Genomic DNA, 57,671 nt, shown 5'->3' on the forward strand with positions numbered 1-57,671 from the left:
CCCCTGCTCCCCCTACTCCCCCTACTCCCCCCTACATATCTCCAATTTCGCCCCCGTAGCGCAGGCTTCTTCCGCCATTCCTAACGCCACACCATCAAACACAGGGGCGGCCCATTGTCGCCCGGCTTGAATTGACCCCGCCCGTTGAATAATTTCTGCGGCTTGGGCAACCTCAATAATCGCCACTTTAGGATTATATTCCGCCGCCCTTTCAATCATCGGATGCCAAGCCAAAGAATGACCCTCACGATTATTTTTCCCCCCTCGAACTCTCGGCCCAATATTAACTAAACCCTGCTGTTGATAAAACCCAACTAAACGATTTTGAATGCGATATTCCCACCATAAATCCCGTTGATGGAGTCCGGTAACTAACATTTGAGCACCCGGACGGGGGTTAGCAGCATTCGCAACATTAGCATCGGCTGTTAAAACCACCGTTTGCACCGAAGTATTTCCCTTATGAACTCCGGCAATAAAATGTTCTAAAGCCTGAAATCCATCTATATTTTCTCCATACATAGAAATCGTCGGAGTTAACACATAAAATCCTAACGCTTCTAACCGTCGTTTCATTTCTTCAACGGTAATTGAATTCCAAATTCGACCCACGGAAACACCGTTAACACTTGCCCCGGATTGTACACCATTGCTAGTATATTGCATCGGTAAAATTGCAATGGGTTTATTCGTATTAATTCTTATGGGGGCAACATCAGCATGAGTCCAATTTTCTCCAGTATAATTGTAGCGAACTCGATAAATCCCCTGTCCGGCTTCATATTCATAAGACCGACCATCTTCTAAAATCGCCACGGTTTCTGTCGAGTTGGAGTTTTGACACGCAGAAACTGAACTCGGACAGTTAAGATTCTGTGCCGTTGCCGGGTAGGAAAAGCCTAAAATTAGGGAAGTCAAACAAAGTGCAATCTGGGTTTTCATAAATTCATCTAAAGGGTGATTCAAGGTTCAACAGAGGACTTTAGCATAAATCAGGAAAATTGAACCCCATCAGGCTTGTTTAATCATATTTTTTAGGCTTAAACTGAATAAATAAGCGCAACCCGCGACTAAAATAATCGTGGCACCGGAGGTTAAATTAAAAAAGTAAGAAATTCCTAATCCTAGGGTGGTAAAAACCATTCCTAAAATACTGGATAGTAACATCATTTGTTTTAAGTCTTTAACAAATTGTCCTGAAATTGCCGCCGGAATGGTTAATAGGGCAATCACCAAAATTAAACCGACAACTTTCATCACCATCACCACTGTTAGGGCAATGGCAACTATTAACATTAGATAAAGTTGGTCTACTGGTAAATTCCGAGTTTCGGCAAACACGGGGTCAAAAGAAATGGCAACTAATTCCTTATAAAATAAAAGAATCATCCCCCCAATTAAAATATTTAATATTAACATCAAAATTAAATCCGATGGAGGGACGGTTAGAATACTGCCAAATAAATAACTCATTAAATCCACTTTATAACCTGGGGTTAAGTCGATAAAAATAATCCCAATTGCCATTCCTATTGCCCACATTACACCAATAATAGTATCTGCCCGTTGTTGAGTTTTTCGATATACTAACCCCATTCCTAGGGCGGAAATTACAGAAAATGCGATCGCCCCGAATACGGGACTAAATTTGAAAAAGTAACCCATACCAATTCCCCCATAGGCAGCATGGGCGATTCCTCCACTAATAAAAACAATCCGATTCACAACAACAAATGTTCCAATCATGCCACAGGCAATACTCACTAAAAGTCCTGCCATTAAAGCATTTCTCATAAATTCAAATTCAAATAATTTAATTAATTCTGTTAGCATTATTTTTGATTATATAAAATGGAATAAACCGTTAAGCTAAAGCACGCAACCTAGCAACAGAGGACGCTCGGACTAGAAGGGTTTTACAATGGTTATACAAAAATAGGGCAAGTTAATCATAAACCTACCCGCAACTAATTAAAATAAAGCCCCAATAGAACGCCCCATATTTTCAATTTTCATCGCTTCTATAGCCGCCGTAGGTTCATAACCACAGTGAACCATACAATCTGCACATTTAGGATTTCCACTGGATTTTCCGTATTGTTCCCAGTCGGTTTTTTCCAATAATTCTTGATAACTGGAATAATACCCTTCATTTAATAAATAACAGGGTTTTTGCCATCCTAAAACACTATAACTAGGACTGCCCCAGGGAGTGCAATCATAGTCTTTTTCTCCGATGAGAAAATCTAAGAATAAAGGATTATGATTAAAATTCCATTGCTTTTTACCTGATTGATAGGGAGATAAAATTTCCCGGAATAAGGCTTTAGTTTGTTCTCGTTTTAGGAAATGTTCTTGATCTGGTGCCCATTCATAACTATAACCAGGGGAAATCATCATTCCATCTAAACCTAAACTTTCCAGAAAATCAAAGAATTTCTGCATTTCTTCCGGCTGAGTTCCCGCAAATACCGTTGTATTGGTTGTCACCCTAAATCCTTTTGATTTAGCCACTTTAATCGCTTTTACTGCAATTTCAAATACGCCCTCCCGATCTACACATTGATCATGATGTGCTTTTAACCCATCTAAATGCACACTAAAGGTTAAATAGGGAGAAGGTTTAAATTTGTCTAAACTTTTTTCGAGCAAAATTCCATTCGTACACAAATAAATAAACTTTTTGCGAGTAACTAACCCCTCAACTATTTGATCAATTTGCGGATGTAATAAAGGTTCACCTCCGGGAATTGAAACCACGGGTGCACCGCATTCTTCCACAGCTTTAAAACAGTCTTCTGGGCTTAAATTTTGCTTGAGAATTTCTTTCGGATGTTGAATTTTTCCACAGCCTGAACAGGCTAAATTACAACGAAATAATGGTTCTAACATCAACACTAGGGGGAATTTTTTTCGCCCCATTAACCGTTGCATAAACAAATATTTGCCGACGGTAATTGCTTGTTCAATTTGAATGGCCATTTTTCTCCTTTTAGATCACGGATTTAGATGGATTTCACGGATTTCGCGGATTTTTAAGGACGGGTTAATCAAGATTTGGATTGATTAAAAAAGATCTGACTGAGCCCGCCCGTATCCGTCAAGAGTCAACTGTTAACATAAACCAATTAACGGCATCTTTCAAGGCGGTTTTAATTGAAGATTGAGGTAAACCCAATTCTTGAACTGCTTTTGAAGCATTATAATACATCGGTTGTCTTGACATTTTAACGCCATCTAGGGGAATAGAAGGTTTTTTTCCTAAATTAGCTAAAATCATTTCATCGACCCAGGCAATGCCCAAGGGAAGCCAAACTGGGATGGTTTTTTCGGGGGCGGGTAATCCGGTTATTTCTGACAATAAATCCAAGAATTGTTTTAAGGTTAAATTCTGATGACCTAAAATATAACGTTCTCCTGTTTTGCCTTTTTCCAAAGCTAGTAAATGACCTTGGGCAACATCTCTAACATCAATAAAATTCAATCCGGTATTCACATAGGCGGGCATTTTTTGGCGGAGAAAGCGTAAAATCAAATCCCCCGTCGGTGTGGGTTTTATATCCCAAGGGCCAATGGGTGTACTGGGATTGACAATCACAATATCCTGACCCAATTTTACCGCATTTTGGGCTTCTTGTTCTGCCCAATATTTAGATTTTTTATAATATCCCACTAAATTCTCAACCGGACTTTGATAATTTTCATTAACAGCAACTCCCGGTTTTACTCCAATGGCAGCAACGGAACTGGTATAAATTGTTCGCTCAATTCCCGCTTGTCTAGCGGCGGCTAAAATATTACGAGTGCCGATAATATTATATTGTTGTAATAGGTGTTTATCTCTTTGCCAAAGAGAATAATGGGCTGCACAATGAAATAGAACCTTACAGCCTTTTAAAGATTGAGATAAGTTGGCATCTGTTAAGTTTCCTATAACAATTTCAACCTCTAAATTTTTTAAGTTATCTAAATTACTCTCAGGACGAACCAACACCCGAACCGCATAGTTATTTTTCAATAACGATCTAACTAAATTCGCCCCAATAAACCCCGTACCACCCGTTACAAATACTTTGATCATCTCTCTGTTTTCTCCTAATATTTGATTCCCCTAAATCCCCCTTATTGATGGGAAATTTAATATCTTTTATTTGCCTGATAAACTTTGTTTATTAAATCGTTTTTTTATCTTCAAACCTTCATCTTCTAAAAACGTATTTAAAACCGGAACAACAATTAAACTTAATAAAGTAGATGTAATTAAACCCCCAATAATCGCCACGGCCATCGGTTGTCTTAATTCTGCCCCTGCTCCTAATCCTAAAGCAATCGGTAACATTCCTAAAACCGTCGAAGCGGTGGTCATCATAATCGGTCTTAAACGGACAACTCCCGTCTCAATAATTGCCTGATTTCGACCCATGCCTTTTTGACGTAATTGGTTGATATAATCCATCAATAATAATACATTTTTATCTAATAATCCCAAGAGAAAAATTAACCCAATTAAAGAGATAATCCCGAAATCACTTTGGGTAATTAATAAGGCTAACATTGCTCCAGCTAGAGACAAGGGAAGGGTTAACCCCACCACCGTCGGTTCGACCCAACGACCAAATAATAGAAATAGTAACCCTAACATACAAATCACTGAAAACAAAAGCGTGATTAAAAAACTATTTAAAACTTGACCAATTCTGGCGGAATCTCCGGTTAATTTTACGGTGACTTCATCGGTTATTAAAGTTTGAGCAATATCCATTACTTGATTAGTCGCATCTCCTAATAATTGACCTTGGCTTAAATTCGCCGTCACATAAGCCGCTCGTTGACCATTAAATCGTTCAATCTGGTTAATTGTATTGGATGTATTGTCTTCTCCCGTTGCCCGAACATCAACAAAACCGGGTAATTTTGTGACTTTTTCTTGAATGGTTTTAGCTATATTATTTAATTTCGGAATATCTTCTCCTAGCAATACAATTTGCAGGGGTTTTTCATCCCCTGTTTCTACAAATTGAATATCTTCCACACTGACGTTAACATTATCAATGGGAGGTAAATTAGAACGAATTTGATCTTGAGCTTCTAAGGTAGTTAATTGACGATTATTTTTCAATTTGACATAAATTCTACCTCGATTTGGTTGCCCTTTAATCCCAATAATACTAAAGGATTTTTCCACATCAGGAGTTTGTAAAATAACCGCTTCTATTTTTGTGGCGGTTGTGCGAGTTTTTCTCAGAAAAAGTTGAATGGGATTTCTCGCTAAATCAGTTAACCAGTCAAAAGCTCCTGGCTGTTGAAAAATATCGTTGGAGGGAGAGGAGACGCGCCGTGGCTCGTCTCTACGGGGTTGAGGTTGAATATTGGAAATTTGAGGCAAAGGATAGGAATAATTAATTACAAATTCTCCCCTATCGAGTCGCGGTAAAAACCCCTGTGGGACAAAAGGAATTAAGGCTAAACCCACAATAAAACTCAAAATAGCGATTAGAATAACTCGTTTTCGGTGGGTGAGTGACCATTGCAATAATCGGCGATAATTTTCGATAATTGGGTTGGGTTTTGGAGTATAATTTTCCGGTCTATCTTTTGCGGGTTTTAACCAATAAACTGCTAAAACTGGAGATAACGTTCTGGCGACTAATAATGATATAACCACAGCCGAAGAAATAGTCAAAGCAAAGGGTTTAAAAAACTGTCCTAACGCATCTCCCATAAAGGCTACGGGGAGAAAAACTGCTACAATTGTTAAGGTAGAAGCTGTCACCGTTAACCCAATTTCATCTGTTCCTTTAATTGCTGCTTCTCTGGGTGTTTCTCCGGCATCAATTAACCGGGCAATATTCTCCACATCAACAATAGCATCATCTATGACAATTCCAATTACTAATGCTAAGGCTAATAAGGTTATCGTTTCTAAGTTAAATCCAGCAATTGCCATTACAATGCAGGTTCCTAATAAAGAAGTGGGAATGGCTAAGGCGGTAATTAAAGTTGCTCTAAAATTTCTTAAAAATGGGAAGACAATTGCAATAGCTAAAACAACGGCTAATAATAATTCATTAATTGTAGAACGGGTGGCTTTTTTAATATAATCTGCTTGGGTTTCTGCTAAAATTATCTTGACATCGCTTAAGTTTTTTTGGAGACTATCAATTGTATTTTCAACCTGATTAACCACTTCTAAGGTATTAGCATCACTGCGTTTTACCACTTGAACTGCTAAGACATTTTCACCATTATATCTAACCAAAGTTGGCGGGTCTTGAATTAGGGTTTGAGAACTGGATAAGGAGGCGATATCCTTTTTGGCTTCTCGACTTAATCCATCCCCCAAGAGATTAACTTTTAATACCCCTGGTAAAGCTTTTAGTTGGGGAATAATTGCACTTTTAGTAATTGTGGTTAATTCTTTTAAGGTTTTGCTTTCGCTTTTAATCGCGTAGGTAATAGCTGTTGATTCGTTTAGGTTTAATGGAATTATATTGTAGGTTGTTTCAAGAGGTAATCGAATGGTTTTTAAAGCTGTTTCTACTTGATTTGTTGAGGATTCTAAACTCGTACCCACTAAAAATGCTAAACTAACAATACTGCGTCCGGCATAGGTTGATGAACGCAAATCATAGACTCCTGGAATAGATTTTACCCCCGTTTCAATCGGTAAAGTCACTTTTAATTCCGTATCCGTTGCCGTGGAAATTGGTGTAGTGGTACTCACAACTACAACCGGAAACGTCACCTCTGGAAATAGGGCATATTTGAGATGACTAAATGCCAAAATTCCTGCTATAATTACCCCAATCCAAAACCCAATTGCAATTCTAGGATGAGCGATACAAGCACGAGAAATATTGAACTGTTCTCGCATAGAAGGTTTTAGCGGAGACTGAATCATAGGAGGTATTGATAATATATGATTATTAAACTATTTATTGTAAACTATTGAGGGAACACCGGAACACCGAAACACCGAAACAGGGGTAATACTTCTGGTTGTTTCATATTAGTATTAAAATATTACAGCCTCGGCGCGAGTTGCTATAGCTATAGCAATCCGTGTAGGATTTGTGATAAAAACCCGTAGGGGTTGGGTCTCCCAACCCTCTTTGCGCTTGGGTTGGGAGACCCAACCCCTACAATAAAATGCTACAACCTATTTAGGATTGCTATATGAAGATTTAAACTCTATTTTCCAGCGAGCGAGGACGCTCGCACTGCAATATTTTTTGGATTTTATATTAATTTATTGGAGCAATTTTTCAGCACATTCAATCCCCACATCCACAAACTCATCGGGGGATTTTTTTGTCTTTTGAGCTTGGGTATAAATTTTCAGAAACTGCTCAAAACTGTACCGAGATTGAAATTGGTTAATAGTACACTGACAAACCACTTTCGCCTGTTGTTGGGTTAAACCTTCTTGAACACTGCGTTGACTACAACTACTAATATAAGTACTAACAATTTCTTGGGGATATTGATATTTGGGTTTGGGTTGAGTAGAATTATTTTGAGCCAGAGTCGAAACCGGATAAAGTCCTAAAGCCAAGAATAATATAAAATACAACAGACGAACAACGACAAAAGGACTGATAATATTCATAAAGGATTGGTTTTAAATGAATTGGCGACCATTACAATTAAAACATAAATTGTGCCTAAAAATTTTACTTCTAGGGACAATTATTATATTAATCACGCTGTCGAGTAGTATTTGGCATCAATTCCAGAAGCTATCTGTCGCCTCCCAACAACCTGTGGATACATTTTTTGTCCTGGGGGGAAGTATTAAACGGGAAATGTATGTCGCCCAACTAGCAAAACAAAATCCCGATATTCGGATTTTAATTTCAACCGGATCAGATGATCCCTGTATTTTAAAATTATTTCAACTACAACAAGTACCAACACAACAGGTTTGGCTAGAAAAGTGTGCAAATTCTACTTTTGATAATTTTTTTTACAGTCAACCTATTCTGAGTAAATGGCAAGCTCGTCATATTAAATTAATTACCTCTCCCACCCATTTACCCCGGGCAAAATGGATGGCTCAAATTATGTTAGGAGCCCATGGAATTTGGGTGGATGTGGAAACAGTAAAAGAAACCGGAGTTCCCGCAAATCGGGAATTGTGGCTAAAAACAGGAATAGATATCACCCGAACTTTTTTATGGGCGTTAGCAAGTCAAGTGATTCAACCTTCCTGTTCTAATCTAACTCAACTTGAAGGGGTAAATCTGAAAAACTGGTGTCAGGAAAAATTCTCCTGTGAATATCAAAGTGGTATTGACCGAAAATCAATTTGTCAGGAAAGGGAGCCCTAATTAGACCTTAACTTTACATACGCTTTTGACAAAAAAGTCCCCCAACCTTTTATCCCATCGGTTTTACAAGCCTTAAAATTTCAGCACTCAATGTAAAGATTGAGTTAAAGATTTAATAAAAATCATCGGAATCTGCTTCAATTTGGGAACACCCTGGATTAGAATATGCCATCATACAAGGGTATCTTACGAAGATAGGCAACTTGATTGAATATCAGAATCCTCTAATCATCTGAAAAGCAATCAGTGTTGTTAGACCTAAGTTTTTGCTCAATTAGCGCTTAACTCCCGTGGGCAGGAGTCTCCCTGATTAGGGGGATTTCTGCGGATAACTGTATATACCCCAACTCCATTGGTAAGGGAGCTAGATTCTGCTTGCTAAGGGGGCTAGATTCCCATTTGCTAAAGGGGTTTTGAAGGGACTAGAAAAGCCTAATTTGAGATTTCTAAGCGCCGCTGCACAGATTGCCAATAATAATATTTATCCCATCAGAACCATGATCAACCTCAACTTGACTGAACGGGATCGGGCGTCCACTCCTAACCCGAGGGTTTCTCAATCTTTATTGATTTCTACCTTAGAAAACTTTTTAATTCAAGTCCCTGATGCCGATACCATTGATGTTGCAGCCTGGAGTCAACATTGGCATCTCCACTCGTTTCAACTGGGAGATTCTATTGATAATATAGCCATTTCTCCCCAAAAAACAGTTCACAGTGAACTGAACCAAAAATCCCTGATTTATCTGGTTGTTGAAGGTCGAGTCCGACTCCTGGCCTGGGACAAAAATCTCAATCGGGAGATTTCGGTTTCAGTTATTGAACCTGGTGAAACCTTTGGCGGGGATCAAGTCGGATGGGAATACTCAAGTTTACCCTATGAAGCGATCGCCACCAGTGATGTGATTGTGGCTTCAATTCCTGCGGTCGAAATTATAGCCCAGATTAAACTACAAACCTACCTGCAAACCGCCATCGAAAACCGACAACGGTTATTATTCTTCAAAACCCAAACGGACTTACAACGGTTGACCAGTCACCGACTACAAGAACTTTTATCTGGCTGCACCCAACACCAGATCAAGGCTGGAACTCCCCTACAATCAGCATTTCCAACGCCACAGAGCCGATTTTGGCTGTACCAAGGACAAATTGCGGGTACCGATACTGTTCCCCGGGTGGGCGATAGTTGGGGAGAACCCGATCCCATCCCCCCAGAATGGATCGCTACCACAGAGTTAGTAGTCTATCAACTTCCCACAGAAACCCTACAGCTAACATCTGTACAAGGTGGGAAATCTCCAATGCGGAAACAGCAAACCACGGTAACAGTGTCTCCTCAACCCGCCACTGTTAAACTATCCCCGGTGATCGTTCCCTCAACCCCCCAAACCCTCAGCTTCCCGAAACCCAAACGTCAACGAGTCTGGCGAGGATTTTGGCAACGCTATCCATTTATACAACAGCAAAGCTCCTCTGACTGTGGGGTTGCTTGTTTAGCGATGATTAGTCAGTATTGGGGGAAATATTTAAGTATTAATAGCCTGCGTAATATTTCGGATGTAGGACGATCTGGAGTCTCCTTAAAAAACCTCACTCTCACCTCAGAACGCTTAGGCTATCAAGCGCGACCAGTCCGGGCAAGTTTGAATCGTTTAGAAACCGAAAAAAACCCTTGGATTGCCCATTGGCAGGGGGATCATTATATTGTGGTCTATAAAGTCCGCCGTGATCAGGTTGTGATTGCTGATCCGGCTGAGGGCAAAAAAACCCTCTCTCGTCCGGCGTTTTTAACCGGATGGACGGGCTATGCTTTACTTTTGGAACCCACCGATCAATTCCAGGAACTCCAAGAGCAGAAACGCTCTCTCGGTCGGTTTGCCGGAGTAATTTGGCCCCATCGGTTTTTGGGATTACAAATTGTTTTGTTATCCCTATTAATTCAGATATTTGGAATTGTAACTCCTTTATTAACCCAGATTATTTTAGATCGGGTTGTGGTGAATAAAAGTCTCACCGGTTTGAATGTATTTGCCTTGGGATTGTTATTATTTGGCGTGTGGAGTTTAGGGTTATCCTCAATTCGACAATATCTATTGAGTTACTTATCAAATCGTTTGGATTTAACTCTCATTGGTGGATTTATTAACCACGCCCTACAACTTCCTTTAAAGTTCTTTGAGTCCCGCCGCGTCGGTGATATTCTTACCCGGGTTCAAGAAAATCAGAAAATTCAACGGTTTCTAGTCGGTCAAATTTTGCTGTCGGCGTTGAATGTGGTGACGGGGTTTGTCTATTTAGGATTGATGCTTTATTACAACCTTAAACTCACAATTTTAATTTTAGGAATTGTGCCTTTAATTATCATTCTGACATTAGCAGCAACGCCCATATTACGGCAGATTTCCCGTCAATTATTTAATGCCGCTGCCGATCAAAGTTCAACTTTAGTAGAAATTTTTACCGGAATTAATACGGTGAAAGCGGTCGCGGCGGAACCGGAATTACGTTGGCGTTGGGAAGAAAAATTAACCCAACAGATGAATGTTCAGTTTAAAGCCCAGAAATTAGGGATTAATTTGGGATTTGTCAGTGGGTTAATTAATTCTATTGGGAGTACATTTTTACTTTGGTTTGGTGTGAATTTGGTAATCCAAGATCAATTAACTATTGGTCAGTTTGTCGCCTTTAATATGATGCAGGGTTATGTAATTAGTCCGATTCTTGCTTTAGTGGGATTATGGGATGAATTACAAGAGGTGTTAATTTCCGTGGAGCGGTTAAATGATGTCTTTGAACAGGAACCGGAAGAAACCCCGCAAAAACCGTTAATTGTATTACCAAGAATCCAGGGAGAAATTAACTTTGATAACGTGACTTTTCGTTATCAAGAAGATGCGGAAACTAATATTCTGCAAAATCTATCTTTTAAATTTCCTCCGGGTAAAACTATTGCGATTGTTGGGCGCAGTGGTTCAGGAAAAAGCACCTTAGTTAAGTTAATGCAAGGGTTGTATCATCCCACAACGGGACATATTTATGTGGATGGACATGAAATTCGTCATGTTTCTCCCCCTTCTTTACGCACACAAATGGGCGTTGTTCCCCAGGATTGTTATTTGTTTTCAGGAACCCTTTTAGAAAATATTACGCTCTATCGAGATGAATATACTTTGGATCAGGTAATTGAGGCAGCTAAATTAGCCGAAGTTCATGGATTTATTCAGGGTTTACCTTTGGGATATTATACCAAAGTTGGAGAACGGGGGTCAAGTTTATCGGGAGGACAACGGCAACGAGTAGCGATCGCTAGAGCCTTATTAGGAAGTCCTCGAATTCTAATTTTAGATGAGGCAACCAGTTCTTTAGATACCGAAAGTGAAAGCCGTTTTCAACGCAATTTAGAACAAATGCAACGCGACCGCACCACAATTATTATTGCCCATCGTCTCTCAACCGTGAGAAGTGCCGATTGTATCCTGGTTTTAGACAAAGGTATTTTAGTTGAACAGGGCAACCATGAACAGCTAATGGCAACTCAAGGACTCTATTACCATTTAGCCCAACAACAACTGGCTTTATAGCCCTCACTAAGCACCAAGATCCCCCCTAACCCCGCGCGTGGCAGGGGAGGCAGGGGGATCTGAAATTTACCATCAAAAATCAAACAGCCCCAAACCCTACCTTCATCTTCTCCGATCTCCTCTGTTAACAAAACTTTTCACAAAAATCTGCCAATCTGGCAGTCTCAAATTATAAATTACCTTAGTATAAACACAGAGGATTTTGATAAAAACAAGAACACTGGCCTAAACGTAGGATCATTTAAACCCTAGAGACTGGTTATAGGGTGTTTGCGTGCGGTAGTTAGTTGAATAGCACCTATAATCGGTCACTGCTTTTTGTTAACAGTCGATTTATAGCAGTCGCGGGCATCGCGGTTAGGACTCATACCGATCCAGAAAACCTGATGGTGGGGTCTTTTCTCCCTATTGCCTATTCCCTATTCCCTGCTATAACATCGCTGTTTTCCGGTTCAATCTAATTTCATTTTAAAAAAAACAATTAAAACACCAACCTTTGTTGGCCAGTTTTTACATCAGCTTATGAAACCGTACACACTGTTCTCCCCTCTCAGTAAAAACACTGATGATTCAGACTCCCAATTGTCTGTAACGGTGCAGGAGGAATACTTAGAGGATTTGCAATTTAGTCTGGAACACATAGAACAAACCGATCAGATTTATGGCGGTATTGCCGGTTCCGTTCCCTTTCCTCCCCTAGCTCCCCCCCAAACAGTCCCCAAAAAATCCCCTCCACCAGCTAGTGTTCCGACGGCGAAACCAGACTGGTCAAATGCCTTACAGTCCCTACTGGATCAACCTCCTGCCTCTTTTCCCCTGCAATTAATGTTAGGAGGATTTATTTTTTGTATCGCCTTTGGTGCCTGGGGATATTTTGGAACCGTTGATGAAGTCGGTCAAGCTAGAGGTAAATTAGCACCCCAAGGGGAAGTTTACAAAATCCATCCCGTTGAGTTGGGAAAAGTTTCCCGAATTCCGATGAAAGAGGGACAAACTGTTAAAAAAGGCGAGGTTTTAGCCGAACTAGATCGACAAATTGCCACCCAAGAATTAGCGGGATTACAACAACAACTCACCGCCTTTCAAGCCGAACTGATTCAAAAACAAGGGTTAATTGAACGGATTCATTTAGAAGCCCAAACCCAAGCTGCGATCGCTACCGCTCAACTTCAATCTCAACAGGCCAGTATTGAACGAGTCCAAAGCCAAATTGCATCGAATCAGCGATTACTAGGTCAACTCAATTTTGAAGCGTCAGCGACTCAAAAACGAGTTGAATCTTTACAACCCTTAAAGGCAGAAACCCAAACCCTAATTGAAAAATTGCAGGAGGGAGAATCGGCAGCGAAAGAACGACTAGAACGGCTACAACCCCTGTTAGAAAGTGGTGCTATTTCTAAAGACATATTGTTTCAAGCCGAACAAAATCTGCGAGATCAACAAAGGGGCATTGTTCAGGCTCAATTATCAGAAAAAAATAGTACCCAAGAACAGATTTTTCAAGCCGAACAAAGTTTCCGAGATCGACAAAGATTAATCACCCAATCTCAAGGAGAATTAAAACAATCTCAAGTTGAAGTTGAACGATTAAATGCGGAATTAGCCCAGAAACAAGCGGAAGCCAAAACAATTCAGGTAGAAACCCAGCAAAAAATTCAACAAACCGAGTTAGAAGTAACTCAATTAAAAGCTAAAATTGCCGAAACACAAAATTTAATTACAACGGCTGAAGCCAAACTTCAAGACAGATATCTCTATTCTCCCATTGATGGAGTTATTTCTGCCTTGAATGTGTTTAATGTGGGAGAAGTCATTCAACCCGGACAAACCGTGGCTGAAATTACGCCCAAAAATGCACCCATGATTTTAACGGCTAGTCTCCCGAATGACAAAGCTGGATTTGTGAAAACGGGAATGTCAGTTAAAGTCAAATTTGATGCTTATCCCTATCAAAATTATGGGGTATTTGAAGGAACAGTTCGCTCAATTTCCCCCGATACAAAAGTCGATCAAGCAATTGGCCCCGTTTACAAATTGGAAATTGTGTTAAAAAAAGACTATGTTTTGCAACAGGATCAGAAAATTCAGTTAAAACCTGGACAAACGGCTAGTGCGGATATTATTATTCGTCGTCGTCGGATTATGGACATTCTACTTAATCCTATTCTGCAATTGCAGAAAAATGGTATCAATTTGTAAAACACTATTTACTAATTAGGAGTACAAGAAATGTCTGCTCAATATTCTTACAATAACTCGAAAGTCGCTAAAGCGATGAGTGAAGAACAATTTGAACAAATCATAGATGCGATTTTATCGGGAAAATATTCTTGGGCTTGTGTTTTAATTTTGCGTTTTGCCGGGTATAACCCACTGCATTATATTCCCTATCGCACCTATAACCGAATCACTAAGGATCATAATTCTAATCTCCAGCCTCAAAGTCAGACAACCTCTGTTAAGTCAAGTCTTAATACCCAGACTACACCTTCTGGGGCGGTCAAACTTCGGGACTTAACTTATTTAGAGACCATTCCTGAATTGAGTCGGGGGGTTTTGGGAGGATTTCGGTATTTAGAGGTTGTAGAAAACGTTCCTGGTTTTTGGAACGTGAACTAAACCTGAGCACATTTCAAGAACAAGTTAAAATTTTCGGTTTAGCTGAGTTGATTTTTCTTCTGAATCAAATTTTAAAAATCCCCTTTTCACATCTTTTTCTATCGTTATACCAAATCCGGTTAGGATTGGCTATTGATAAAATCGGTAAACCGGATTTATAGCGCTACGCATTACGGTTAGGACATTTCTAAATCCTGAAAAGCCTTCACAGCTTACTGTTACCTGTTCCCTGTTCCCCAAAGCGTAGCGCTATAGAATTACCCGTATTTAATCGGGTTTTTTTTGCTGTTCATCGTAGGTTAATCAACTTGAGTTCGACGGATGCTGAATAGTCATCTGAAACCCGGAGAATCACCCAAAAATGATAGTATCTCCGTTGGCTGCACTAAAGCCCGTACTGCCAGCAGTCCTATAGAGCGTATTGAACCCCTCGCTGGTGTAGTTCCCCCAAGCATCGGGGCCGACCCCACTAGAGGATGTGAGTCGGTTGGAGATCATATTGCTGCCTCCAACCTTAGCAGTCGCTCCAGTAGCGTTGTAGATACCACCCCCCTTAGCCGCACTGTTCCCGGAAAGCAAGCTATTGTTTCTCAGGGTTAGGTTTCCAGATGCTGTACCATTATAGATACCGCCACCTTGTCCGGCTGTGGAATTGCTCAAGATGGTGGTGTTCGTTATATTGGCGGTTCCGGCATTAAAGACACCACCACCAGCACCACCACTACTCGTTGCCTTATTGCTTTGAATCAGGGTGTTGTCCAGAGAAACCATTGTGCCATAGTTGCAAATCCCACCCCCGAGGATGCTTGCTGTACCATCCTTAATCACACTGGTAGTGACAGTCATAGAGGCTCCAACATAGTTACAGATACCGCCACCTCGGTTGAGCGCCGTATTCTTGGAGAATATATCATTGTCTACGGTCAGGGAAGCATTAGTATTATTGCAAATTCCACCTCCGTAAGTTTTTGCTTGGTTGGTGTTAAAGGTGCTATTTCTTGCCTCCAGACTGCCGAAATAGTTGAAAATTCCACCCCCGTTAGCAGCAGAGGTCGTATTATTAGCGATGTTGCGGTTAAAGGTGCCACCATTGACCAACATATTACCATAGTTGAATATCCCACCGCCCTGAACGGTTGCAACGTTATCGTTAAGTGTACTGTTGAAGAGTCCTAGAGAACCCAAATAGTTGTAAATACCACCACCAATATCAGCTTTACCGTTAGCAATGGTGACTCCTCCAATAGTTGCATTCACTGAATAAATCACAAACACGCGACCGGCATTATTGCCACTAATTGTGAGCAAATTTGCCCCCGGGCCATTAATTGTGACATCGCCGCTGATTAGCAGTTGCCCACTCGTCAGGGTAATGGTATCTGGAGTCGTATCAGCCATCGTTCCTGTAAAGTTGATCGTATCAGCACCCGCCGCAGCATTGGCATCTAAAATAGCCTGACGCAAGGAGCCAGCCCCACTATCACCGTTATTGGTTACTGAAAACGTTGCCAGGGTGTGATCGTAGCCTTCCTGTACCCAGGATGGTAAAATGTTAGAGGTTTCGATCGCCCCAGTCAAAAACTCTAAGTTCCAGTTTCCCCCCACAGACGCGCTACCCGTCAGGTCTTTAGAAGCTCCTACATCGGCTCCAGTTAACTGGTCAATCTGTTGCACAAAGTCTTGCCCCGCTTGACTAGCTGCTACATTGCAGCCATAAAGGAGAATATCCGCATCTTCGGTCAGCGCTCCTCTCCAATTAGTCAGAGCATCGGCATAGTTACCCAAGTTATTGAGATTGAGATCGGTTGTTCCGAGTTGTAAATGGCCATCGCTACCATGGGAGAAGATAGACAAACTCTTAATGTCACTCAGACTTGATAGAACTTGGGTAATCTGAATTACTTCGTCTTGTAGCGAATCGAGTACCCATATATCTGTATTCGGCTGCAAACCCTTCACTAAGTCTTGATAGTCATGAATATTGGAGTCAATGAAAGCAATATTAGAAGACTGAGAAGTTTGTCCAAGGGTGTTGAAATGATCCTGTCCAGTTCTCCCTAAATAAGCCGTCGTACTGGATGCGGCGGCGGGAATACCAGAAAATTCTGAATTGTCAGGCGAGTGCCACATTTCCATATATACTCCTTTCTTTTTTATAGAGTTTTACTAATTGTTGATTGAGTTTTATGAAAGCCCAAATGTAAGTCGTAAGAGATCGGTAATCACTGGTCACGTAACACCCACCTCAAGGCTATTACATGACCAGTATCCTGCTTACAAAGCGATAGCTGCAACGGAGTTGCTAGAAGATAAAGAACTGGTGCCATAAGTTGCCACAGCTAAGGTATTAGCCATTGTGAAGCTGTTAAGAGTTCCGTCGTAGATTCCAGGATCGGTAACGGCTTTAGCACCCGCAGAAGCGTAGTTACCGGGAGACAAGGATGGGACATTGATATTCAGAGTAAACGAATTTTTGGTGCTGAAGCTGATGGTATTTTTCAAACCACCTTGAACCGCCACAGTTTCAGAAACAACTTCCAAGTAATTCAGATCAGAAATATTCATTGTTTTGTCCTTTTTTTTGATAAGTTCTTTGTCAAAAGTAACTTTTTTTAGTTCTGTATTTAAGATAGGGAAGATCATCAGACCTGTATTGCCATTTTGGCAGATTAATTTTGACTGAGGTAAAAAAAACTAAAGTAACCTAATCTAATATTAATCAAGTCAAAAACATGAACAAATTGTCATTTTTGCAATATTCATATTGACAAGTTCATCACAATCCAATCTGACTGACTAAGCTAATGATAAACAGATAACAAAAACTCAATTTCTGTTATCTGTTTATCGTGAAATTGAATGATTACGGGGTCATAGGTAATATTCACCTAAATGCCATTACCTATGACCAGTATGCTTCTTAGCCGTTGATAGCAGCAACGGAAGTGCTGCCAGCGAAACCACCAAGGCCATAAGTTGTCACAGCCAAGGTATCAGCTTTTACGAAGCTATTTAAGCCAGAGCCAGTGCCGCTATCAGCAACGGCTTTAGCACCGGCAGAAGCGTAGTTGCCGTCAGGCACACCTGGAGCAGTGATGTTAAGAGTAAAGCTATTTATGGTTTCGAAGGTGATACTAACGAGATCTTCTTCAGACCAATTATAATTAGGTTCAGGAGGCTCATCACAACCACCGAAAACTGTGGTAGCTTCAGAAACGACTTCCAGGTAATTCAGGTCAGAAATAATCATTGTATTTCTCCGTTTTAAAGTAAGTTTACTTCGGTTTTTTGTTACCTAATTCAGCTTGCCTTATGGTGTCTATTTTGCCATTTTGGCAGAACATTTTTTCGGTAACAATTCTATTTTCCTGTCATCAACTTATCAAAAGTTAACAAAGAGATGTTGCCATTTTGGCAGAATTTTTTTCTGTTTGGCTGAACAATTTTGTGTTCTTTTGATGTTTTTAATATAGCTAGGCTTTTTCGACCTGTGTTGCCATTTTGGCAGATTAATTTTGACCTGAAATGAAGCAGATAAATCTGCCAATTTGGCAATCAGATTAAATGGAGGGCATCGTCACCTATGGATGTCCTCCATTTTGGCTGTTGATTTTATGATTTTGGATTAATTTTAAGCAAACATGAAGTTATTGGCACTCAGTTGGTTGAGTTTCACGCCTGACAAGAGAATTTTCCCACCAGAATCAGAATTCAACAGCGCACCATCTTTGGTATCAGTGATTTGACCGTGTGCAACCTTAGTTTGCCACCAATCTGAAGTATTGATGTTACCCTCGCCCTGAAATTTAATCTTGTCTTCGCCTACTTTGAAATCTTTGATCACATCTAAATCCCCTGTTTGCAAGCCGTTACCTTGGGTAAAAACAAAGAGATCGGTATTGTTTTGATCGCCCTGAATAACCTGATTGCCCGAACCACCAATTAGGATATCATGGCTCTTTCTGCCATTGATTGAAGCCCGGTTAGCGATTAAAGGATCTTCTGATACTTGAACAGCACTACTACCCAGTTCCACCAGGGTCAGGTTAGTCTTGCGCTTAAATGTCTGCTGATAAGTTCCAATGGCATCGCCTGTGAGCCAGTCCGTGCCGTAGTCGCTCTCAATATTGGGATGTTTATTCTTGTCTTTAAGTTTAACGTTTTTACTCGCACTAAATTTTAACTTGTGGATGTTCTTGGAGGAGATTAAATCACCCGACAGACCAAAATAGTCTAACACCTTGGGTTTGTTAAAATCCGATGTGTCTAACAATAGGAAAGAGGCTTGACCATGAGCCTCATTATATTCGGTCTTAGATTTTTCAATCTCTTTAGCTGCCAGTTCCAAGTTAGCTGAAAAGTCGAAAGAGAAATTTTGATTAGCATCAATAGAAAAATTCGCGATCACTTCAGTTTTACTGCCAGCACTTCCCTGATATGATCCAGTTGAACCGATGGCGAGACCATCATTAAATAGCACAGAAAAATTAGGGTCATTATTAAAAACGGCTAGAGCATCAGCAATAGCAGTAGCCACCCCATTTTTGACTAATGCTTCTGTCTGGGCATTCGTCAAAATGGTTGAAGCCGGTTGATTATAGTTGGAAAATACAGAACTTACTTCTACCCGAGCAAAGTTGGGAGTAGAAGTATAACTGGGGGCAGTTTGTTCTATAAATAGAGTCTTAGCCATGGAATTATTCCTTTGTGTTTTGAAAATGTATTATTTAAACGAAAAGCCATATAGCAATCCTATTTGAGTTGTGTTCAAAATTTGGGCTTAAAAGGGAACGCCGGATCTAGGGGTAATACTTCTAGTATTAAAATATTACAACCCCTACATGGGTTGCTATATATAGAGTTTAAGTACGGAACAGCCTACTTATAATATAGCGAAGATCCTTAGACTTATGTCGGCATTTTGGCAGATTAGTTTTGAACCTGAAAACCCCAAAACTAACCCAATCTAATATCAATCAAGTCAAAAATATAAAGAAACTGCCATTTTGGCAACAATGATCTTGATAATTTAGTTATAATTCTTGAAAATTATGATCAAAAAAATAGTAACGTCACCTCATCTAAAAGTCCTTGAGCTTTCAGATGTTGACCCCATCACCTTATTTTATCTGGATTTCACCATAATTTATAATAGTCTGCTAATGTTAAGTTAAAAGAGTTGGGGTTAAGTACAAATGATCATGGTGCAACTTTCCAAAGGCTCACTTGATGATGAGGAAATTGTTGGCTTCCTGAAACGCAATCTGGAATTCAAGGAAGTTCATCAGAAGATTTTGTCTCAAAAAGTTATAGATCAAGTTGCTGAGGAAAGAGGTATTATTGTAACGGATGAGGAAATTCAAAACCAAGCTAACCAACAACGTCATGAAAAACGCTTAGAAAAGGCGGCGGATACCTTAGCATGGTTAGCTGACCAAATGATCACTTCCGATGACTGGGAAGCGGGAATTCGAGAACGTCTTTTAGCCGAAAAATTAGCAGAATCTTTATTTGCTAAAGATGTTGAAAAATACTTTATTCAAAATCGCTTGAGTTTTGAACAAGTTTCATTATATCAAATTATTGTTCCCTACGAGCGCTTGGCTAGGGAACTATTTTATCAAATAGAAGAAGAAGAAATTAGTTTCTATCATGCCGCCCATTTATATGATGTTGACCCCCGACGTCGGGAACAATGCGGCTATGAAGGTAAACTTTATCGTTGGGGATTAAAAGCGGATTTTGCCGCAATTGTATTTGGTTCAACTCCCGGAGAAATATTAAGTCCAGTCAAAACTGACCAAGGTTATCATTTAATCTTAGTTGAGGAGTTTATTCAAGCTGAATTGACTCCTGAACGTTATCAAGAGATTCTTCAGAAACTATTTAAAGATTGGTTAGCTAGTGAATTGAATTATCGGCTATATAACACTTAAAATTCTACTTTTATGCCCCAGCTATTACAAGCAAGTAAATGCACCTTAAAACTGATTAATTGACAGAATTAATCAGATAAATTTGATTTATTTTTTAAGCCTAATGCGGCTCCTAATGCACCCAGAATTAATAACCAGACGGAGGTTGATGGTTCAGGTGCTTGGACAATTGTGGCACTCTTTTGATAGGTAATTAAGGTGAGGTTTTGACCTTGACTAAATTGATGAGAATATAATCCCGATAACAAAATACTGACAGATGCTTGATTTTCTTCGGCGTTTGTTGTTGCTGAGGGCGATAATTGAAAACCCTGACTTTTTTGGATGAATAAATTATGTTTATTAGCATAATTTAGCCAGCTATTTAGACTAAAGAAATCTAACAAATTATTAGAAGAATCTTCAAACAAATAGAAAGCGATATAATTCGCGGCTTGAGTCGATTCTTGTTGCTGTGATTTTTGGGCTTCTAAATTTAAAATCGAGATAAAGTCAAAAGTAAATTCTTGATTTTCAGCAATTTCAAATTGATAACCAATAGCTGCTGCTTGACTTTGAGCTAAACCTAAATATTCTTGACCTTCTCCTAGAGTTATCGCCTGGGAACCATTGTTAGCCAGGGGAAAACAATATTCAGGTTCCAAGCAGAAATTAACATCAAAATAGGCACTAGCATTCGCTTCAGAGAATACAGTCCCTTTCCAAGCTAATGCTAGGGTTTGAGTATCTGTAAATGTGGAAATACTGGTAGGAACTTGACTGAAATTATAAATCAAGGTTTCAGTTTCAGCCTTAGCAAATGTACCCGCAAGACTAGGGGAAACACTACTTAATAAAGCAATAACCGGAGTAGCAATAATGAATAATTTCATAGTTGCTTTGGGTGCAGTATTCATGTCAAATCCTTTTGTTAAGTTTTAAATCAAAACTGATCACGGTATCAATACCGATAACCTATAGATGCAATGTAATCTATGGAGTAGGGAAATTAACAGGGGTTAGTTTAAAGATTTTAGTTTTTTTTGTAAAGATCTGATAAAATATTCGAGTTTAAATAGTAATACTAATTTTATCTGTAATTAAGTCAATAACTATTCCGTTCGAGTTATAACAGAAACCATAAACACCCCAAGTTTCCATTATGAACCCACCTATCCGCTAAATCTAAACTACTGACAATACTATCAATAATTCCCGCATACCATTCTGCCGATGTAATATCCGCCGTCCCAATAGCCGTTAAATCAATCGCAACACATAAAACTCCCTCGACTTGTAACCATTGCATTGTGCGGACTCGCAAGGAAGATTTTCCCATTTGTCGGGAGTTTAACACATAACAAAACTTTCCTGCTTTCAATGCTTGATACAGGTCTTCATCCGCTTGTCGTTTAATATAGGTAGGAGCATCAACGGGTAAACTCCCACCCACTTGATAAATGGAATAGGACATAGGATAAACAGGAAATTTTGCCAGGTATAGAGGAAACCACCACTATTGTTTTAAGTCTCAAATGTTTGCTACCTATAAACAATAGTAATCCTTAAAAAACTGAATGACAACAAATTACCTCTACAATTTACTGCATTCGATCAATAGTTCGGTATTGAATAGCCTCCGCAACATGGGCAGGTTTAATATTATCTTCCCCCGATAAATCAGCAATAGTTCGACCTACCTTTAAAATCCGATCACTTGCCCTGGCTGATAATCCTAATTTCCTAATCGCATTTTCTAATAAACTCTGTCCGACCGTATCCAATTGACACCATTTTTGAATATGGCGACTCTGCATTTCCGCATTTGATTTTAACTGGGGTTCATCTTCAAATCGTTGGCGGGTGCGTTCCCGGGCTGTGATCACTCGTTGTCGAATATTAGCAGAATTTTCACCTTGAGATTGTTGTAAAATTTCCTCTGGTTTTAATCGATTAACAGCCACTTGTAAATCAATCCGATCCATCAATGGCCCCGATAATTTTGCCCAATATTGCTCTCGATGACGAGGGGAACAGGTACAAGGTTGAATAGTATCCCCATAATATCCACAGGGACAGGGATTTGTACTCGCTACTAAAGTAAATTTAGCCGGAAAAATCACCGATTGTTTAGTACGAGAAACCGTCACAAATCCATCCTCTAAAGGTTGTCTTAAAAACTCTAATACATCCCGTTTAAATTCTGTTAATTCATCGGCGAACAAAATACCCCGATGGGCTAAAGAAATCTCCCCTGGTTTCGGATAGGTTCCTCCCCCAACTAAAGCCGGGCCAGAAGCGGAATGATGGGGACTTCTAAAGGGGCGATCGCTCACTAAAGTTCCCCGATTTTTTAATAGTCCCGCCACGGAATAAATCCGAGTCACTTCTAAGGATTCTTCAAAACTTAACGGGGGTAAAATCCCGGGTAAACGCCGGGCTAACATGGTTTTTCCACTGCCGGGGGGCCCAACAAAAATTAAATTATGTCCTCCGGTGGCTGCAATTTCTAATGCCCGTCTAGCGTGGGCTTGTCCCTTAACTTCACTTAAATCTAAGCCAATTGTTGTTTTTTGAGATAATAAATCCGTTGCGGTTAATTGAACAGGTTGATAAGCACTGGGATGATTTAAAAAATCCGTCACATCTAATAAACTTTTAAATCCATAAACTGATAATCCCTGCACAACGGCCGCTTCTTGAACATTATCTTCAGGAACAACTAACCCGGTAATTCCCATTTTTTGGGCTGCTACGGCGATCGGAAGTACCCCGGCAACGGGTCTTAATCCACCGTCTAAACTCACCTCTCCTAAAAATAAAAAATCCCCCAATAAATCAGCCTTAATTTGTTCTGATGCGGCTAAAATCCCAATACTAATGGGAAGGTCAAAACTCGGCCCTTCTTTGCGTAAATCCGCCGGAGTTAAGTTAATTACAATATTTCGCATCGGGAAATGGTATCCGGCATTTTTTAAAGTTGCTTTTACCCGCTCTCGTGATTCTTGAACCGCCGCATCGGGAAGTCCCAACACCATAATTTTAGGCAGTCCCCCGGAAATATCAACTTCCACCCCGACTTTAACCGCATCAATTCCAACAATAGAGGCACTCCAAACCCTGGCTAACATGGTTTTTAAGTTTAATAATGGGTTCTATTTTTATCAGTTGACAATTGATAATTAACAATTGACAATTAGTTAATTAGGTTGAAAACCTCCTTTTTTAAGAGGAAAAAATTAACAATTTTTCCTGATTGTCAATCCTCTCACTTTAGGGAGAGGTAATTGTTAACTGTCCATTGTCCATTGTACATTGTCAATTGTTGAAAGATCTAAGCTAACACGAAATCCGTCGTTAATTGTGTTCCACATTCTGAACAACATTTGTGATTAATTGGATTGAGTGTGCCACAACTTGGACATACTAATCCTTGAGGATTGGTTTGGGTAATCTTCGATTTTAAACCCATCATATCATCATTCCCATGACCTGGAGCGACCATGGGAAAACAGTCTTCATTCCGAGTGACCCGCACATCTAATAACATGGGGCCGTCATAAGTTAATAATTCAGCGATCGCCCCCGCTAAACTTTCCCGCCGAGAAATATTCAATGATCTAATATTATAAACATCGGCTAATTTAGCAAAATTGGGACTGCCTTTTTCTAAATTTGTTGCTTCATAGCGATCATCATAAAATAAATGTTGCCACTGGCGCACCATGCCTAACCAACCATTATTTAAAATAATCACTTTGATTCCCACATTGTATTGAGAAATAGTTCCCAATTCCTGCATATTCATCTGAAAACTGCCATCCCCACTAATACAAATTACTTGTTCATTGGGTAAGGCAATTTTTACCCCCACCGCCGCCGGAAGTCCATAGCCCATGGTTCCTAAACCCCCGCTAGAAATCCACCGTCGCGGCCCGGTTTTGAGGAATTGAGCCGACCACATTTGATGCTGTCCGACATCGGTGGTATAAAAAGCATCGGGGGCTTGACGAGCAATTTCTACAATCACTTCTTGAGGAGAAATTCCGGTTTCCGGTTGAGAAATTTCCAAGGGATATTCTAAGCGCAGTTGGGCTAAATGTTCACACCAACTCTGATTTTTTTCGGGATTAATACTATCTCCCAACTCATGGGCGTGACGCAACAAATCCACTAAAACTTGACGCACATCTCCGACAATGGGAATATCGGGTTGGCGTGTTTTTCCCACTTCCGCCGGATCAATATCAATATGAATCACTTTGGCATTTTTCGCAAAATCATTGCCTTGACTCGCCACTCGGTCATCAAAACGTACCCCTAAAGCGATTAATAAATCACATTCAGCCACGGCAAAATTAGCGTAGGCTGTGCCGTGCATTCCCAACATTCCTAAACATAAAGGATGATTTTCATTGAATATTCCTTTCCCCATTAAAGTCGTGGTGAGCGGAATTTGAAATCGTTCTATTAATTCTTGAATTTCGCCATGGGAATTGCTAATAATTGCTCCCCCACCGACATATAATAAGGGTTTTTTTGCCTGTTGAATTAACTCTAAAGCTTGATGAATTTGGCGAGGATTTCCTTTGACTGTTGGCTTATATCCAATTAGTTTAACTTGACCCGGTTCAACGGGACGATAATCAATTTTAGCAATGCCCACATCCTTGGGAATATCAATTAAAACTGGCCCGGGTCGGCCACTATTGGCCAAGTGAAAGGCTTCCGCCACAATCCGAGAAATATCCGCCGGATTTCTCACTAAATAAGAGTGTTTAACAATGGGTAAAGTGATCCCATAAATATCAATTTCTTGGAAGGCATCGCTCCCTAAAGATCCCCGGGGTACCTGTCCGGTAATGGCCACCATCGGCACGGAGTCCATGTAGGCCGTTGCCAAGCCTGTGACTAGGTTGGTGGCTCCAGGGCCAGAGGTCGCCAAACAGACCCCCACCCGACCCGTTGCCCGGGCGTAACCATCGGCGGCGTGGGCGGCGGCTTGTTCGTGGCGGACTAGAATATGTTGTAAATCTCCTGCCTGTTCTGCTCGATAAAGTTCATCATAAATCGGTAAATTTGCCCCCCCGGGATAGCCAAAAATATGTTTAACACCGTGACGTTTGAGGCTATCAACTAAGGCAAACGCGCCTGAAACTTTTTGTTGATTTTGCATATCTTTCTCCTGAGAATTCTCAACTCTCGGTTGAGGATTAATTAACCTAACAAAAGGATAATTTTGTAATGAATTATTGTTTTATTTTTGCTGTAAAATTTATACTTCTATAATAAGGCAAATTTAGGAAAGAAAAGCTATATTTTTTATTAAATTTTATAAAAGGAAAAGGGTTAAGAGGGAAAAGAAAATCCCCATCTTGAAAATTAGGGGATGGGGATAATAATAAATTGAGACTTAGACGGGGTTAAATTGCCACAACAACAGTAACCGGAGTTTCTTGCTGTTTCAGTAATAAACCATATTCTAATCCTTCCACAACAGCTTGATAGGAGGCATCAATAATATTAGTAGAAACTCCCACGGTTGTCCAACGTTGCTGACCGTTACTGGACTCAACTAAAACCCGAGTTTTTGCCGATGTTCCCGAACCTCCATCGAGAATTCTAACTTTATAATCTCGCAGTTGAAATTCGGCAATCATGGGATAAAAATTAACTAAAGCTTTTCTTAAAGCCGCATCTAAAGCCGATACGGGGCCATTTCCCTCGGCAGCTTCTAAAATATCTTGACCATTAACTGCTACTTTCACTGTGGCTAAAGCATGGCAAACTTCATCACTAGATTTATCACAATGGACTTGAAATCCTTTGAGGGTAAAAAAGGCTTTGCGGGTTCCTAATGCTTCTCGCATTAATAAATCAAAACTTGCTTCCGCCGCTTCAAATTGATAACCCTGATTTTCTAAATTCTTCAGTTGTTGTAAAATTTTACGACTGGCGGGATTATTCCGATCTAAATCAATGCCAAAGGTTCTGGCTTTAGCTAAAATATTACTTAAACCCGCTTGATCGGAAACCACAATTCGCCTTTGATTTCCAATAGTTTCCGGGGGTATATGTTCATAGGTTAGGGGATTTTTTTGTACCGCAGAAACATGAATTCCGCCCTTATGGGAAAAGGCAGATAATCCCACAAAAGGTGCGTGATCATCCGGGGCTAAATTTGCGACTTCACTGACAAATCGACTCACTTCGGTTAGTCTTTTAATCTGTTCATCTTGAATACAATTATAGTCTAATTTTAACTGAAAATTGGGAATTAAGGTACAAAGATTGGCATTTCCACAACGTTCTCCATAGCCATTGATGGTTCCTTGTACCATCGTGACTCCTTCTAATACGGCGGCGATCGCATTCCCAATAGCGGTTCCCGAATCATTATGACTATGAATCCCAAATTGCAGGGGAAAAGGCGTTTCTAAGTTTTTTGTGGCTTGAATTGCATCCCGGACAATTTGAGTCACTTCATGGGGTAAAGTTCCGCCATTGGTATCACAAAAAACCAACCATTCCGCCCCCGCTTGCGCCGCCGTCATTAAAGTTTGTAAGGCATAATCAGGATTATTTTTATAGCCATCAAACCAGTGTTCCGCATCATAAATTACCCGTCTTCCCTGACTTCTGAAAAACTGAATGGTATCGGCAATCATCGCCAGGTTTTCTGTTAGAGTAGTTTGCAATCCTTCGATAACGTGCAAATCCCAGGATTTTCCAAATAACGTGATCCAACGTGTTCCCGCCGATAAAATCGCTTTTAAATTATCATCTTCTGCCGCATTACTATTCGGTCGTCGGGTCGAACAAAATGCCACGACTTCCGAATTAACTAAGGGTTGTTCTTGCAACTTCCAAAAAAACTGCACATCTTTAGGATTTGCCCCCGGCCATCCTCCTTCAATAAAAGGGATTCCTAAACTATCCAACTGACGCGCAATTCGCAATTTATCATCAAGAGATAGGGATAATCCTTCCCGTTGGGCGCCGTCTCTTAATGTGGTATCATATATCCAAAGTGGATGAGTCATGGCTGATAGGATTTATCGTTAACAATTAATTTAATTCACAGTGCCACAAATATCAGTATTTCGTCATATTTTAGCGTTAGGGTTTGTTGCCTTGACCCCTATGGGCTTGTAATCATCCGTCCCAGCTAATTTTTTATTTTTCACTCCCATTCTACTTTTAAATCTCTCTTTTTGGGCTTGAAAAAAAGTAACAATTCAGTTAAGAATTATTGCATCACTTTTATTAAGGGAAACATGGTACAAATTCAAGCTCAAGGGAAAACGATCACTTGCGATCGCGGTGCCAATCTCCGTAAAGTTTTATTAGAGAATGGAATTGATCTCTACAATGGTCAAGCCTCCCTGATTAACTGTCACGGGTTTGGGACTTGTGGGACTTGTTGCGTGGAAATTGAAGGGGAAGTTTCCGAACCCCAATGGAAAGAGAAAACCCGGCTTTCCCTTCCTCCCCATTCCTCTGGTAGCACCCGCCGTTTAGCCTGTCAGGTTCAAGTTTTGGGGGATATCAAAGTTAAAAAATATAATGGTTTCTGGGGTCAGGGTTCCCAGGGAGTGTGGAATCCATAAACAGATTAGAAAAAGATTATCTTTTTCCAGACAGATAGAAATGGCTCAGGCGGGATTTGAACCTGCGACCTTGGGCTTATGAGTCCCCTGCTCTAACCACTGAGCTACTGAGCCTTATTTGATTCACAGTTTACTAGGTTAACACAACCCTTTCCCAAAGATCAACCCCCTGTTTAAAGTTTTTTCAGGGGGCAAGGGACAGGGGGAGTAGGGGGAGCAGGAGGTTGATATGCGCACTTAGTATCCAAGCCTCAATACCTCAACCTCAGCACCTCAAACTCAACACCTGAACAGCCTAATAATTTTGGGATACCGTAGAACTTTCTGGAGGTAAGAGAGCGATCGGGTTGACTGCACCTTGGCCACTAGGATGGACTTCAAAGTGTAAATGGGGCCCCGTACTGCGACCGGTGGTTCCCATTTCCGAGATTTGATCTCCCTGAGCCACTTTTTGGCCTTCGCTGACCAGGATGCGATCGTTATGGGCGTAAACCGTTAAACTGCCGTCGGGATGTTCAATTTCGACTAAATTGCCATAGCCGCCATCATTCCATCCCGCATAGCTAACCACCCCGGGGGCGGCTGCCACAACTGGGGTTCCAATCGGCCCAGCAATATCAATTCCACTGTGCATCCGTCCCCAACGCCAGCCATAACCAGAGCTTAGGACACCCGATGATGGCCAAATATAGCCATTAAAGCGCATAGACCCACTCGGTAAATAAACGTCTGGCCCCGAGAGCGGGGGTAACTGCGGGGAAACCATCTGACCCAAAGCCGGGTTGCTTAAAGGATCATAGGCCTTAGAACCAACGGGGGCAGTAGCCACTACCGAACCTCTGGATGCAGGTTGGAGTTGAGCGACCGGAGACGTCACGCCATTGGGAGATAATTGAGCTAACTGTTCTGAAGCCAAGTTCTGTGCGGCTTGACCAGCCTTTTCAGGAGCATAGGCTTGAGGATTAAACTCAGGATTAATCAGTTTTTGACGATGTGCGGAAGCCGCTCTCTTAGAGGTCAAAACTTCAGCCTTGGGCTGTTCATTTTTTTCTAGGGATACGCTGGTCAACTGATAGCCACTCTGAACCTTATACTCCTCGCGCAGTCGTTCTACCTCAGATCTCAGGCGGTCGCTGTACAATTTGTTGACGGCTTCTGATTTGCTAACGGAAACCTCTTGAACCGCCACCTGTTCGGACAAGGAAGAAAATTTTGCATCAACCGGAATCGCTACGGCTGCGGCTGCTACCGGAGCAGAGGAATCGACCGCACTCATGGCACGGTTCGCCAGTTGGTTCAGGGAGAGTTGATTTAAAGTGCTATGGGTGGGAATCGAACTCAGATCAGTAATATCTTCCCCTGGAAGATCGGCAACTACTGAATCAGCACTTCTAAATTCCGAGGGAAGAACTGCCGGAAGCACCGCTTGAGGTAATCTCCCTCCTAAAAGGCCCAAGTCTGTTGTTGTAGCAGCTTGTTGTGGAGAGGGGGCAGCATCTGGACGAATCTGGGGGTCTTGCCATGGATTCGTTGCAACAGAGGACAGATTGCTAGAAAAACTACTCGCCAGTTGCTTAGGGATTTTTAGACTCTGATTAACACTCAGAACATTAGGATCAGTTAGCTGATTCGCCTTAATAATGGCATCTACAGAAACATTATGTAGTTTAGCAATTCCAGCTAAGGTATCACCCGAACCCACTTGATAAACTTCCGAAACGGTTGGGTACCGTTCATCATTCGGAATCACAAATGCTCCAGATGCCCCTTGGGAGAGAGTATCTAAAGAATTAAAATGAACTGAGTTAGAAACCCTATTGGTTGGCTCCCACTGCTGATTAGGGCGGGTTGGAGAGCCTGAACTATCCACCGATGGATGTAGGATTTCCTGAGTTGCCGAGGGTTCAACCCCAGAAGGAGGAATCTGCTGATTGAATCCGGGGATGGATTCCGGCAGGGTAGCTGATTCAGGTAACGATTCCGAGTTAACACTCGGCCGAGACCCTGGTGTAGAAAGTGCTTCTACGCTAGTCTTATCCGGTTTTTTTAACCCTAAATCCCTAGATTGACTCCGGTTATTTGTCGCTTTCTCATCTGTATTCAGACTGGAAAGGCTTCGCAATAGAGATGGCTGCCAATCGGGTTGGGATACTTGTCCCCCAGAGGTGGGATTTTCCACCGTCGGAGCCGATGCTGCCATCGGTGCAGGTGACTGCATCGCCGGATTGGACTCAGGATTGGATAACTCCGTTGCCATGACCCGATCATTCGTTTTGGGCATAAGGATGCCCGAAGCGACGGCCAAACCGAGAAATGCGACAGAGGTATAAACCTTATGACTGCCAGAGTATGCGACCTGCTGTTTGGTCTGGCCTGTTGCAGTCTGATCTAAATTGGAATCTAAATTAGGCATAACAACAGGTTGATCATGATTTGGAACTGTTCCTTTCAAAGAACGACCTCCTATGGAGAAGCGTGCTGACTGTCCTCGAACCGCTCAAGAACCTCATATCAGTGAAATTAATCACATTAATTATTGACTGAAATCACTGAAGATAATCTTGATTAAGTCAGATTACCTTGATTTTTCAATTTCGGCAACAAAAGCCGAAGTTTAGATCGAAATACGAACCCTGAAAACTAAGGACAGATAAACAATAACCCTTGAGGGTCGAGGATATTTAAAATATGAGTGAATTCTGTTACCAGAGTTCAGATGAGAATTTACACCAGTTCCTACCAGAAATACAACACCTGATCTGGGGCTGTGAATTTCTGGGGATCGGTGGGGAAGATGGATCAAAATCAACAAATAAGACCCTTAAATCAAAGCCAGTCAATGGTTCTGGCTTTTTTTGAAACAGGAAAAAACACCCCGTTTAGATGAATAAAATCTATCACTGTCGGGGGACAATTGAATCCGGTCATTTATAAAAAAAAGTTATCAGATTAGGGTGATTTTGGGGATTAACACAATATCAGGGTTTGAGGGATGGACTTTACCCCAAATAACCGAGTTGGCGGCGTGCCTCAAATAAACTGGCGGCAACACTCACGGAGAGATTCAAACTTCTGACTCCGGCTTCAGCCATGGGAATATATATCGTTGCGGTGCAAGTCTCCAATACATCGGGGGAAAGTCCGGTGGTTTCACTGCCAAAAAGCAACCAGTCGGAATCTTGAAACTGGAACTGGACATAGTTAGAAGCCCCTTTGGTACTAAACCCGAGCAAACGGCCACCCCGTTGTTGATGATGGGTTTGAAAGCTGGAGAAATCGGAGTGCTGGGTGAGTTTAACGTAGGGCCAATAATCTAATCCGGCTCGTTTGAGGTAGCGATCGCTAATTTCAAATCCTAATGGCCCAACTAAATGTAATTCGGTACAGGTTGCCGCACAGGTACGGGCGATATTTCCGGTATTGGGCGGGATTTGTGGCTGAACTAAGACAACGTGGGGCATGAGGTAATTAGACCAGGAAACAAGGGCTTTTGGGTCGGATCAACCCGGTGGATGAGTAATAAATCTATAGTTTTTCTTTATACTTTGTAAAGAAATTTATCGATAAGATATTCTCATCTAATAATGGGCCGATTTTCAGGCTATCAGGGGTTGACAAATTTGATCTTCAAACTCTTTTTCCTGGGTTGCCATCCCCTGAATGGCCTGTTGAATAATAAAGCGAGGATCGTGGCCCTGTTCCGATAGCCGTAACCACTGTTGGGCGGTAGACCCTTCTCGCAGGAGCTTTTTCACCGGAGACAGAAAGCAACTAAACCCGTGTTTTTTGGCAATGGGCCAAACTTCTTCATAGAGTTGCTCAATCCAATCTCTAGCGGAAATCGTGCTGCCGTCTTTCCAATGCCGCAGTTGGGCGTCCAAACTCTGGTGCGCCGCTAGAATTTCATTTTGATCTGAAATTTCGACTAAATCCTGGGCCCGGCTATTTTCCGGGAGTTGACTCCGTTGCAACGGATCAAGGTCAGGATTCTCTAACATTTGCCAAATCCGAGCTTCTAATAACGCTGTGATCGCTAACAGGGCGATGGGGTTGACCATCAAATCACAAATTCTCAGTTCTAAACGGTTTAAATTATAGGGACGGCGATCGCCATTGGGTCGTACCGATGACCACAGGTGACGAACATTCTGCATGGTTTTTTGTTGGAGTTGGGTTTCTGTCCAGTCGATAAAATGGCGATGGCTTTCAAACAAGGGGACAAAAGCCGGGGTTTTGGGGAATAAATGCCAACGGGTGGAATGATATCCGGTAACTTTGCCACCCAAAAAGGGAGAGGAAGCACTCATCGCTAAATATAAGGGAGCTTCCAGCCGCACCAAACGAATGGCCCGCATTAACTGTTCGGGGTCAGCGATACCCACATTAATATGAATACTAGCCGTGACTACATCCGTACCGTAGGTTTGTTCAATATAATCATGATAGGGATTTTGCGGATCGGAGCGATAAAATTTCTCCGTACCGCCGAGGGCTAGGGTGCTTCCGGGGATGATGGTATAGTCGCCCAACTGTTGTAAATATTTTCGGAGTTCCCGTCGGGGTCGAACTAAGGCACACAATAACCGCTCATAATTACACAGGGGGGCGGTTGTGTACTCAACATTGCGACTATCGGGTTCGCGGACGAATCCCTCTAAATCGGCTACAATTTTATCGGATAGTCCCACCACGTCACCTTGGGGAGTTCCGGTATACATTTCTACTTCAAAACCTTTGGATAAAAGCATATTACAGTTATCAGTAATCAGTAGTAGGGGCGGGTTCATCGAGATTTAGGTGATTAACAAAAATATCACAAAACCCGCCCGTACAAGTTATCAGGGTAAGAGTTATTAGGAAAGAGTTGATCAACTGTTTGCTAATAATTGGATCTAGGTTATTAGAAAATAATTCCTATTCTCTATCCTATCATGGATTCTGAACCCCAAGGAAAAATGCTATCGGGTTCATTAGAGTTAAAAATATAGTCATAATCAAAATCGAAGGCTCGACTATGACGAGTGAGGGAGAATCCACAAGCAATCACTTGTCCAGTGGTAAAGGTTGCCATCACTAACTCAATTAATTTCCTCAATTTTATTTCGGGTTTCTGTACATAAAAATCTCGTTTTGCGAAAAATACCCGCTCATCTTTAGGAACAATAATTCCATTCACTTTATGGGCGTGTTGAATCGGTTTGAGATAATTTTTAATAAAATAATCTTGATTAGTTTGTAGGCGGGAGAGTCGTTCATGTTGTACCCAACTCATTTGAAATAGGAGTTTAATCATTTCAAATCCGATGATATAATTAAAAACATTATCTTTGTCTTTTGGGCTTAATGCTAATTTTAAAGCGGACTCTAAATATTGACTGGGTTGGCATCGAGCATCCTGGGCGGAATGAATATAGAATTGTCTAATATACTCCCGCAAAACCGATTCATTTAAGGGGGCTTTTATTTGAAAACCACTAAGATATTGTTTGACTCTTTGCAGGGTATCAATATCTTCTAGCATCTTAGCTATTAAACCATCGGCGGTATATTCATCTAAAAATTCCGCTTGTTTTTCGGGGGAAGATGCACACAGAATATAGCACAGAGAGAGAACATAACGGCGTTGATTCCAAGGTAAACTTTCTGCCCACTGTTGCACTTCTAGGGGGAGTTTGTCAAACATCAAGTTATGTTTCATCAACCCAAAAACATCTATATCTGCTTCATCGTTGAATTCAATATTCATGATCTGATCCCCTTCGGCACACTGAATAAATTTTACCTGATTTTAAAGGATTTGAGGGGTTTTTGTTTGTTTGCGACTCAATTTTATTGAGATACTCAAGAGTTTATACGGTGGGGGTATCCTAGCCCGAAACCTGTCTATAATCTTGAAAACGTTTAAGATTTACCCTAGGGGTTTGGTCTTCAAACCCAACCTTAAATATAGCAAGTCTAAATGGATTGTACCAACCCATGATCAAGATGATTAATTCTAAAAATAGGGCGAGATTTCTCTGTCAGGGCGAGATTTCTCTGTCAGGGCGAGTAGACCTCGCCCCTACTTTTTTGATTTTCAAACTATTGATACAACTGATTTAGACTTGCTATAGTGTGAGAATATCGAACCTCTAAAATTAAATAGCTTTCATCTCGTTTAATTCTGCTCTAATTTTATCTAAACTGTTATCATAATTAATGTTGTTCTGTTCTTCTTCATTAGATATTATTTCATCAGGAGCAAATTCTAATTCAGTATTCACTGTTTTTTGTTCATAATATGTATCTGTTATAAATCTAATTTTACCTGAAATCCACTGCCCAGAATTTAACTGGAGTAACTGACAGTCCATTCCTTGAAACGGAAATACTAATCTAGTTTGCTGGAAGTTCAGTTCTATTGATTTATCTGTTATTTTTAATTTTGGGCGACATAATACATCAGCTAAAAATACTTTGTAATCTTGATTATGTTGAAAAAGTTTAGTTTTCATATTCTCAGTCATCAACTCTTTCAACCTCGATACTGTAAATGTATCCTTACCCAACATTACAATATCGTTATCCTGTTCCAACTTAATAAACGATTCCGTCATTGATTTAATCCTTGAAATTATTATAGATATCCTATATTTTAATGTAAGTAGGTATCTATAATTAATCTTAAAAAAATCGTTGTTGGGCTTTAGCCCTTCTGGATGCGCTGAAGCGCAACAACATAAAAGGTTTCGTTGTTGGGCTTTAGCCCTTCTGGATGCGCTGAAGCGCAACAACGGTTAGTTTGTGCCTGATTGTAATAATTTTAAAATCTCGGCTTGAATTCGTTGTCTAAAACGGGGATCATTTTGTTGATGACGGGTCATATCATTGAACTGAGAAATTGTTAATCCTTTTGATTCAATCATGCGTTTGGCTTGGTCACAGTAACTCACTGCTAATTGAGGTGCATTCCCCGGTAAGGCATTAAAACTGGTCGGTTGATCACAAATAATTCGGGGAACATCTCCAACAATTTTTTTAATTTCATTGGCTACTTCATGACGTCGGGATTCTAACGCTAAGGCTGCCCGGGCATAATTTTTAATCGTTTCTTCACTATAGTTAAAACTATCTTGAGCCTGGGCGGGCGAACCCCAACTGAAGGAGGGAAAGGCTTGGGATGGCGTTTGACTCCATCCAATAAAACTACCACAACCGGATAGAATCGCAACGGTTAAGGATTTCGATAGAATTTGACGAAATAGTAATGTAGTTTTCATAGCAGGTTCATCATATATAGAGTTAAATTTGAGAAAATCTTAGATTAGTTTTGTAGGCGCTGGAGTTCCCCTTGAATGCGTTTTTGTAACGCGGGGTCAGCCTGTTGACGTTGGGTAATTTCATTGAAACGAGTAATAGTTAACTCGTTGGTTTCAATGATAGATTTTGCTTGGGTGCAGTAATTGACCGCAATATCTCGAACACCTTTATCCAGGCCATTAATGGTTCGGGTTTCACTGCAAACCACATCGGGGACAGATTTTCCCGCCCCGAATATTGCTTGAATTTCGTTGTATGCGGTCTGGCGTCTGGGTTCAATTCCTAGGACAGCACGAGCATAATTCCGAATTTCCGCCTCACTAAATTCTGGGGACTGTTGGGCCAGAACAACGGTATTAAAGCCAGAAGCGTTTGATACTGAAACATCTGGGACAACTCCCAACAAAACCGCGCCCGAAGAAAATAGTCCCAGTAGCAGAGCACGGGTAAGGGGGTGTTGAGGCCTGAATCGTAAGGTACGCAAAGAATCCATCATATTCAAAGGTTTTGATGCCACAGGAGCAGGTGAAAGTGCTTAGTTATCTTGAATTATTTTATCGGTAAGAAGTTCCTCATCCAAAACTTAAAAATGCTTTAGCTAAGAATTCCATGTCCAGTCACAAGTTTGACTTCAAACAACTGAGGGTTTAACTTGTACGCAGAGAAAAACTTGATATTCAAAAGGCGTAATCGCAGGAAGTGAAACTTTTTAGATGGAAAATCCATTGTATCCTGAAATGTTGACCTGGAAAATTTAAGAAAGTATGAAGAAAACAAACGGGGTAATTGCCGCAGGACATCCCAAAACCGTTGAAGCCGGGTTGAGAATGTTTGAGGCGGGTGGCAATGCTTTTGATGCGGCGGTGGCTTGTATTTTGGCGGCTTGTGTTACCGAACCGGGTTTAACTTCCCTCGCAGGTGGGGGATTTTTATTAGCTCATACCCATACTAATCAGAATATTTTATTTGATTTTTTTACTCAAACTCCCCGATATAAATGCCCGATATCGGAGTTGAATTTTTATCCAGTTGGGGTTAATTTTGGTCGGATTATTCAGGAATTTCATATTGGTTTGGGTTCGATGGCGGTTCCTGGGGTTTGGGCCGGGGTAATTCGGGTGCATGAAACCCTGGGACGTTTGCCGTTTTCTCTGGTGGCGGAACCGGCGATCGCTTTAGCAAAAAAAGGTGTGGAAGTTAATTCTTTTCAGGCTTATACTTTCTCTAATTTGTTACAACCGATTTTATTAACAACGGCGGAAGGTCGGGAAATTTACGCGCCTGAAGGTGATATTTTAAAGACGGGTGATCGCTTAATTATGAATAACTTTGCCCAGACTTTAGAGGCTTTAATATCGGGAGGAATGGCAGAATTTTATCAAGGAGAAATGGCCCAAAATTTGGTCAGAGATTGTCAAAATAGTGGCGGACATTTAACCTTAGAAGATCTCCAGAATTATAGGGTGATTGAACGGGAACCTTTAACAATTAACTATCGAGGAAAAACCATATTAACAAATCCGCCTCCGAGTGCGGGCGGAACCTTAATTGCTTTTGCTTTAGAGTTGTTATCGGCTGTGGATTTGAGTGGAATTGAGTTTGGGAGTCACCAATATTTACAGCTTTTAAAAACCGTGATGCAGTTAACTAATATTGCCAGGACAGATCGGTTAGATGGTAATTTATATCAAGATAATATTACAGATACTTTTTTATCTTCTGCCTCTAGTTATCAACAACCGTTAATTCATGCGGTGAATAAATGGGGAAGTACCACCCATATTAGTGTTTTAGATCAAGAAGGAAATGCCGCAAGTGTGACAACTTCTAATGGAGAAGGTTCGGGATATATGATTCCGGGAACGGGAATTATGGTTAATAATATGTTAGGAGAAGAAGACCTAAACCCCCTGGGATTTCATCTCTGGCCGGAAAATGTTAGAATCTCCTCGATGATGTCTCCAACTTTAGTATTAAATCAGGGTAAACCGGAAGTGGTCATGGGTTCGGGGGGTTCAAATCGGATTAGAACGGCTATTTTACAAGTCCTATTAAATTTAATTGATTTTCGGTTTTCTGTGGAAGATGCGGTTAATCATCCTCGGTTTCATTGGGAAAATCACCGCTTGGATATAGAACCAGGTTTTGATCCTGAAATTATTAATACTCTTGATTTATCTGAACAGGATGTAGTCAGATTATGGCCGGAAAAAAATATGTTTTTTGGCGGGGTTCATACTTTAGTTAGAACGGCAGATGGACAGTTATCCGGGGCTGGAGATCAACGTCGGAGTGGTGTCAGTTTAAAGAGTTAATCAATATTATAACACTTTTCCTAGGAATTAATTAGTATTTTTTTACTAAAATGTATTAAAAAATACAACAATTATCTCGGAAAACCATACTAAAATACCCATAGTGTTTTATTGTTTAATAATAGACTAACTTCTGGTTTGTTTGAATAGTTTATTGGAATCATCAGACGCATGAAACATATTCTCGTTATTATTCACCAACCCACTTCTGAGACGGGACGGGTGGGACAAATTCTAACATCCTATGGTTATCAACTCGATATTCGCCTTCCCAGTCACGGGGATAGTTTACCTTGCCATTTAGACAAACATGATGCGGTGATTGTTTTTGGGGGGCCAATGAGCGCGAATGATGAGAATATTTTACCTCATATTCGCACAGAATTAAACTGGATTCCCCTGGTTTTGGAGTCGAAAAAACCCTATTTAGGGATTTGTTTAGGGGCGCAACTTTTAGCCAAAGTTTTAGGGGCAAAAGTATCTGTTCATCCCCAAGATATTCAAGAGATTGGCTATTTTCCCATTACTCCAACGATAGAAGGACAGGATTATTTTAATGATTTGGAATATGTTTACCACTGGCATCGAGAAGGCTTTGAATTACCCTCGGGAGCCGTATTATTAGCAACGGGTAAAACCTTTAAAAACCAAGCATTTTGCTATGAAAAAACCGCCTATGGTCTTCAGTTTCATCCTGAAATAACTGGGGCATTAATGCAACGCTGGATTGAACGCGACATGGAACAATTAACTTTACCCGGAAGCCAATCTATTATAGAACAATTAAGAAGACACCGTTTGTATGGAGTTCAAGGAGAAAAATGGTTAAAAACATTTATTCCGCTTTGGATTCATTCAATTCAATCGGAACAACGTTTACAGCTAGAAAGACGCTCTGCCTAAATAAAATAGGGAATATAGCAATTTGCGACGGGCGATACGGAGGTTGTAACATTTCAATACTGATTTGAAACAACCAGAAATATTACCTCTGTTCCCTATTGCCTATTCCCTATTCCCTTAATCTTAAACATAGTGTAAACACCATTGATTTTTACCGTTATGTTTAGCTTGATAAAGGGCTTTATCGGATTCGGAAATCAATAATTCAGGGGAAGATTTTAATAGGGGAATCTGACTGGCAACTCCTAAACTGACGGTGACATAATCATTAACTAAAGAGTTTAAATGGGGAATCTCAAGTTGTTGCACTTCCAGATTAATCCGAGTAGCCACTTGTGAGGCATCAAATAAGGTAGTGCGGGGTAAAATTACGGCAAATTCTTCACCCCCATAACGAGCGACAATATCACAACTATTTCTAACGGATTTCTTAATGGCTTGAGCGACTTGTTGTAAACAGTAATCGCCCATTTGATGACCGTATGTATCATTATAATTTTTAAAATAATCAATATCACATAAAATTAATGCTAAGGGGGTTTTAGTCTGTAGATTTTGATGCCATAAGGATTTGAGACATTCATTAAACCAATATCGATTCGAGAGTTTGGTTAAACTATCGGTAATTGCCATATATTTTAGTTCTTTATTGACCTCTTGTAAGGCAATTTCAATCCGTTGGCGTTCTTCAATTTCCTGTTGTAATTTTCGCATCGTCAGTTCTAAACTAAGGCTATTTTGCTCTAATAAACAACTGTGTTGAATCCCTTGGGATACCTCTGCCAACATATCAATGACTAAATCGGCTTGAGGGAAATTTTTTAATTCCTCTACTCCTAACCAGGGTAAAGGTTTAATTAAATTAGGACTTTTCCAAATAATTTCAAACTGTTTAATTTCGTTAACACGACCAACATAACAGTGTTTCCATAAATGATGATTCGGTTCAATTTTAACTAACCCCCCTGGAGCATAAAAGGTTTGACAATATGCAGCTTTTCTGACTGCATTAGTTTTAAAACTTTTTGCAGTTTCTACGGATTTTTTCCATAGATAAACTTGAAAATAAGCAGCTTCAATGGGGTCAGAAGTGACTCTTTCTTGACCATATAAGGCTTTAAAGTTATTCACAAATTCATGATTATGGGGAGTATTTAAACTTTGAAAATAACTCCAGCAGGCATAGTGGCCTACACTGGCTTTACCGATACTTTGAACTTCTGACTCAGAAATACTCATCGCCATAATCGGCAGATCCGAGGGTTTAATTCCAGCATCATAATAGGCATTATAAAAGTAAAAATTGCTATCTCCATTTAACGTATTAAAAACCACATCCGGCTTGATCTGTTTAATTTGATCAACAATATCAGTAAAGTTTTTATCTCCACAGGGAAAATATTGTTCTCCGACAACGGTTCCACCTTCATGTTTCAGGAGGGATTTAACTAATTTGTGAGCCGTGCGGGGAAATACATAATCTGAACCTAATAAATAAAATCGTTTTCCTAAATTTTTGAGTGACCAACTAATCACCGGTTGAATTTGTTGATTTAAACAGGAACCCGTATAAAAAATATTAGGAGAAGATTCTAACCCTTCATACTGAACCGGATACCACAGTAAAATATTAAACTGTTCAAATATCGGTTTAACTGCCTTACGAGCCGTCGATGTCCAGCAGCCAAATACCGTAGCCACTTGATCAATAGCTAGTAATTTTCTAGCTTTGTCTTCAAAGATGGAAATATTGGAGGCTCCATCTTCAATTACGGGTTCAATTTCATACCCTAAAATCCCGCCTTGGGCATTAATTTCTGCGATCGCCATCAAGGTTGCTTCTAACAATGGCGTCGCGCTCATCGCCATGGTTCCGCTTAATGAATATAAAATCCCAACTTTTATTTTTTCCATAAAATTTAATATCCTTGAGAGTCTGGTATGGATGAGAACCTGAACCTCGACAATTTAGAAATATTCAATTATCACAGATAGCCGATAAATTTTCAGTTCGTTTGAATACTCTTATCAACAATGATAAACTCCTTAACGAGTTTCTAGGGTTAACTCATAGTCAAACGGTCGAGAAGATTCAGACACCACAACCACTTGATAATCACCAGAATCGGGTAAACGACCTGACCAACGGTTTTTAGCAGAATCTTCTAGTAAAAATTGAGCTTTTTGTGTATAAATGGAAAGTAAAGTTGAGGATTTTGGGGATTTGAGATGCACCTGTAAATCTTGATTTTTATTAAAGCGAGCAATATAGATTTTTCCCTCTCCGGGTTTTAACCGATCTTTTAAGGTTTTTCGGGTTTTTGTAGAAGCAAACTCTACCCGTTCCCAAGCCGTTCCCGCTTCTAAATTTTTAACCAGATCATCGGAAACAGCTTGCCAAACTTGTCCTATTGGTAATCCTAATAAATCAGCATTTCTCGATTGTTCGGGAAATAAATCAAAAAATTTAGCATCCGCCAAATCATATAAGGATTGACTGCTTAAATTTAACTGATTCACTTGTGCTTTTAAGTGATCTAAATCATTATTATAGGTTCCTAATTTTATTCGAGATTGATCACTGAGTTTGGCTAAACGTTGCAAAAATTTATCTGCAATTTTATCCCATTTTTCTCGCCAAATTGCATCGGAGGGTTTATCTGTTAAGGTTCTTCCCCGTTGTTCGGGATAGCGAGTATAAAATTCTTCGTTCACTAAATCCACAAAAAAGTTAAAATCAATGTCTAATAAACGCCGTTGTTCTCGTAATGCTTCCTGTCGTTTTTCCTCGGTTTTTGAGAGTTGATTTAAGTCATAATTTGCATAATGATTTAACCCATAACGTCCTCCTAACCATCCAAAAACCCCTAAAGTTAAGATAAAAACAAATACCAGTAAAGGCGTTTTGATAGGAGAAGACTTTCCGGTTTGAGGAGAAAAAGGTTGGGGAGATAAGCTCTGATTGAGGATGGGTTGAGTAGGGTTTATAGAGGTTTTTGGGGGTGGATTTATGGCGGAAAGAGCGACTAAAACATCCTGAACCGATGAAAAGCGATCGCTGTGACGATAGGCTAACATTTTATCTAATATTTCCCCAAATTTAGGATTTAATTGGATGTATTTTCTCCAATTCCAAGTTAAGGTTTGGGGATCAATTAAGTTTTGCGGTTCTTTTCGAGTTAATAACACTAACATAGTTGCCGCTAAAGCATACAAATCACTATTAGGATAAACCATACCCAAACGCATTTGTTCATCGGGGGCATACCCCACTTTTCCTAACCTTGTCGGTGAGGGATTTTGACCTCCTTGTACTGCCAATTCTGATTCTACTTTGGCTTGAATTAATTTAACGCCGCCGAAATCAATTAACATGGGTAAACCATCGGATTGACGTTGAATCATATTGTCAGGAGAAATATCTCGATGAATTACCCCGTAACTGTGAATATAGTCTAATACGGGTAAAATTTGGAATAATAATTCCAGCACTTCGGCTTCTGTAAAAGTGTGTTGATTGAGTAAACTGCGATAGTTCAACCCCTCAACATAATCCTGGACAAAAAATAAATACCCTTTATTATCAATTGTTTCTCGAAATAACTCTCGAAATTGAGGAATTTGGGGATGTTTTAATTTATAGAGAATCTCCGCTTCCCGTTCAAATAATTCTTGGGATTTTTTCAAAGCAAAACTGCCTTGTACCTGGGGAGAAAATTCTTTTAAAACACAAAGTTCATCAAACCGATGTTGGTCTTTGGCTAAATAAGTTCGTCCAAAACCCCCATGTCCTAACTCACGGACAATGGCGTAATGATTTCTCAAAACAAGACCCGGATAAATTAATTGACTCATGCGGTGTTAGGGTGAAAAAATGAATGCTGAACGGTTCCGATCTGTCTCAATTTAGAGTAGCAATTTATGAGGACTGTAGCATGGGTCAACTCCGAGACGAACAACGCCAACGGGCAATTTCCGCCTTAAACGGCTTTTTATCTACACCCCTATCAGATTTAATTCAACCCTCTAAAGATAGAGGAGTGACTTCTGTTTTACAATTATTCCAAGATGTTGTCACAAAAGTTCCCGCCTATCAACATTTTTTAGCCGCCCATCATCGGTCTGTTAATGAGATTCAAACCCTGGAAGATTTCCAAACCTTGCCCTTAATTACAAAAGAAAATTATCTCCGCCAATATTCCCTATCCCAATTATGTCGTCACGGTCAATTAGAAACCTGTGATTTGATTGCAGTTTCTTCTGGTTCCACCGGAAATCCGACATTTTGGCCCCGTTTTATTAGTGATGAATTGCAAATTGCCACTCGCTTTGAACAGATTTTTTATGATAGCTTTCAAGCGGATCAACGTCGAACTTTAGCGGTAATTTGTTTTACTTTAGGAACTTGGGTTGGAGGCATTTATACAACGGCCTGTTGTCGTCATTTAGCCACCAAAGGTTATCCGATTACGGTGATTACTCCGGGCAATCAAAAACCGGAAATTTTTCGGGTGATTCGGGAATTGGGAGAACAGTTTGATCAGGTGGTTTTATTAGGTTATCCTCCGTTTATTAAAGATGTCATTGATACGGGAATTATTGAAGGCATAGAATGGGCAAAATATCAAGTTAAATTGGTATTTGCGGGGGAAGTTTTTAGTGAGGAATGGCGGAGTTTAGTCGGGGAAAGGGTGGGATCAACTCAACCCTATTATGATTCAGCTAGTCTTTATGGTACGGCAGATGCGGGGGTTTTAGGGAATGAAACGCCTTTAAGTATTTGTATCCGGCGGTTTTTAGCTGAACATCCAGATATTGCTAAACAATTATTTGGGGAATCTCGACTTCCTACTTTAGTTCAATATGATCCTAAAAGTCGATTTTTTGAAGTCCAAAAAACAGATGATTCTATAACCGGAACTCTATTATTTTCCGGTGATAATGGGATTCCTCTAATTCGATATCATATTGCTGATCAAGGAGGAATTATTGAATTTGAGGAAATGTTAGACTTTTTGAAACAATGGGATTTTGATCCGATTTTAGAATTACAAAAAATAGGCGATCGGGGAATTTATCAATTACCGTTTGTTTTTGTGTTTGGGCGATCGCAATTTATTATTTCCTATTTTGGAGCTAATATTTATCCTGAAAATATTACCGTAGGTTTAGAACAACCCTTAATTAAAGATTGGGTGACGGGTAAATTTGTTATGTCTATTCTCGAGGATTTTGATCAAAATCGGTGGTTATCGGTGGTGGTAGAATTAGCCCCGGGGATTGAAGAAACCGAGGATAAAAAACAAGCGATCGCCACTTCTATTTTAACCCAATTAAAGCGCCTAAATAGTGAATTTGCTAATTATGTTCCCCCCGAATATCAAACCCCTCAAATCACCCTCAAATTAACCGGAGACCCCGAATATTTTCCCCTGGGAGTAAAACATCGCTATACCCGCAAAAATTAAGATCATCACCCTAGGACTGTAGGGGCGAGGTCTCCTCGCCCACTCCCTGTATATTTACTCCCTGTATATTTACTCCCTGTATATTTACTCCCTGTATATTTACTCCTTGTACATTTACTCTCTGTATATTTACTGAAGTTTTACAATAATTCTCCCCAAACTTTACAATATCCCCGTAATTCTACGGACAACCCACAGACTAAAATGCTAAATTGGACTCAAACAAAGTCAATTTCAGCTATCAAGGTGTACGCTATGATCAATATTTATACTACGGGTCGTTTACTAGCCGTTTCCGTTGGCACCATTGCATTTACAATTACGGGGATAAATGCTGCACAAGCCGCCAAGTTTACCAGTATTAACATTTTCGGAGATAGTCTGAGTGATCCTGGGAATGCTTTTAAAGCATCTGGTGGTTTATTTCCTCCAGCCCCCTATTACCAAGGACGCTTTTCTAATGGCCCCGTTTGGACAGACTATTTAGCCAATGATTTAGGACTCAATCCTATTCCCTACATGGACACGAATGGCATACCCTCGGCTAAAGGTGTTAATTATGCTTTTGGAGGGGCAACTTCGGGGAAAGAAAATATTGCTTATCTCTTTGACCCTAAACTTGCTGGACTACCTGGTGTACAGACTCAAGTAGGTGCATTTATTCAACCTTTATTACAACAAGGTAAAACAGCCGATCCCAACTCTTTGTATGTGCTTTGGGCGGGGGGCAATGATTATACCTATGCAAGTAGTAAAGATACTCAGGGAGTTGTTAATAATTTATCCTGGGCTATCAACAACTTATATAATATCGGTGCCAGAAATTTCTTAATTAGCAACTTACCGGATTTAAGTCAAACTCCTTTAGGAAGTAGTGGTGCATTAGTTCCATCGGGGGATTTACAAAAAACAGTTCAAGAGCATAACACTTTACTCAATCAAGAAATTACCAACTTAAATCAATCATTGTTTAATTCTAATATTGCCCTGTTTGATGTTAACAATGTGTTTGAAGATGTGATCAACAAACCTGATCAATATGGGCTTACAAATGTTACTGAACAGTGTTTTTCAAAAACATCAGTTGCAATATTTCTTTGTAGTAATCCCGATGAATATTTATTCTGGGATGATTTACACCCGACAACCAAGGGTCATAAATTAATAGCGGATGCTGCTTATGCAACTATTCAACAAGAATTTAAGTCTACTCCCGAACCTAGTACAATACTTGCCCTAACAGGAATAGGTTTAGGATTCCTTTTGTTAAATAAAAACAAGAAGGTAGCATAAACAAAGCTAAAAAAAGTCCCCGTTGTTGGGCCGTTGTTGGGCTTTAGCCCTCTTAATTGTTGGGCTTCAGCCCATTCTTAATAGGGTCTAATCTCAAAAAAGTCTCCTGTTGTGAGGTTTTAAACCTTGAGAAGATGGGCTAAAGCCCAACAACTAATATGGAATTAAAAAATAGCACTGTGTAAATCATTTGGGCTGAGATGGGAATGAATAACTTCACCGTCTTTAAACCAAACAATTCGACGAGTTTGGCGGGCAACATCGGCTTCATGAGTCACCATGACAACGGTCATTCCACCCGCATTTAATTCCGTGAAAATATCCATCACTTCTTGAGTTGTGTGAGAATCCAATGCTCCGGTAGGTTCATCTGCCAATAATAATACTGGACGATTCACAATAGCACGGGCGATCGCTACCCGTTGTTGCTGACCACCTGAGAGTTGATTCGGTTTATTATTTAATCGATTTTCTAACCCGACTCGAACTAAGGCTTGCTTTGCTCTTTCTCGACGTTCAGCCGAGGGAATTCCGGCATACATCATCGGTAAAATCACATTTTCTAAAGCACTCAATTGGGGTAAAAGATGGAATTGTTGGAACACAAACCCTAATTTAATATTACGAATTCGGGCTAAATTATTTTCCGACATTTGCGCCACATTTACCCCATCCAAATGATAAGCACCTGTGGAGGGACGATCCAAACAACCGATAATATTCATCGCCGTTGATTTTCCCGAACCCGATGCTCCCATAATTGAACAATATTCCCCTTGTTCTACCGTTAATGTTACCCCTTTTAAAGCCTGAACTTGAATATCACCCATCCCATAAACTTTAGTGACATTTTCTAAATGAATAATAACCGGATTGGTTTGAAAATCTTGATTTTCTGTCTTGTTAGAAATTGATGTTTTCATGATTTTAACAGGATAGGGAACGCCGGATATGGGAACACCAGATAATACTTTTGGCTGTTTCATACTAGAATCAAAAATTAACCAATTAAATACTTCTTAAAGCCACAATTGGGTCAAGTTTGGCAGCTTGTTTAGCAGGAACAACCCCAAAAAATAATCCAATTGCCCCAGAAATACTAACGGCTGTTACAATCGCAACACTGGAAACTCCGGCTTGTAAAGGAGTGAAAGCACCGACAACTAAAACGCCACCCACGCCAACCAATGTACCAATCAAACCCCCGGCTGCGGATAGGATCACAGATTCAATTATAAACTGAATTAAAATATCTGATTGGGTGGCTCCGATCGCTTTTCTGAGTCCGATTTCTTGGGTTCTTTCACTAACAGAAACCAGCATAATATTCATAATTCCGATCCCACCCACTAATAATGAAATCGCGGCGGTTGATGCTAATAAAAGGGTTAAAGCTCCGGTAATACTACCCAAAATATTCATCAAATCCTTTTGGTTTCGCACCGTAAAGTCATCTTCATTGGTAATTTTATGACGTAACCGCAATAAATTTTCCACTTGAAATTGGGCAGCCCGCATATTATCTTGACTATCAATACTAATAGAAATAAACGTAACTTGAGTTCCGTAGGGTGATCGATTTCCTACAATTCGATTAGCCATTGTGGTTAAAGGAACAAAGGCATTCATATCATCATTACTGCCAAAACTGGAGCCTTTAGGCTGCATTACCCCAATAACTTGTAAACTTAAATTCCGCAGTCGAACCGATTTACCAATGGGATCTTCAGTTCCAAATAATTGTTGAGCTAATTCTGACCCTAACGCCACAACTTGTTCATTCCGTTTTAAGTCTAAATCCGTAATAAATCGACCTTTAGCAATATCAAAATTTCGCACCGATAAAAATTCCGGTGTGGTTCCAACTATAGAAGCTGAAGCATTATTACTGCGATAGGTAATTAATTCACTGCCATTTAAAGACGGAGCAACCTGTTGAACAGAAGGGACTTGTTCAGCGATCGCAACTGCATCTTCCAAGACCAAATTTTGCGGCGTAAATACTGGACGGCGTTGGGATTCGGGGCTTCCTGGCAATACAAATAAAATATTAGGCCCCAAGGAATTGACTTGACCATTGACAAATTTCTGAGCACCTTCGCCAATTCCAATCATCGCAATCACAGAGGCATTGCCAATAATAATTCCTAACATGGTTAAACTGCTTCGCATTTTATTGGCTAATAGCGTTGTAGTTGCCATTTTGATACTTTCTAGGAAATTCATAATTATTAAGAATCTTGAATTTATTTATACTATTGTACAGTTTTGTGTCAATTTATTAACCCGTGATCCCAGAAGTAAAAATCGGGAGTTTTTAAGGGTTACGATAAAAAAAGTAAAAGACTAAATTCTAACTTAAAACTAAACAATCAATTATGGGCATTGCTACAATTAACCCGGCCACGGGGGAACAGCTAAGAATTTTTACTCCCCTAACAGATGCCGAAATTGAAGACGCTTTGGCTCTAGCAGATCGCGCTTTTAGAGACTATCGGCGAGTCTCCTTTGAACAGCGATCACAATGGATGTTAAAGGCGGCTAACCTGTTAGAAGAAAACGCCGAAACCTACGCCAAAATCATGACCTTGGAAATGGGAAAACCCATTACCTCAGCGATCGCCGAAGTCAAAAAAAGCGCCTCCGTTTGTCGCTTCTATGCGGAAAATGCAGCTAAATTTCTCGCCGATGTTCCCGCCGAAAGTGACGCCAGTAATAGCTTTATTGCTTACGAACCTCTAGGGACAATTTTAGCAGTCATGCCGTGGAATTTTCCCTTCTGGCAAGTCTTCCGCTTCGCTGCACCCGCATTAATGGCGGGAAATGTTGGTTTACTCAAACACGCTTCTAATGTGCCTGAATGCGCCTTAGCCATTGGGGAAATTTTTCAAAAAGCTGGATTTCCTGAAGGAGTATTTCAAACATTATTAGTCGGGTCTGATAAAGTTGCTCAAATTATTACCGATGATCGGGTGAAAGGGGGAGCGTTAACTGGAAGTGAACCCGCCGGAGCCAGTTTAGCTTCTTTAGCAGGTCAAAACATTAAAAAAACCGTCCTGGAATTAGGGGGAAGTGATCCGTTTATTGTGTTAGAAACTGCGGATCTAAATGCAGCAGTCGAAGCCGCCGTTACCGCCCGAATGTTAAACAATGGACAATCCTGTATTGCGGCTAAACGGTTTATTTTAATCAGTACAATTGCTGAGGAATTTGAAAGTCGTATGGCGGAAAAATTTGCGGCTTTAAAAATCGGTGATCCGATGTTACCCGATACCGAAGTCGGGCCCCTAGCAACCCCAGGTATTTTGACAGAATTGCACCAACAGGTTCAAAGCTGTGTTGAAGCTGGAGCTAAGGTATTAACTGGAGGTCAACCCCTAGAACGTCCCGGAAATTTTTATCCCCCCACAATTCTAACCCAAATTCCTGAAGGAACACCCGCTTACAGTGAAGAATTCTTTGGGCCGGTGGCGTTAATCTTCCGGGTTAATTCCTTAGAGGAAGCGATTACCCTGGCTAATAGCACGATCTTTGGTTTGGGTGCAAGTGCTTGGACAACCAATCGGGCCGAACAAGAGCGTTGCATTCGAGAATTAGAAGCGGGTGCGGTGTTTATTAATGGTTTAGTTAAATCCGATCCGCGCTTACCCTTTGGCGGCATTAAACGTTCCGGTTATGGACGGGAATTGAGCAGTCAAGGAATTCACGAATTTGTGAATATTAAAACCGTTTGGATTAAATAGGGTAAAGGAAGCCGGGTTTCTAGGTTGGGTGTACAGATATAGCAATCCCATTTACATTAAAAAATTATGAACACAGCAGAACTGTTAGTTAAATGCCTAGAAAATGAAGGAGTCGAGTATATTTTTGGGGTTCCAGGAGAAGAAAATATGCAAATTCTGGAATGTTTAAAAACCTCCTCAATTAAGTTTATCACCACTCGCCATGAGCAGGGTGCCGCATTTATGGCCGATGTTTATGGTCGCTTAACCGGACGGGCGGGAGTTTGTTTATCAACATTAGGCCCTGGGGCAACTAATTTAATGACCGGGGTTGCGGATGCGAATTTAGATGGAGCTCCGTTAGTTGCAATTACGGGTCAAGTGGGAACTGATCGAATGCACATTGAATCCCATCAATATTTGGATTTAGTGGCAATGTTTGCCCCGGTTACTAAATGGAATGCCCAAATTGTTCGCCCCAGTATTACCCCAGAAATTGTCAGGAAAGCGTTTAAAATAGCGCAAGCTGAAAAACCCGGGGCGGTGCATATTGATCTGCCGGAAAATATTGCCAGTATGGCTGTCGAAGGTTATCCCTTAAAACAAGATAAGCGAGAAAAAGTTTATTCGGCTTATCAGAGTATGAATGAAGCGGCGATCGCTATTTCTAAAGCCAATAATCCCTTAATATTAGTCGGAAATGGTGCGATTCGGGGGAATGCCAGTGCCGCTTTAACGGAATTTGCTACCCAACTAAATATCCCCGTTGTTAATACATTTATGGGCAAAGGAATGATTCCCTATACCCATCCCTTAGCCCTCTGGACAACGGGATTACAACTGCGGGATTATATTAGTTGTGGGTTTGATAAAGCGGATTTAGTCATCGCCATTGGCTATGATTTAATTGAATATTCCCCGAAAAAATGGAATCCCCAAGGCAAAATTCCGATTATTCATATTGGTGAAACCCCCGCCGAAGTCGATAGCAGTTATATTCCCATTGCTGAAATTATTGGGGATATTTCTGACTCTCTCCAAGAGATTTTAAGGCGTTCAGATCGTACCGGAAAACCCGAACCCTATGCTTTAAAATTAAAACCAGATATTCGCAATAATTACGAATTTTATGCCAAGGACGATGGCTTTCCGATTAAACCCCAAAAAATTATTTATGATTTGCGTCAAGTTATGGGCCCAGAAGATATTGTGATTTCTGATGTTGGTGCCCATAAAATGTGGATGGCGAGACATTATCACTGTGAAACACCGAATACCTGTTTAATTTCTAATGGATTTGCAGCCATGGGAATTGCGATTCCGGGTGCAGTGGCGGCTAAATTAGTTTATCCGAATCGGAAGGTGGTGGCGGTCACTGGTGATGGCGGATTTATGATGAATAATCAGGAACTCGAAACTGCTTTACGAGTGGGAACTCCCTTTGTGACTTTGGTCTTTAATGATGGCGGTTATGGATTAATTGAATGGAAACAAAACGACCAATTTGGCGAATCCTGTTTTGTTAAATTTGGTAATCCTGATTTTGTTAAATTTGCCGAAAGTATGGGATTGAAAGGATATCGGGTGGAAGCAACAACCGATTTAGTTCCTATTCTTAAAGAAGCCCTAAATCAAGATGTTCCGGTCGTGATTGATTGTCCCGTAGACTATAACGAAAACTCCCGCTTTAGTCAACGTTCCGGCGGCTTATGTTGCCCTATCTAACCCCGTTGTTGTGCCACGGATGCCCCTGTCTGCTATCCTTAAACTGATGTTAAAACGTGGTCAAATTATTGGGAATTGAGAGGAATTCTCAAAGTCCCATCGATTGTAAACGGTATTATCCATTTAGGTTAGACTATGGATTTTTCGACTCTTGCAGCCCAGTTGAATGCTGGGGTTATTTGGCCAGAGGGGATTGTAATTGTCACCCTCTTGGTGGTGTTGGTGGGTGATTTAATTGTCGGGCGTAGTCGGTCTTCTGTGTGGACACCATACGCGGCGATCGGCGGTTTACTGATTTCCGTGGGGGTGTTGTACACTCAATGGGACAGTAGGAATACCATCGCCTTCCTAGGCAGTTTCAATGGCGATGATCTGAGCATTGTGTTTCGGGGGATTATTGCCGTATGTTCAGCCGTCACTATTTTAATGTCGATTCGCTACATTGAACAGACGGGAACCCCCTTAGCGGAATTTATCGCCATTCTATTAACCGCAACTTTAGGGGCGATGTTTCTCTCGGGGGCGAATGAATTAGTCACCATTTTTGTGGCTTTGGAAACCTTAAGTATCTCCTCTTATTTATTAACCGGATATACCAAACGTGACCCCCGTTCCAATGAAGCTGCGTTGAAATATTTATTAATTGGAGCCGCCAGTTCCGCCGTATTTCTTTATGGTTTATCCCTATTATATGGACTCTCGGGCGGTCAAACCAATTTAACCAAAATTGCCGAGGTTTTGGCTCGCTCCAATGGCGAATCCCTAGGGGTGGTCATCGCTTTAGTTTTCGTGATTGCCGGAATTTCCTTTAAAATTTCTGCGGTTCCCTTTCACCAATGGACACCGGATGTTTATGAAGGTTCACCGACTCCGGTGGTGGCATTTTTATCCGTCGGTTCCAAAGCCGCGGGATTTGCCCTAGCGATTCGTTTACTGATTAACGCCTTTCCCTCCGTTGCCGATGAATGGCGGTTTGTATTCACTGCCTTAGCCATCCTGAGTATGATCTTAGGAAACGTGGTCGCCTTGGCGCAAACGGGCATGAAACGGATGTTGGCCTATTCTTCCATCGCCCAAGCGGGATTTGTGATGATTGGGTTAATTGCCGGAACCGAGGCGGGATATTCCAGCATGGTATTCTACCTGTTGATTTATCTATTTATGAACTTGGGTGGCTTCATTTGTGTGATTCTATTCTCCCTGAGAACCGGAACCGATCAAATTAGTGAATATAGCGGGTTGTATCAAAAAGATCCCCTATTAACCCTGTGTTTAAGTATTTGTCTATTATCCCTCGGTGGTATTCCCCCCCTAGCTGGATTTTTTGGCAAAATTTATCTATTTTGGGCGGGTTGGCAAGCGGGTTTATATGGCTTAGTGCTGTTGGGCTTAGTCACCAGTGTGATCTCGATTTATTATTATATTCGAGTCGTGAAAATGATGGTGGTCAAAGAACCCCAAGAAATGTCCGATGTGGTGAAAAACTATCCCGCAGTTCAGTGGAATTTACCCGGAATGCGTCCCCTACAAGTGGGTTTGGTTTTAACTTTGGTAGCAACGTCTTTAGCGGGGATTTTATCAAATCCGTTATTTACTTTATCCACCGAAGCTGTTACTCATAGCACCATGTTTGACAGTGTATTGGTGAAGACCAAAACCGTTGCTCATCTGACAAAATCTCCGTTAATTGCCCAGAGAGATTAGATCTCCCTAAATTCTACCCGAAATGCCCCGTACACGGGGAGCAGGGGGAGCAGGGGGAGCAGGGGGAGACTTCGATCTTAAGCTTTCCGTCTCCCCCTTTTTTTGGTTTTAGGGGGGTTTATAATAGGAATATTGATTCAGGTTTTCCTAAACTATGACTGAAATCGATTATGCTCAAGCCTGTAAAGATTTTGAGACAATCTACAATCAAGTGCTTCTGAATCGTCAACCGATTACAATTTATCGAGAAGGTTTAGAAAGTGTCTCTGTGATTGCAACGGCTGAACTTGAAAGTCTGATCGAAACCGTTTATTTGTTTCAATCCCATGAAAATGCAGCCCGTCTTTTAGCTGCGTTAGGGCGTGCAAAAGCTGGAGTTAATCAACCTCAAACTGTTGAAAAATTACGTCAGGAGTTCGGACTTGGCGAAGAAGAAAAAGCCGCAGCCTGAAAGCGAAAAACTCCAAGAATCAAAGGATAAAACTATGGTACTATCATCTTCTACATTACCTGTTAATATTCCCTCAACGGTTCAATTAATGGTAACTTCTGAACAATTTATGGAAATTGCGATCGCTAACCGCGATTTAAAGTTAGAAAGAACTGTTACTGGAGAATTAATTGTTATGCCCCCGACAGGAAGTGATACCGGATCTAAAAATTCAGATATCAACGGACAACTTTGGTTATGGAATCATCAAAATAAATTGGGAAAAACCTTTGATTCTTCCACCGGGTTTCATCTTCCTAATGGTGCCGATCGTTCTCCTGATGCTGCTTGGATATCTCACAAACGATGGCAACAACTAACCCCTGAACAACAACAAAGTTTTGCCCCTATTTCTCCTGATTTTGTCTTAGAATTACGGTCTAAAACCGATAGTTTGAATGCACTGCAAGAGAAAATGCAAGAATATATAGAAAATGGTGTGCGTTTGGGTTGGTTAATTGACCGAAAACATCAAACCGTTAGTATTTATCGACACAATCAGGATATAGAAATTGTACAACAACCCTTGAGTTTATCCGGTGAAGATATCCTACCAGGATTTATATTAGATTTAACAGAAATTTGGCAATAAATTGCAATCTAATTCCCTAAAGGAATTTCGATTAAAAAGTTAGTTCCGGTTCCTAATGCTGAAAAACAGGTGAGTTCCCCGTGGTGTTTATCTGTGACTAAATGATAAGCAATTGATAGTCCTAAACTGGTACCTTTCCCTTGTAATTGTGGGGGAATAAAGGGATCAAAAATGCTTTTCCGTTCTATTTCCGACATCCCAATTCCATTATCTGCGATCGAAATAGCAACGGTATTTTCATTCTCTAAATAGGTGCGAATGGTAATTTTAGGTTGATCCACTAAATCATCCTTCAAACTGGTGGCTTCTAAACGATCAATGGTGTAGGTAAGTAAATTCATAAACACTTGATTTAGTTGTCCCGCATAGCAACCAACTTTGGGTAACGAACTATATTCCTTAACTAAAGTAATACCCGATCTTCCGGCTTTTGCTTGCAGACGATTTTGTAAGATTAAGATGGTACTATCTAACCCTTCATGAATATCAACAAACTTCATTTGAGATTCATCTAAACGGGTGAAATGACGCAGCGATCGCACGACATCTCTAATTCGTTCGGCTCCCACTTTCATCGACTCTAACATCCGGGGTAAATCCTGCTTTAAAAAGCTCAAATTGACTTCTTCTATCTCATCGGCAATTTCAGGAACAATTTCAGGATAATACTGTTGATATAAGCTAACTAAATTCATTAAATCTTCAATATAATTTTTAGCATGAGCAATATTTCCCGAAATAAAACTCACTGGATTATTAATTTCATGGGCAATTCCCGCCACCAACTGCCCCAAGGATGACATTTTTTCGGTTTGAATTAGTTGGGTTTGGGTGCGTTGAAGTTGAGTTAAAATGGTTTCTAATTCGGCTCGTCGTTTGGCTTCTTGTTCTTCACTGCGCCGTAACGCTTGCTCCATTTGTTGACGTTCGGTAATATCTAAACCCACAAAAACCGCCGCCGAACCTCGGTGATATTTTTGGGCAACAATTAAATAAGTACAGGGAAACCCTCGGACATTAGCCGTTAGTTCCCGGGAACTTTTCCAGTGATCTTGAGCAAAAAATTCATAGACAAATTGATTAAATTCTGGGCTAGTTTGGAGAAATCCCACCTCTTTCCCGATGAAGGTTTCCGCCGGAACATTGTAGGAATTGGCTAAATGGCGATTCACCCCTAAATATTTTAAATCGGAACTAATCCAAGAGACTAACCCGGGGACGGCATTTAATACGGCTTCTAATTGATCCTTGGAGGCTAAAATGGCAGAAGACGTGGCTTTTTGTTCAGAAATATCATGGGCAAAACCACAAATTAAGGGTAAACCCGGAACTGAAACTGCACCGAATTCGGTTTCAACGGTTAAAGTCGGATCGGAGGACTCTAATTCTAAATAATTAATTTTAAAATTAACCGGAAAAATAGAACCGGATTTTCTTTGATAACTGGACTCAAAGGTTAATGATCCTTTTTGTTTTAATTCTTGGCAATATTCCTGCCAAACCACGGTAGTTAAATCGGGATCAATATTATGAATATTTAGTTGCAGTAATTCACTTTCCGTATAGCCCAACATCCGACAGGCGGATTGATTCACATAGCAAAAATTACCTTCTAAAGTCATCCAGAAAATAGCTGTTGCTGCCTGATCAAATGCTTTTTGAGTCAGTTGTAATTTTTCTTGTAATTGTTTTTGAGGCGTAATTACTTCTAGGTATAAAATTAACCCGCCAATCTCTCCCGATGCGGTTTGCCAAGGTTGAACTACCCATTTATTCCACTGAATAGAACCCTGGGTTAAAGGGTGGTAGGTTTCCAGTTCCCAACGGGGTAATTTCCCCGCCAAAGATAGTTCGGCATTCTGATACCAAATTTCCGGTAAATGGGGAAACCATTGTTGATGAGCCGAACCGATTAAATTAATATTGCCTTCGCCATAGTCCTGTTGCCATTGGCGGGATACGGCTAAATATCGCAGTTGCGGGTCAACCATCGCCATGGCCGTCGGCAGATATTCCACGAAGCGACGGAAATAATCTGGATCGGAGTGGGCAGAATCTGGGACACCGAACCCAGTCCCAGGGGGGTCGGAGGGGTTGGAAATAGTAGTGGGTTGAACTTGTTTATCCACGATTTGACACTCCCTCAGTCAAAATTGGGTTAGGAAAACTCCATTTGTTCATACAAGAAGATATGGATTCAATAAAATTGAATATTACCCTGATGAGGGGTGTTACCCTCCATTGTATAATTAATTGCAGGAGTTTGTCTATGAATTGAGCCTTTTTCTTGATCATTCCCACCGCAGTAAAGGAATCTAAACGGAAAATTATGATTTTTTCCTCCGATGAATTGTCATCTATTATACTGAAATCCGATCTAACAATTAATTCAACTCTACAAAGTTTGGGGTGAGAAAGCCCTGAAGGGCTTACTACGGGGTTAGAAGGGTTTCCAATTGAAAAGGAAATAAATCCCTTGTTCCTGTAAACTGCGATCGCGAGACTCTAATTTAATTAAGGGAATTCCCCAGTCAATTTGTGCGGTTATGCGATCGCCATATTGCCACTTTAATCCTAACCCAATTGATAATAATGTGCGATCGGGCAATGTTAATTCTCCGGGCGCATTCCAAGCCTGACCAAAATCTATAAAAGGTGTAAGTTGGAGGATGCCTTCACCATTTTTAGTTCTCAAAATTGGATAACGCAATTCTGCGGAGGCAAATACCACATTATCGCGTAACAAAACATCTTGACGATACCCTCGCACACTCTCTAAACCCCCCAGTCCCATCTGTTCTAAAGTGAGTAATTCTTGGTTGGTGAGTTGAACATCAGAACGGAGTAAAAAAATCGTATCGGGCGCTAATAAACGTACCCATTGGGCTTGACCGCGCCAGGAAAAATATCGACTATCGGGTTGATCGGAACTGAGGGTGGCATCCAATAATCCTACCCCAAAACTGAGTTGCGATCGCACCGCTAAGACCTGTTTTGGCCCCTGATTCGTATATTCTTGAAAAAATCGCACAATAGAAAGTCGGGTTTTTCCATCATCCTCGGCCCCCCTGGACAGGGGAAAACCCACTCCTAAAATACTTGTGTCACTTTCCTGACGGCCAAAGGTTAATCCTAATGCCAATTCCTCCGTTGGGGTGCGGATAATCGGTTGGCGAAATCGCAATTCATACGTCCGACTATTCCCCCTAATATCCAAATTGTCAAAAGGCGGTTCAATAATTTGGCTATTAGTCGAGTTGAAATAAAATCCTAATGTGGCATTGCGAGATGTCAGGGGAAAGGTATATAAAACATCTCCAATACTACTTCCTTGGGTATTACTAAAGGATAATTCTAAGCGATCGCCCTGCCCTAATAAATTCCCTTCTTTGACTTCAATTCCCCGTTGCCAAGATCCCACCGCCGGAGACCGATTATTATTGGTAAATAAACTCAGATCAAAGGTTTCTGCCGTTTGAAACTCAATATTCAGAATACTTTCCCCAGGTTGAGTTCCCGCTGCCAATTCCGCCGAAATCGTTTTCACCACTGGATCAAGTTGTAGCAATTGTAAAGTTTGTAACAGATGTTTTTGATTAAAGGGTTTCTGAGTCACTAATTCTAACCGACTCTTAATATAGTTGGGGTTTAAACGTCCTTTTCCTTTAATATTAATCTCTGTGACTTTCCCTTCTAAAATTGCAATAGTAACAATTCCATTGGTTAAAGGTTGAGCCGGAATAAATGCCCCAGAGGTAATATAACCCTGTTTAATATATAAATCCGTTACCGCAGAACGGGCTTGCAATAGTTCCGTAAAAGTAATCGGACGACCAACAAAATCTTTGGTAACTTCAGCTAATTTTTGATCAGAAAAAACTGTATTACCTTCAAAATTAAAGCGTTCAATATTAATAGTATTGGGACTATCTGGAATATTGTCTGGAGTTGTTGGCGTGGGAACCAATGGAGAAAACAGACGTTCTGTTGGGGGTAGGGGTTCAGGAAGTTGGGGTTCGGTGCGTCCAGGTTGAGGAGGAATCGGGATAATAGAACGATCAGAGGGTAAAGACTCTGGAATTTGAGCCAACAGAGGATGACT

42 protein-coding genes, 1 tRNA gene and 1 pseudogene (1 of these 44 cut by a window edge) are annotated in these 57,671 nt (G+C 40.6%); 15 read left to right on the forward strand and 29 right to left on the reverse strand.

Annotation, left to right across the window (positions count from 1 at the left end; all coding sequences use genetic code 11):
* Positions 1–21: 21 nt before the first annotated feature.
* The 6 genes from PL11201_RS01185 to PL11201_RS01210 form a co-directional block, all read right to left on the reverse strand.
* Positions 22–942 (reverse strand): hypothetical protein, encoded by a 921-nt coding sequence (locus tag PL11201_RS01185; protein WP_079676839.1) that lies wholly within the window; start codon positions 940–942, stop codon positions 22–24.
* 69 nt (positions 943–1,011) lie between these two features.
* A complete protein-coding gene (locus PL11201_RS01190) occupies positions 1,012–1,833 on the reverse strand; it encodes a metal ABC transporter permease (RefSeq protein ID WP_079676840.1) in 822 nt (273 codons plus the stop codon).
* 138 nt (positions 1,834–1,971) lie between these two features.
* On the reverse strand, positions 1,972–2,982 hold the full coding sequence (gene hpnH / locus PL11201_RS01195; protein WP_079676841.1) for an adenosyl-hopene transferase HpnH: 1,011 nt from the start codon (positions 2,980–2,982) through the stop codon (positions 1,972–1,974).
* A 118-nt stretch (positions 2,983–3,100) separates the two neighbouring features.
* Positions 3,101–4,081: a hopanoid-associated sugar epimerase gene (hpnA, locus tag PL11201_RS01200; protein ID WP_079676842.1), complete on the reverse strand. Its 981-nt coding sequence runs from the start codon at positions 4,079–4,081 to the stop codon at positions 3,101–3,103.
* Between the two features lie 66 nt (positions 4,082–4,147).
* Positions 4,148–6,901, reverse strand: coding sequence for an efflux RND transporter permease subunit (locus PL11201_RS01205; RefSeq protein WP_079676843.1), 2,754 nt, complete (start codon positions 6,899–6,901; stop codon positions 4,148–4,150).
* A 348-nt stretch (positions 6,902–7,249) separates the two neighbouring features.
* Positions 7,250–7,609, reverse strand: coding sequence for a hypothetical protein (locus PL11201_RS01210; protein ID WP_079676844.1), 360 nt, complete (start codon positions 7,607–7,609; stop codon positions 7,250–7,252).
* 16 nt (positions 7,610–7,625) lie between these two features.
* Between PL11201_RS01210 and PL11201_RS01215 the strand changes: the two genes are divergently transcribed.
* From PL11201_RS01215 to PL11201_RS01230, 4 genes are all read left to right on the forward strand, one after another.
* Positions 7,626–8,330: a YdcF family protein gene (locus PL11201_RS01215; protein WP_079676845.1), complete on the forward strand. Its 705-nt coding sequence runs from the start codon at positions 7,626–7,628 to the stop codon at positions 8,328–8,330.
* 497 nt (positions 8,331–8,827) lie between these two features.
* Positions 8,828–11,914, forward strand: coding sequence for an ABC transporter transmembrane domain-containing protein (locus PL11201_RS01220; protein WP_079677371.1), 3,087 nt, complete (start codon positions 8,828–8,830; stop codon positions 11,912–11,914).
* A gap of 522 nt (positions 11,915–12,436) precedes the next feature.
* The gene (locus PL11201_RS01225; protein WP_079676846.1) at positions 12,437–14,113 is read left to right on the forward strand and encodes a putative HlyD family type I secretion protein; all 1,677 of its coding nucleotides are present in this window, start codon (positions 12,437–12,439) and stop codon (positions 14,111–14,113) included.
* A 30-nt stretch (positions 14,114–14,143) separates the two neighbouring features.
* Complete coding sequence (locus PL11201_RS01230) at positions 14,144–14,533, forward strand: HetP family heterocyst commitment protein (protein WP_079676847.1); 390 nt, start codon at positions 14,144–14,146, stop codon at positions 14,531–14,533.
* Between the two features lie 351 nt (positions 14,534–14,884).
* On the opposite strand, the gene PL11201_RS01235 is transcribed toward PL11201_RS01230, so the two are convergent.
* From PL11201_RS01235 to PL11201_RS01250, 4 genes are all read right to left on the reverse strand, one after another.
* Positions 14,885–16,669, reverse strand: a complete 1,785-nt coding sequence (locus PL11201_RS01235) for a DUF4347 domain-containing protein (RefSeq protein WP_079676848.1) — start codon at positions 16,667–16,669, stop codon at positions 14,885–14,887.
* A 138-nt stretch (positions 16,670–16,807) separates the two neighbouring features.
* The gene (locus tag PL11201_RS01240) at positions 16,808–17,098 is read right to left on the reverse strand and encodes a hypothetical protein (protein ID WP_144017637.1); all 291 of its coding nucleotides are present in this window, start codon (positions 17,096–17,098) and stop codon (positions 16,808–16,810) included.
* A 355-nt stretch (positions 17,099–17,453) separates the two neighbouring features.
* Positions 17,454–17,783, reverse strand: coding sequence for a hypothetical protein (locus tag PL11201_RS01245; RefSeq protein ID WP_079676850.1), 330 nt, complete (start codon positions 17,781–17,783; stop codon positions 17,454–17,456).
* Between the two features lie 381 nt (positions 17,784–18,164).
* Positions 18,165–19,226 carry a M10 family metallopeptidase C-terminal domain-containing protein gene (locus PL11201_RS01250; RefSeq protein WP_079676851.1) on the reverse strand — a complete coding sequence of 354 codons (1,062 nt, stop codon included), beginning with the start codon at positions 19,224–19,226 and terminating at the stop codon, positions 18,165–18,167.
* Positions 19,227–19,734: 508 nt separating this feature from the next.
* On the opposite strand from PL11201_RS01250, the gene PL11201_RS01255 reads away from it, so the two are divergent.
* Positions 19,735–20,469 carry a peptidylprolyl isomerase gene (locus tag PL11201_RS01255; RefSeq protein ID WP_079677372.1) on the forward strand — a complete coding sequence of 245 codons (735 nt, stop codon included), beginning with the start codon at positions 19,735–19,737 and terminating at the stop codon, positions 20,467–20,469.
* A gap of 68 nt (positions 20,470–20,537) precedes the next feature.
* Here PL11201_RS01255 and PL11201_RS01260 read toward each other — a convergent pair whose 3' ends face one another.
* From PL11201_RS01260 to cimA, 5 genes and pseudogenes are all read right to left on the reverse strand, one after another.
* Positions 20,538–21,365 carry a hypothetical protein gene (locus tag PL11201_RS01260; protein ID WP_079676852.1) on the reverse strand — a complete coding sequence of 276 codons (828 nt, stop codon included), beginning with the start codon at positions 21,363–21,365 and terminating at the stop codon, positions 20,538–20,540.
* A gap of 257 nt (positions 21,366–21,622) precedes the next feature.
* Positions 21,623–21,922: pseudogene (locus PL11201_RS01265) on the reverse strand (AAA-like domain-containing protein); the annotation flags it as partial.
* A 127-nt stretch (positions 21,923–22,049) separates the two neighbouring features.
* Positions 22,050–23,579: a YifB family Mg chelatase-like AAA ATPase gene (locus tag PL11201_RS01270; RefSeq protein WP_079676853.1), complete on the reverse strand. Its 1,530-nt coding sequence runs from the start codon at positions 23,577–23,579 to the stop codon at positions 22,050–22,052.
* 203 nt (positions 23,580–23,782) lie between these two features.
* The gene (gene ilvB, locus PL11201_RS01275) at positions 23,783–25,666 is read right to left on the reverse strand and encodes a biosynthetic-type acetolactate synthase large subunit (RefSeq protein ID WP_255377491.1); all 1,884 of its coding nucleotides are present in this window, start codon (positions 25,664–25,666) and stop codon (positions 23,783–23,785) included.
* 205 nt (positions 25,667–25,871) lie between these two features.
* The gene (gene cimA / locus PL11201_RS01280; RefSeq protein ID WP_079676855.1) at positions 25,872–27,491 is read right to left on the reverse strand and encodes a citramalate synthase; all 1,620 of its coding nucleotides are present in this window, start codon (positions 27,489–27,491) and stop codon (positions 25,872–25,874) included.
* A gap of 234 nt (positions 27,492–27,725) precedes the next feature.
* Here cimA and PL11201_RS01285 point away from each other — a divergent pair, with 234 nt between their 5' ends.
* Entirely contained in the window at positions 27,726–28,058 is a 333-nt protein-coding gene (locus PL11201_RS01285; protein ID WP_079676856.1) for a 2Fe-2S iron-sulfur cluster-binding protein, read from the forward strand.
* A gap of 41 nt (positions 28,059–28,099) precedes the next feature.
* Here the strand turns inward: PL11201_RS01285 and PL11201_RS01290 are convergent.
* The 8 genes from PL11201_RS01290 to PL11201_RS01325 form a co-directional block, all read right to left on the reverse strand.
* Positions 28,100–28,172 (reverse strand) — tRNA-Met (locus tag PL11201_RS01290).
* 181 nt (positions 28,173–28,353) lie between these two features.
* Positions 28,354–30,510 carry a LysM peptidoglycan-binding domain-containing M23 family metallopeptidase gene (locus tag PL11201_RS01295; RefSeq protein WP_079676857.1) on the reverse strand — a complete coding sequence of 719 codons (2,157 nt, stop codon included), beginning with the start codon at positions 30,508–30,510 and terminating at the stop codon, positions 28,354–28,356.
* Between the two features lie 547 nt (positions 30,511–31,057).
* On the reverse strand, positions 31,058–31,519 hold the full coding sequence (locus PL11201_RS01300) for a tRNA (cytidine(34)-2'-O)-methyltransferase (protein ID WP_079676858.1): 462 nt from the start codon (positions 31,517–31,519) through the stop codon (positions 31,058–31,060).
* 135 nt (positions 31,520–31,654) lie between these two features.
* Positions 31,655–32,806, reverse strand: a complete 1,152-nt coding sequence (gshA, locus tag PL11201_RS01305) for a glutamate--cysteine ligase (RefSeq protein WP_079676859.1) — start codon at positions 32,804–32,806, stop codon at positions 31,655–31,657.
* A 173-nt stretch (positions 32,807–32,979) separates the two neighbouring features.
* Complete coding sequence (locus tag PL11201_RS01310) at positions 32,980–33,804, reverse strand: cobyrinic acid a,c-diamide synthase (protein ID WP_079676860.1); 825 nt, start codon at positions 33,802–33,804, stop codon at positions 32,980–32,982.
* Between the two features lie 391 nt (positions 33,805–34,195).
* The gene (locus tag PL11201_RS01315) at positions 34,196–34,654 is read right to left on the reverse strand and encodes a KGK domain-containing protein (RefSeq protein ID WP_079676861.1); all 459 of its coding nucleotides are present in this window, start codon (positions 34,652–34,654) and stop codon (positions 34,196–34,198) included.
* A 180-nt stretch (positions 34,655–34,834) separates the two neighbouring features.
* On the reverse strand, positions 34,835–35,317 hold the full coding sequence (locus PL11201_RS01320; RefSeq protein WP_079676862.1) for a DUF4168 domain-containing protein: 483 nt from the start codon (positions 35,315–35,317) through the stop codon (positions 34,835–34,837).
* A 44-nt stretch (positions 35,318–35,361) separates the two neighbouring features.
* Positions 35,362–35,853 carry a DUF4168 domain-containing protein gene (locus PL11201_RS01325; RefSeq protein WP_144017639.1) on the reverse strand — a complete coding sequence of 164 codons (492 nt, stop codon included), beginning with the start codon at positions 35,851–35,853 and terminating at the stop codon, positions 35,362–35,364.
* Positions 35,854–36,121: 268 nt separating this feature from the next.
* On the opposite strand from PL11201_RS01325, the gene ggt reads away from it, so the two are divergent.
* A complete protein-coding gene (gene ggt / locus PL11201_RS01330; RefSeq protein ID WP_079676863.1) occupies positions 36,122–37,672 on the forward strand; it encodes a gamma-glutamyltransferase in 1,551 nt (516 codons plus the stop codon).
* 171 nt (positions 37,673–37,843) lie between these two features.
* A complete protein-coding gene (locus PL11201_RS01335; protein WP_079676864.1) occupies positions 37,844–38,575 on the forward strand; it encodes a glutamine amidotransferase-related protein in 732 nt (243 codons plus the stop codon).
* A gap of 123 nt (positions 38,576–38,698) precedes the next feature.
* On the opposite strand, the gene PL11201_RS01340 is transcribed toward PL11201_RS01335, so the two are convergent.
* Both PL11201_RS01340 and PL11201_RS01345 read right to left on the reverse strand, forming a co-directional pair.
* Positions 38,699–40,489 (reverse strand): transporter substrate-binding protein, encoded by a 1,791-nt coding sequence (locus PL11201_RS01340; RefSeq protein ID WP_079676865.1) that lies wholly within the window; start codon positions 40,487–40,489, stop codon positions 38,699–38,701.
* Between the two features lie 132 nt (positions 40,490–40,621).
* Positions 40,622–42,430: a serine/threonine-protein kinase gene (locus PL11201_RS01345; RefSeq protein WP_079676866.1), complete on the reverse strand. Its 1,809-nt coding sequence runs from the start codon at positions 42,428–42,430 to the stop codon at positions 40,622–40,624.
* A 23-nt stretch (positions 42,431–42,453) separates the two neighbouring features.
* Between PL11201_RS01345 and PL11201_RS01350 the strand changes: the two genes are divergently transcribed.
* Positions 42,454–44,043: a phenylacetate--CoA ligase family protein gene (locus tag PL11201_RS01350; protein ID WP_234996588.1), complete on the forward strand. Its 1,590-nt coding sequence runs from the start codon at positions 42,454–42,456 to the stop codon at positions 44,041–44,043.
* 255 nt (positions 44,044–44,298) lie between these two features.
* Positions 44,299–45,336 carry an SGNH/GDSL hydrolase family protein gene (locus PL11201_RS01355; protein WP_159451493.1) on the forward strand — a complete coding sequence of 346 codons (1,038 nt, stop codon included), beginning with the start codon at positions 44,299–44,301 and terminating at the stop codon, positions 45,334–45,336.
* A gap of 164 nt (positions 45,337–45,500) precedes the next feature.
* Here the strand turns inward: PL11201_RS01355 and PL11201_RS01360 are convergent, their stop codons facing one another.
* The gene (locus PL11201_RS01360; RefSeq protein ID WP_079677374.1) at positions 45,501–46,259 is read right to left on the reverse strand and encodes an ABC transporter ATP-binding protein; all 759 of its coding nucleotides are present in this window, start codon (positions 46,257–46,259) and stop codon (positions 45,501–45,503) included.
* An 85-nt stretch (positions 46,260–46,344) separates the two neighbouring features.
* Positions 46,345–47,562: an ABC transporter permease gene (locus PL11201_RS01365; RefSeq protein WP_079676869.1), complete on the reverse strand. Its 1,218-nt coding sequence runs from the start codon at positions 47,560–47,562 to the stop codon at positions 46,345–46,347.
* 152 nt (positions 47,563–47,714) lie between these two features.
* Between PL11201_RS01365 and PL11201_RS01370 the strand changes: the two genes are divergently transcribed.
* From PL11201_RS01370 to PL11201_RS01390, 5 genes are all read left to right on the forward strand, one after another.
* A complete protein-coding gene (locus tag PL11201_RS01370; RefSeq protein ID WP_079676870.1) occupies positions 47,715–49,079 on the forward strand; it encodes an NAD-dependent succinate-semialdehyde dehydrogenase in 1,365 nt (454 codons plus the stop codon).
* 66 nt (positions 49,080–49,145) lie between these two features.
* Positions 49,146–50,783 (forward strand): acetolactate synthase large subunit, encoded by a 1,638-nt coding sequence (locus tag PL11201_RS01375; protein ID WP_079676871.1) that lies wholly within the window; start codon positions 49,146–49,148, stop codon positions 50,781–50,783.
* A gap of 135 nt (positions 50,784–50,918) precedes the next feature.
* On the forward strand, positions 50,919–52,487 hold the full coding sequence (locus PL11201_RS01380; protein WP_079676872.1) for an NAD(P)H-quinone oxidoreductase subunit N: 1,569 nt from the start codon (positions 50,919–50,921) through the stop codon (positions 52,485–52,487).
* Positions 52,488–52,641: 154 nt separating this feature from the next.
* Positions 52,642–52,938, forward strand: a complete 297-nt coding sequence (locus PL11201_RS01385) for a type II toxin-antitoxin system Phd/YefM family antitoxin (protein ID WP_079676873.1) — start codon at positions 52,642–52,644, stop codon at positions 52,936–52,938.
* Between the two features lie 34 nt (positions 52,939–52,972).
* Positions 52,973–53,569: a Uma2 family endonuclease gene (locus tag PL11201_RS01390; protein WP_079676874.1), complete on the forward strand. Its 597-nt coding sequence runs from the start codon at positions 52,973–52,975 to the stop codon at positions 53,567–53,569.
* Positions 53,570–53,577: 8 nt separating this feature from the next.
* Here the strand turns inward: PL11201_RS01390 and PL11201_RS01395 are convergent, their stop codons facing one another.
* Both PL11201_RS01395 and PL11201_RS01400 read right to left on the reverse strand, forming a co-directional pair.
* A complete protein-coding gene (locus tag PL11201_RS01395) occupies positions 53,578–55,698 on the reverse strand; it encodes a PAS domain S-box protein (RefSeq protein ID WP_234996589.1) in 2,121 nt (706 codons plus the stop codon).
* A 311-nt stretch (positions 55,699–56,009) separates the two neighbouring features.
* Positions 56,010–57,671, reverse strand: the 3' portion of a protein-coding gene (locus tag PL11201_RS01400; RefSeq protein ID WP_079676875.1) for a ShlB/FhaC/HecB family hemolysin secretion/activation protein. Its footprint extends 180 nt past the window's final position; only the last 1,662 of its 1,842 coding nucleotides appear in the window; its start codon lies beyond the right edge, outside the window; its stop codon occupies positions 56,010–56,012.

The sequence above is a fragment of the Planktothrix sp. PCC 11201 genome, from assembly GCF_900009135.1.
Taxonomy (GTDB): domain Bacteria; phylum Cyanobacteriota; class Cyanobacteriia; order Cyanobacteriales; family Microcoleaceae; genus Planktothrix.

Bases quoted from the DNA above. Each gene is read 5' to 3' on its own strand.
- PL11201_RS01250 (WP_079676851.1), bottom strand. From the start codon at position 19,226: ATGGCTAAGACTCTATTTATAGAACAAACTGCCCCCAGTTATACTTCT.
- PL11201_RS01190 (WP_079676840.1), bottom strand. From the start codon at position 1,833: ATGCTAACAGAATTAATTAAATTATTTGAATTTGAATTTATGAGAAAT.
- PL11201_RS01360 (WP_079677374.1), bottom strand. From the start codon at position 46,259: ATGAAAACATCAATTTCTAACAAGACAGAAAATCAAGATTTTCAAACC.
- ggt (WP_079676863.1), top strand. From the start codon at position 36,122: ATGAAGAAAACAAACGGGGTAATTGCCGCAGGACATCCCAAAACCGTT.
- PL11201_RS01300 (WP_079676858.1), bottom strand. From the start codon at position 31,519: ATGCCCCACGTTGTCTTAGTTCAGCCACAAATCCCGCCCAATACCGGA.
- PL11201_RS01340 (WP_079676865.1), bottom strand. From the start codon at position 40,489: ATGGAAAAAATAAAAGTTGGGATTTTATATTCATTAAGCGGAACCATG.
- PL11201_RS01210 (WP_079676844.1), bottom strand. From the start codon at position 7,609: ATGAATATTATCAGTCCTTTTGTCGTTGTTCGTCTGTTGTATTTTATA.
- PL11201_RS01315 (WP_079676861.1), bottom strand. From the start codon at position 34,654: ATGACGGAATCGTTTATTAAGTTGGAACAGGATAACGATATTGTAATG.
- PL11201_RS01345 (WP_079676866.1), bottom strand. From the start codon at position 42,430: ATGAGTCAATTAATTTATCCGGGTCTTGTTTTGAGAAATCATTACGCC.
- PL11201_RS01385 (WP_079676873.1), top strand. From the start codon at position 52,642: ATGACTGAAATCGATTATGCTCAAGCCTGTAAAGATTTTGAGACAATC.
- PL11201_RS01355 (WP_159451493.1), top strand. From the start codon at position 44,299: ATGATCAATATTTATACTACGGGTCGTTTACTAGCCGTTTCCGTTGGC.
- PL11201_RS01320 (WP_079676862.1), bottom strand. From the start codon at position 35,317: ATGAAAACTACATTACTATTTCGTCAAATTCTATCGAAATCCTTAACC.
- cimA (WP_079676855.1), bottom strand. From the start codon at position 27,491: ATGACTCATCCACTTTGGATATATGATACCACATTAAGAGACGGCGCC.
- PL11201_RS01335 (WP_079676864.1), top strand. From the start codon at position 37,844: ATGAAACATATTCTCGTTATTATTCACCAACCCACTTCTGAGACGGGA.
- PL11201_RS01240 (WP_144017637.1), bottom strand. From the start codon at position 17,098: ATGAATATTTCTGATCTGAATTACTTGGAAGTTGTTTCTGAAACTGTG.
- PL11201_RS01245 (WP_079676850.1), bottom strand. From the start codon at position 17,783: ATGATTATTTCTGACCTGAATTACCTGGAAGTCGTTTCTGAAGCTACC.
- hpnH (WP_079676841.1), bottom strand. From the start codon at position 2,982: ATGGCCATTCAAATTGAACAAGCAATTACCGTCGGCAAATATTTGTTT.
- PL11201_RS01205 (WP_079676843.1), bottom strand. From the start codon at position 6,901: ATGATTCAGTCTCCGCTAAAACCTTCTATGCGAGAACAGTTCAATATT.
- PL11201_RS01365 (WP_079676869.1), bottom strand. From the start codon at position 47,562: ATGAATTTCCTAGAAAGTATCAAAATGGCAACTACAACGCTATTAGCC.
- PL11201_RS01185 (WP_079676839.1), bottom strand. From the start codon at position 942: ATGAAAACCCAGATTGCACTTTGTTTGACTTCCCTAATTTTAGGCTTT.
- PL11201_RS01220 (WP_079677371.1), top strand. From the start codon at position 8,828: ATGATCAACCTCAACTTGACTGAACGGGATCGGGCGTCCACTCCTAAC.
- PL11201_RS01215 (WP_079676845.1), top strand. From the start codon at position 7,626: ATGAATTGGCGACCATTACAATTAAAACATAAATTGTGCCTAAAAATT.
- gshA (WP_079676859.1), bottom strand. From the start codon at position 32,806: ATGCTTTTATCCAAAGGTTTTGAAGTAGAAATGTATACCGGAACTCCC.
- PL11201_RS01350 (WP_234996588.1), top strand. From the start codon at position 42,454: ATGCTGAACGGTTCCGATCTGTCTCAATTTAGAGTAGCAATTTATGAG.
- PL11201_RS01230 (WP_079676847.1), top strand. From the start codon at position 14,144: ATGTCTGCTCAATATTCTTACAATAACTCGAAAGTCGCTAAAGCGATG.
- hpnA (WP_079676842.1), bottom strand. From the start codon at position 4,081: ATGATCAAAGTATTTGTAACGGGTGGTACGGGGTTTATTGGGGCGAAT.
- PL11201_RS01255 (WP_079677372.1), top strand. From the start codon at position 19,735: ATGGTGCAACTTTCCAAAGGCTCACTTGATGATGAGGAAATTGTTGGC.
- PL11201_RS01270 (WP_079676853.1), bottom strand. From the start codon at position 23,579: ATGTTAGCCAGGGTTTGGAGTGCCTCTATTGTTGGAATTGATGCGGTT.
- PL11201_RS01380 (WP_079676872.1), top strand. From the start codon at position 50,919: ATGGATTTTTCGACTCTTGCAGCCCAGTTGAATGCTGGGGTTATTTGG.
- PL11201_RS01260 (WP_079676852.1), bottom strand. From the start codon at position 21,365: ATGAATACTGCACCCAAAGCAACTATGAAATTATTCATTATTGCTACT.
- PL11201_RS01225 (WP_079676846.1), top strand. From the start codon at position 12,437: ATGAAACCGTACACACTGTTCTCCCCTCTCAGTAAAAACACTGATGAT.
- PL11201_RS01390 (WP_079676874.1), top strand. From the start codon at position 52,973: ATGGTACTATCATCTTCTACATTACCTGTTAATATTCCCTCAACGGTT.
- PL11201_RS01375 (WP_079676871.1), top strand. From the start codon at position 49,146: ATGAACACAGCAGAACTGTTAGTTAAATGCCTAGAAAATGAAGGAGTC.
- PL11201_RS01235 (WP_079676848.1), bottom strand. From the start codon at position 16,669: ATGGAAATGTGGCACTCGCCTGACAATTCAGAATTTTCTGGTATTCCC.
- PL11201_RS01370 (WP_079676870.1), top strand. From the start codon at position 47,715: ATGGGCATTGCTACAATTAACCCGGCCACGGGGGAACAGCTAAGAATT.
- PL11201_RS01310 (WP_079676860.1), bottom strand. From the start codon at position 33,804: ATGAATATTGAATTCAACGATGAAGCAGATATAGATGTTTTTGGGTTG.
- PL11201_RS01285 (WP_079676856.1), top strand. From the start codon at position 27,726: ATGGTACAAATTCAAGCTCAAGGGAAAACGATCACTTGCGATCGCGGT.
- PL11201_RS01325 (WP_144017639.1), bottom strand. From the start codon at position 35,853: ATGATGGATTCTTTGCGTACCTTACGATTCAGGCCTCAACACCCCCTT.